The sequence below is a fragment of the Planotetraspora silvatica genome, from assembly GCF_016863315.1.
Classification (GTDB): domain Bacteria; phylum Actinomycetota; class Actinomycetes; order Streptosporangiales; family Streptosporangiaceae; genus Planotetraspora; species Planotetraspora silvatica.
In genome coordinates this window covers 1-57671 of record NZ_BOOQ01000058.1, presented here as the reverse complement: position 1 = coordinate 57671, position 57671 = coordinate 1, and the positions used below count along the sequence as shown (strand labels likewise).

Genomic DNA, 57671 nt, shown 5'->3' with positions numbered 1-57671 from the left:
TGCGAAGTCATCGGACAGGACGGCGGGCGGGTCCGGGCGCGGGTGGCGGCGCACATGGCACGTTCGATCGCCGAGCGACTGGCCGGGTGGGGCGCGATGGTCGAGGTGGTGGAGCCGGAGTCGGTACGCGCCGAGCTCGCCAGGATCGGCCTGGAGCTGACCGGGCGTTACGCCAAGGGGCCGGACGTCGCCTGAGCACGCGAAGCGCCGCCAGTCCGCCGGGAACGGGTCGCAGGAGGGTCATCGAGGGTCGCCGCCACGTGCCGGGGCGCCGGTTCGGCTCCAGCCGAGTGGCGCATCGGCTAGCGGGGGCGGAAGCCGTCGAACATGAACGCCAGGGCGCGGGTGCGCATCCGCTCGTCCCAGTGATTGCGTTCGGCGGCCAGGCAAGCGGCCGCCAGCAGAGCCAGCAGTTCCGGCATCGCGAGGTCGTCACGTACGGTGCCCGCGTGCTGGGCGCGGGTCAGCAGTGTCTCGATGGCGTTGACCATGTCGCGTTGCAGATCGCCCATGTGCGTCTTCACGTTCACTCCTGCATCGGCGAGAGCGTCCACGAGCATCTTCTTGTCGGTGGAATCGGCCACGACGCGGGTGAAGAAGCCGAAGAACGCCGCCGCGGCGTCCTGGGCGGCGGCGAGCGCGCGGGCCTCGTCGACGAGTCTGCGGACCCGTTCGATGACGATCGCCTCGTACAGCGCCTCTTTTGTGGGGAACTGCCGGTAGATCGTCGCCAGCCCGACTCCGGCCTGGCGCGCGACCTCTCTCAGTGAGGCCGTCATCCCGTCTCGGGCCAGGACGAGTTCCGCCGCCTCCAGGACGCGGGCGCGATTGCGCCGGGCATCGGCGCGTAGCGGCCGGGATGTGTCGGTCACGGTCCCTCCTTGCTAAGCGGATCAGGTGTTCCGTATATTTGCCGAACCGGATCGGGTGATCCGGTTGAGATGATAGCGAGGAGCGCACGTGGACTACGTGACGATGGGCCGATCGGGACTCAAGGTGTCCCGGGCCTGCCTGGGCACCATGAACTTCGGCTCGGGCGACCATCCCCTCGCCGGCTGCGGCGAGGGCGAGGCCGCGCAGATCATCGGCGCGTTCCTGGACCGCGGGAACAACTTCGTCGACACCGCCGACGCCTATACCGGCGGCCAGTCGGAGGAGGTCGTGGGCCGGGCGATCAAAGGCAGGCGCGACGAAGTGGTGCTGGCCACCAAGGGGTTCATGCGCCAGGGCCATGGGCCCAACCACCGAGGACTGTCGCGCGCCCATCTGACCAGGGCCTTGGAGGCCAGCCTGCTGCGCCTCGGCACCGATCACATCGACCTCTACCAGTGCCACGGCTGGGACGACACCACGCCGATCGAGGAGACCATGGCCACGCTGGACGGCTTCGTGCGGTCCGGCAAGGTCCGTTACATCGGTTGCTCCAACTTCACCGCCGCGCAGATCGTGGAGGCGCAGTGGGCCGCCGACCGAGCCGGGACGACGCCGTTCATCAGTCTGCAGCCGCAGTACTCACTGATCGCCCGCAGCATCGAGGCCGAGATCCTGCCGACGTGCGAGCGACACGGGCTCGGCACCCTGGTCTACTCTCCGCTGGGCAGCGGCGTCCTGACCGGCCGCTACGGCCGGGACAACGACCCGGACGAGGACAGCCGCCTGGGCCGGTTCCTGAAAGCGGGGATCCCCGCTGCCCGCACGTGGGCCCAGGAACTGCTGAGCGACCGCAATCTGGACATCGTCGAAGAGGTCAGGACGGTCGCGGCCGAACTCGGCACCACGTCGACCGCGGTGGCGCTGGCCTGGGTGCGGCAGCGTCCCGGCGTGACCTCCGTGATCATCGGGCCACGCACCCCGGAGCAGCTGGACGGCGCCTTGGCAAGCCTGACCCTCGACCTGCCCGCGGAGACCCTCGCCCGCCTTGACGAGGTCTCCCAGACCACGACGATCCCCCTCGTCAACGGGGTGAACGATCCCACCCGCCCGGCCGCCACGCGGCCGGGCAGGTCATGACCGCCCCTGTGCATCGGGGTCGGGTCAGCGCAGGCGGGCCTCGATGGCCTCGATGATCCGTGGGCGCAGTTCCGCGGCGCGGATGACGGCGTCGACGGAGCCGACCTCGACCGCACGCCGGATGTTGTGCACGCGGTCGAACTCCGTGGCCACCTCGCCGATCTTCTCCGCGCGGACCGACGTCCGGAGCTCGTCGAGTTCCGCGGCCAACGTGGCGCGGTCGGCGCCGGAGGCGGCCGCGACGCGGCCCTCCAGGTCGCGCACGCGGGGGTCGGCCGCTGTGCGGGCGTTGACGTCGCCGGAGAACACCACCGCGGCGGCGGGGGCGCCGCCGAGCACCGAGGCGAACGAGCCTTCCAGCGCGAGCACGGTCATGTTCGGGTTCAGCGCCTTCGAGAACACCACGAACGCGCCGCCGTGGTACCGCGAGATCACGCAGAACACGATGGGCCCGCGGAAGTTCACGATCGCACGGCCGATCTCGGCGCCGTACTCCAGTTGCAGCTTCCGCATCGACTCCGGCGAGCCGTCGAAGCCCGACAGGTTCGCCAGCACCACCAGCGGCCGGTTGCCGCTGGCCGCGTTGATCGCCCGCGCGGCCTTCTTCGACGACCGCGGGAACAGAGTGCCCGCGGTGTAGGTGTCCGGGCCGTCGGTGGGCGGGAAGCCGCGCCGCGGCACCGACCGTGACTCGATGCCGAGCAGGCACACCGGCATTCCGCCGAGGTGCGTGTCCTGCACCACCGCGGTCTCCGCGTCGGCCATGCCCGCCCAGCGTTCCAGCACCGGGTGGTCCTGGTCGGCGAGCGCCCGCATCACGGTCCGGATGTCGAAGGGCTTCTTGCGGTCCGGGTTGGCCTCGGCGGAGAAGATCTCGCCGACGGTGGTGAAGTCGCTGCCCGCCACGACATGCGGGAAGTCGGAGATGTCACGGTCGACGGGGTCGGTCGTCCTCGCCCGCCGCGGCGCCTCCTCGCCGGGCGCGACGTACGTGTGGTCGTAGTACGACATCAGCACGTCCCGTGCGGCGGGCAGGTTCGGCGCCCAGTACTGCGCCTGGCCGTTCGGGCCCATCACCCGGTCGTAGCCGCCGATGCCGAAGTTGTCCTCGGCCGACACGCCTCCGGAGAAGTCGAGCGACTGCTTGCCGGTGAGCACCATCGCCGAGTCCGGCGTCATCACCAGGATGCCCTTGGTGTGCATGAGCATCGTCGCCTCGGCGTTCCAGTACGGCTGCGCGCCGACGTTGATGCCCGCGACCACGATGTTGATCTCGCCGCCGTCCTGGGTGAACTCGACGATGCGCTTGAGCGCCGCGGCCACCCAGTCCATGTTCTCCGTGCCCGACTTCATGGAGATCCGGGCGCCGGCGGACAGCGCGTACCACTCCAGCGGCACCCGCATGCGCTCTGCCAGGTCCAGCGCGGCGATCACGCGGCGGCATTCGGGCTCCGACAGCGCGCCGAGCGACTTCGTCGGGTCGCCGAGCAGGACGACCCTGGTGAGGCCTTGTGGGTGCCGCCGGGTCGGCGTGGTGACCACGCCCGCGACGATCGCCGCGGTGTTGTACCCCTTCGGCCGGTCGACCGGCACCAGCGCGTGGTCGTGGTCGAGGTCGTGCTCGACGAAGTCGCCGAGCAGGCCGGTCAGCTCGTACGGGTAAACCGTGTTGCGGCTGCTGGCGCGCAGCACCTTCTGCCGGTATTCGTCGAGCGGCTCGACCGGCTCGTTCGACGGCTCGCCGACGGTCAGTTCGATGCCGCCGGTGGCCTTCAAGGAGATGCGGACGGCGACCTTGGTCAGCTCGCCGGTCTCCCGGTCGCGTTGCCGGGCGATGAAGAGGATCTCCTCCAGCCCGGCGCCCGCGGTCGTCGGCAGCACGCGCCCGGCGATCATCTCCAGCTCCGCGCGGGTGAGGTCGCTCGGCGGCCAGACGTAGATCACGATCCGGTTGGTGTTGAAGCGTTTGTTCGACGGTCGCCGCGACTGGGCGCGGCGGATCGAGTCGAGGCAGGTGGCGACGGTGTCTTCGGCCGTCGGCAGCGCGACCAGCCTGCCGTCGTGTTCGCGCAGCTCGGTCAGGTCGCGCACCTGTGCGAACGCGACGAGGCGGTCGTCCGACGGGTTCTCCCGGGCCACGCACTGGAAGAGGTAGACCTCCTCGTCCGAGGACGGCAGCCGGGTGAGGTCGAACTTGCTCAGCCGCTCCAGCTGCATCCGCTGGGCGATGTAGGGGTGCAGGCCGCGGATCAGTCGATCCTCGGCCATCCCGGTGGCCGACGGGCGGAACGTGAAGTGGTGGTGCATCACCGCGCCGCCGCTGCCCGCGACGGTGGTGGTGAGTCTGCGGACCTGGACCGGCAGCGGGTGCGCGCTGACGACCTCGTGCAGCGCGGCCGCCATCGCGTCGGAGTCCTCCGGCTGCTTCTCCCAGGCGAGATAGATGTCGGCGTCGATGGCCTCCTCGCCGCTCGCCAGCTCCGCGAGCCCGCGCAGCGCGCCGCCCAGCGCTTCGAAGCTCACCGCGGAGGAGATCAGGGACGAGCCGGCGCGCTCGGCGACGACGAACGTGCAGCCCGCGACCTCGCTGGTTCGGACACCGGTGAGGCCCTTGTTGCCGTAGTACCTCCGGGTCAGCACTTCCAGCATGATCGAGTTGTCCAGGTCCTCGCGGATGAGCCGCTGGCCGAGCAGCCGTACCAGCGGCTCGGTGCTGCGCACCATCTCGGCGATGCGCTCGGCGCGGTCCGGCGCGTCCGGATGCGCGTCCAGGTGGCGCAGGTGCTTGCGGACGTCCGCGTAGACGCGGGCGCGGTTGCGGCGCAGCAGCGGCCGGCCGAACCAGGCGTAGACCACGCCGCGCGCGAGGTCGGAGACCGCGGGGAAGCGGACCTGCGTCGCGGCCAGGAGCCGCTCGAGCGCGAGACCGGCGGGCTCGCGCAGCGTCTCGTCCGGCGGCGACTCCCGCAGCCACGCGGACAATAACGCCGTGACGACCGTGGCGTCGGCGGACGCGCGCTGCTGGGCGAGGAAGATCCGGAACACGGCGGCTTCGAGCGCGGGGGAGTGCTCCAGTTCGGTGACACCGTAGTGCCCGAGCGCCTTGGCGAGCTTGGCCTGGAACGATTCCGGCAGCCCGGCCCGCTCGACGTCGAGGCTCTGCAGGTAGGTGTGGAAGTACTCGCGGGCGCTGTGCACGCGGAGGTCGTCGCCGCCGTCCTCGCCCGCCGGCCGGTTGCGGCTCAGCTCGGCGAGGTCGGCGAACACGCCCATGAGTTCGAGTTCCTCGGCCAGCGGGCGGTGGTCTTCCTCGGTGGCCGCCCGGCGCGCGGCGAGGTAGTCGTCGAGCACCCGGTGCTCGTCGTGCGGGTCGACGTCGAAGCCGAGCAGCAGGCCGCGCAGGTCCTCCTGGCCGCGCGTGGTGCGCTCCCGAACCGGGATCCGCTCGGGCGCGGCGGGCAGGTCCAGCTCGACGGACTGGGCGGCCGAGGCGTCCTCGGCTTCGGCGGCGTCGTCGGCGAGCGGTTCCAGCCGCAGGAGCGGCGCACCCGTCTCCACCTGGCTGCCCACGGATACGACGCGTTCCTTCAGCCGCGCCTTGAACGGCGCCCGCAGCACCGTCTCCATCTTCATGCTCTCCAGCACCAGCACCGGTGCACCCGCCTCGACCTCGGCGCCGACCTCGAGCGGGGTGGCGACGACCAGCGCGGGCGCGGGGGAGCGAACGACGCCGCCCTCGTCGCGGCTGACCCGGTGCGTCACGCCGTCCACCTCGACCAGATGGATCGGCCCGTGCGTGCCGGTGAGCAGGCGGTAGCGGGTGCCGTTGACGACGATCTGCCCGGTGTGCGCGTCGAAGCGGTCGAGTTCGACGTCGGCGGTGCGGACGTCGTGACCCACTTCGATGCCGACGCGGAACCGATGCGGACCGACCCGCGCGACGCGCACGCGGTAGCCGACACCACGCAGCTTGAGGTCCAGCGGCCGACCACTCTCGTGCTGCACCTGCGGGCGTCCGCCGAACGCCGTCGACAGCAGCCTCTGCCGCTCGACGCGTTCCTCCTCCTCGTACGCCTCGATGGCGGCGGCCGCCAGCGCGACGGCGGAGTGGCGGTGCGAGACGAGCCTGCCCTCGCCGCGGACGCGGTCGATCCAGCCGGTGTCCGCGCTGGCGTCGATCACCTCGGGCTGGTCGAGCAGGTCGAGCACGAAGCTCTTGTTCGTCGCGCCGCCTTCGATGATCACCGTGGTCTGCGCCATCGCCCGGCGCAGCCTGCCGAGTGCCTCGTCGCGGTCGCGGCCGTAGGCGATGACCTTCGCGATCATCGAGTCGAAGTCGGCGGGGATGGTGTCGCCCTCGCTGACGCCGGTGTCCACGCGGATGCCCGGCCCGGCGGGCAGGTCCAGCCGTACGATGCGGCCTGGGGAGGGCGCGAAGTCGCGGTCGGGGTCTTCGGCGTTCAGCCGGGCCTCGACGGCGTGCCCGCGCTCCACCGGCGGCTCACCTTCGAGCCTGCCGCCTGCCGCCACCCGCAGCTGTGCCTTGACCAGGTCGAACCCGGTGGTGGACTCGGTGATCGGGTGCTCGACCTGCAGGCGGGTGTTGACCTCGAGGAACGCGAACAGCTTGTCGCCGGGGTGGTAGAGGAACTCGACGGTCGCCGCGCCGCTGTAACCGACCGCGACGGCCAGCCGTTCGGCCGACGCCTTGAGCTCGGCTGTCTGCACCGGGCTGAGCACCGGCGACGCCGACTCCTCGATGACCTTCTGGTTGCGCCGCTGCACCGAGCAGTCGCGCACGCCGAGCGCCCACGCGGTGCCCTCGCCGTCGGCGATCACCTGGACCTCGACGTGCCGGGCACCGGTGACCAGGCGTTCCAGGAACACGATGCCGCTGCCGAACGCGCGTGCGGCCTCCTGGCTGGTGCGCTCATAGGCGTCGGCGAGTTCGGCCTCGTTCGTGACCACGCGGATGCCGCGCCCGCCGCCGCCCGCGGTCGCCTTCAGCATCAGGGGATAGCCGATCTCGGCCGCCGCCGTCAGGGCGGCGTCCAGGGTCTCGACCGCGCCACGGCTCCACGGCGCGACCGGCACGCCGACCTCCTCGGCGAGCAGCTTCGCGCCGATCTTGTCGCCGAGCTTGCGCATGGCCTCCGCGCTCGGTCCGACGAAGGTGACTCCGATCTTCTCGCACAGCTCCGCGAACGCCGGGTCCTCTGCGACGAAGCCCCAGCCGACCCACGCGGCGTCGGCCCCGGTCTCCACCAGCGCGCGCTCCAGCGCCTTCAGGTCGAGGTACGGGCGCGCGGACGCGGGACCGAGATCGTAGGACAGGTCCGCTTCGCGGACGAAGGTGGCCGAGCGGTCGACGTCGGTGTGCAGGGCGACGGTCTCGATCCGTGTCCCGGTCTCTGCGGCGAGTTCCCGTACGGCATGGATGAGCCGCATAGCGGCCTCACCACGGTTGACGATGGCGACACGACTGAACACCCGACCGAGCCCTCCTGCAGACCAACAAATGTACGCGCCGCGACACGGCGGTCCCCGGCAGTGTTCCACCCTCCTGAGTACCGGCTGGCAGCGCCATGTCGCAGACAGTGCAGGCTATGCGGCTCCAGTTGTGGGAAACGACCAAAAGCCGTAGGCCGCCCGCCCCTGACCAGGCATGTGCGATTGGAGCATCGGCACACTTCGCACCGATCAGCACCGACGAGGACCCCGACCAGTGGGCGCTCGAGGTGATCCGGTCGCCGGCCCCCGAGCGCCTGCACTACTTCCGCGGGGTCGCCAACGGGGTCTCGGCCTTGCCCCAGAAGCCGAACGTCTCTTCCTCTTCCTCCTTCTTGTCCTCCGGCTCCTCCTCCTCGTCCCGTGGAGAAGCCGGCCAGCGCGACGGCATGAGAATGGGGATGAACATGGCCGTGCCGAGCAGGCCGTAGACGCCGGTGGACAGCAGCGTGATCATGCCTTTGCCCGCCAGCGCGAGCTCCGGGTGTACGGCCGCGCCGGTGGGAGCGATGCCGATGGCGGACGAGACGTCGAGGGCGTAGACCACGGTCCAGGCCAGCAGCGCCACGGCCGGGACGAACGTCACCAGCGGGGATGCCCGCATGGCCAGCGGCAGGCCGACGAGCACGCCCAGCACGGCCGTCACGCCGAGAGCGATCAGCATTCGCGGTTCTGAGACCGGGTCGAGGTTCTCGGAGACGCCTCGGCCCAGCTCCTGGGCCGCCCAGCCACCCCCGACCAGCAGACCCGCCGCGACGACCACGCCGGCGAGGAAGCCGAAAAAGTGCCGCATGACCAACCACCTCCCTGTGAGAGGACCCTTTGGGGTGGGCCCTTTTCGGATCGCCGCAACGTTAGCGACCAAACCGCCTAAATCACAGCAACTTCTGACAATTGGTCAGTCGTTGACGTCTGGACGTGGCTGGATCCGTTGTGCCGATCCCCGGAAAGGATCACTCGAGCGGCGGGAGTGCACCTGTAGCTCACGCCCGGGCTCGCAGGCCGTCTAAGGTGCGGGCCGGATGAGGCGGGCGGCATGGAGGGCGGCGGCCAGCGCATCCGGATCGCCGGTGCGGGTGTAGACCTCGGCCGCGGTGTCGGTGAACTTGATGACGTGCTCGTCGGCGTGGGCGACCGCCCGATCCAGCACCTCGGCGACGGCGCCGGGGCCGGAGGGCGGAGAGGGCAGGGCCGAACGCGGAGCGCCCTCGGGTGGGGCGTAGGCGGAGTAGATCGCCGCGGTGACGGTCCAGATCGCGGTGAGGCTCGGCGCCCAGAGCTCACGCGGCAGCGCGGCCAGGGTGTGCAGCACCGCGTTGGGCGCGGTGGCGGTGTGCACCAGCAGGACCGGTTGTCCATGGCCGTGGGCCAGGTAGCGCAGTGTGGCCGCGGCCACCAGGTCCGTCAGCCGGATGAGCACCTCGTCCGGTGTGGCCGCGGGGGACAGCCCGGCCACCGCCGCCTCCCAGCCGGGCAGGTGCGGCAACTGGCCGAACCGGCCGGCCACGTTGCCGCTCTGGTCGGGGATCCGGGGGATGATGTCCAGCGCCGCCTGCGGACTGAGCCGTCCCGCGGGCGGGCCCGCGGCCGGCACGGGCCGCGACCTGGCCGCCCAGAACGCCAGCCCATGGGCGAGCTCGCCGAGTGTGGCCGGGTTCTCGGCACCGGCGAGCAGCGCGCGCACCACGTGCCCGACCCTGATGACCCCGTGCGTGGTGCCCGCCACGATCCCCGGCAGCAGCCGCGCCCACCAGATGGAGAGCACCTCGCGCCACGGCCGCTCCTGAAGTGCCCGGCTGAAGAAGGCGGTCCAATCGCCGATCCGCCGCCCGTCGCCGAGCGCCTCGGCCCAGTCCGCGTCGGTGATGTCGGCCGTCCGGGAGGGCATCTCGTCGAGCCGGTCCAGGTAGGCCCCCATCCAGCGGTCCACACTGTCCGCCCGCCCTCGGCGGACCAGCACCTCCACGGCCATCGGACCATGGTTGGTCAGCTGGTCCTCTCCCCATTCTGGACCGGTGCGGTGAAATCGTTCGTAGGCCTCGTTCAGTACTCCGCCGTTCACGGCCATCACCTCATTCGCATCGCCATGTGGCCGGACGGCACCAGTCTGCGCGGCCGCGCCGGAGGGGGACATCCGTGCCGACCACCCATCGGCCACGCAGAGCCCACCTACGCACGGGAATGATCAATCGAGTTCCGAAATGCCGGGGACTGCGGTCAGATATGTGGCATGAGCCCGGAATCGGTGTCGAAGCGTGAGGCGGAGGTGCTGCCTCTCCTCGGCGAGCACCTGTCGAACGCCCAGATCGCGAGACGGCTGCACATCTCCGTGCGTACCGTCGAGAACCACGTGTCCTCGCTGCTGCGCAAGTACGGGGTGGGGGACCGGCGGGCGCTGGCCGCCATCGCCGGGCGGGCACCGGACGCCGGCCCGTCGCCGCTCGGCGAGATCGTCGGGGCGCCCACCTGGCGTACCGGCTTCACCGGACGGGCCCATGAACGCGACGCCGTGCTGGCTCTGCTGGGCCCCGGCCGGCTCGTCACCCTGGCCGGGCCCGGCGGGGTCGGCAAGACCCGGTTGGCCGCCGTCGTCGCCGAGGCCGCCGCGGAGAGCCTCCCGCTGAGCGGGGTGTTCGTGGACCTCGTCCCGGTGCGAGACGGGCAGGTCGCCGAAGCCGTGGCCTGGGCGCTCGGCGTGCGGGAGTCGCCGGGCCAGTCGCTGGAGGAGTCCGTGGCGTGCGCGCTCGGCCGAGACCGGCGGCTGATGGTCCTGGACAACTGCGAGCATCTGCTCGACGCCGTGGCCGGTGTCGCCGACCGGGTGTTGCGCGACTGCCCGGGTACGACGATCCTGGTCACCAGCCGGGAACGGCTCGGCGTGCCTGGCGAGCAAGTGGTACCGATCTCGCCGCTGCCGCTGGCCTCCGACGCCGAGGCGCTGTTCGTGGACCGGGCGACCGCGGTCGATCCCGGCTTCACGGCCGATCCGGCGATCATCGCCGAGATCTGCGCCCGGCTGGACGGCATGCCGCTCGCGATCGAGCTGGCCGCCGCCCGTTCCGCCTCGCTGGGGGCGAACGGCCTGCTGGCCGCGCTGGACGACACACTGCGGCTGTTGGCGGGCAGCCGCCATCCGGACGAGCGGCACCGCTCCCTGAGTGCGGTGATCGGCTGGAGCCACGACCTGCTCGGCGTCGATGAACGGGCCCTGTTCCCCCGGCTGGCCGTCTTCGCCGGTGCGTTCGACCTCGAGGCCGCCTGCCGAGTCGCCCCCTCCGCTCCCCGGGGCGCCGTCGCGGACCTCCTGGGCAGATTGGTCGACAAGAGCCTGGTCGTCCGGGGCCGGGAGGCGGGCACCTGGAGGCTGCTTGAGACCGTTCGCGCGTACGCCCTGGACCGGCTTGCCGCGAGCGGCGACCTGGACGAGGTCCATGAACTTCACTTGCGCTGGGCGGCGGACACCGCGCACGTGCTGGCGGAGCACCTGGGCGGGCAGTGGCGGGACCGCTTCGACGCCGTGTGCGACGACCTGCGCGCGGCGCTGCGGAACGCCCCGCCGGGCCTCGGGGCGGTGCCGCACCGGCTCGCCCGCTCGCTCGGCCGTCTCGCCTATGCTCGCCGTCTGGTCAGCGAATCCCTGGAGCACTTCAAGGAGGCGGCACGCCGCGCCCCCACCGCCTCGGCCGCCGCCGCGGACCTGCGTACCGCAGCGCAGGTCGTGTACGCGGTGGGACTCGCCCGCGGGGCGTTCGACCTGCTCATGGAATCCGCCGAGCACGCGGAGGCAGAGGGCGACGACGACGCCCGGGTGATCGCCCTCGCCCACGCCGTCGTCACGGCTTGCAGGTTCACCTCAGGCTTCCCCGACCCGATCCCGCGCCCGCGGTTGCGCGAACTGCTGGATCAGGCGGACGCGATCGGCGGCTCGGGCGACCCTGTGGTGGCCGCCCACCTGGCCGCGGCCGCCGCCTGGTGCCCCCGTTCCTGCCAGACGTCCCCCGACCCGTCACTCGCCGGAGCCGCCGTGGCGGCGGCACGCATCACCGGTGATCCCGTCCTCATCAGTGCCGCCCTGGACACGCGCGGCATGCTGGCGATCCGGGCGGGCCGGTTCCGCCAGGCGTACCGCGTCGCCCGTGAGCGGATGGAACTGACGGGCCTGATGGATCGCCGCCGGCCGGACTCCGCGGCGGAGATCCTCGATTCCTTCCACAACGCCTGGCTGTGTGCGTTCGCCACTGGCGATCTGCTCGCCGCGCTGTCCACGGCCGAGCAGATCACCCACGACGACCTGCTCGGCGCTCATCCGTACCGGTCCGCCGCCAAGCTGATCCCGCCGCTGGTGCTGCTCGGACGCTTCGACGAGGCCCTGGAGCGCGCCCAGCCCATGTGGCACGCCTGGCGGCGCTCCGGCATGCCGATCGCCGCCTGGCTCTTCCCCGCCGCCTCGGGGATCGCGCTCGCCCACGGCCTGCGCGGCGACCACGCCGCTTACCGGCTCTGGCGGGCCCGCGCCGAGCGGACCCTGGGTACGGGCACGCCCGCCCCGACCGCCGACTCCATGGTCTTCGCCGCCTTCGTGGACGCGCGCGTCGCCGTGGACACGGGCTCCGTCGAGGACGCGGCGGCCCTGGTCTCCCGGGCCTTCGCCGACTCGCCCACAGGCTGGCCCGCCGCCTACGCCCGCGCCGCCGGAGCCGAGTTGGCCGTGCTGGCCGGCCTGCCCGACACGGACCGCCACCTGGCCGCCGCGGCCGAGGCGGCCGGTGAGAACGACTGGGCCGCCGCCTGCCTGGCCCGCGCCCGCGGTCGCCTCGGCGACGCCGCCGCCTTTCAGGAGTCGCTGCGGGGGTGGCACCGGATCGATGCGCGGTTCGAGCGCGACCACACCTCGCGACTCCTCACGACGCTCCCCGCCTGACCCGCCCGCGAGGCCGTCCCGGACATGGGTGCGGCCGTGCTCACTGCTCGGCGCTCTCCGCCGCCCCACGCGAGTCGCGTGCGCCGATCTCGCCCCGAACGGCCAGGAGTCGGAGGGAGGCCGGAGGGCATAAAGGCGTGGACATGACCGGAGGCGCTTGTCCCGCAGATCTCGTCCGGGCCGTCCGTGCGGCGGGCATCCGCGACGAGCGGATCCTCGGGGTGCTCCGCGTCATACCGAGAGCGGACTTCGTTCCGGCCGGCGATGCCGCGGTCGCCGACCACGACATACCCATCCCGATCCCTCACGGGCAGGTCACCACGCAGCCTTCGTTGTCGGCGAGGATGATCGAAGGCCTCGGCCTCGCGGGCGACGAGCACGTGCTCGAGGTGGGCACCGGCCTCGGCTTCCAGACGGCGCTGCTGGCCCGCCTGGCCGCCGATGTCGTGAGCATCGACATGTGGCCCGACATCGTGGAGTGGGCGCGGTCGAATCTCGCCGGGCACGGCATCGGCAATGTCGAACTCCTCGTCGGGGACGGGAGTTGCGGCGTACCGGACCGCGCCCCGTACGACGCCGTCATCGTGTCCGCCGCATTTCCCGAGGTGCCTCCGCCGCTGATCGAACAGCTTCGGGTCGGTGGACGCCTGGTGCAACCCATCGGACCGGGCGGGCAGGAGGAAGTCGTCTTGTTCCGGCGTACGGATACCGGACTGCGGCGCCGGCAGGTCCTCACGCCGGCCAGGTTCGTCCGGCTGCGCGGACGGTACGGCTTTCCTCGTGACTGACGAGGTGGTGAGCAGGTGCGGGCCCATGCGGACGACAGCCCGCATGAACACCACTTCTCGTCACGTTCCGACGGCGCCACCACCCGGCCGTCGCACCATGGAGACGTCGATCGGGTCCTGCGCCTCGACCGTGAACCCGTGGCGCTCGTAGAGTCGCCGGGCGGCGCTGCCCTGCAGGACATTCAGGCGAACCGCCATGCCGTCGGCATCCGACCGTTTCAACAGTGTTCGCAGCACGGCCGATCCGAGTCCCCGGCCCTGGAGGCTCGGAACGAGATAGAAATGCTCCAGCCACCGCCCGTCCTCCGCCGGGCGCACGGTGACGCAGCCCGCGAAGGCGCCGTCCGCCACGATGACCGACGTGTGCTGAGGGGAGAAGGAATCCCGCAGCCGCTGCCGGACCCGATGCTCATCGAACCGTCCCAGCCGCTCCAGGTCCGGGCGCATCACCGTCGCCCGCAACTCCGCGATCGCCTCGACATCCGACGGCTCTGCGGAACGCAGCACCCATTTCATGGGATGGCCCGGCTCGGTCGTGGGCGTCCCCTGACCTGGGCGTATCTCGTCCGCCCTCGTCCTCGTGTCCATGGCCGAAGTATCTCAGCGGCTTCGTGTGCACGCGCAACGAGATCGTTTACGGACTCGCGCGTGGACGCCGGCGCCGGAGCGTCCCGCGGTCAGATCCGCTTGATCGTCGCGAACCAGGCCGGTGCGCCGTCGTCGTCGTGGTATCTCGTCTGGACCCGGTCCGGTTCGATGGCGGCGACGTTCCATCCGTTGCCGGGGTCGAACGCCGCTCTCAGCTCTTCCTGAGTGACGGGGTGCGGGCCGGTGTCGGGACCCTCGTCGCTGAAGCACAACACGTAGAGGGTTCCCCCGTGCTCGGTCACCGACGCGAGACTCGCCACGTACGCGGGTCGCTCGTCGCCGTCGCAGGTGTGGAACATTCCGCAGTCCATCACGGTCTCGAACCTGCGTCCCAGACGCTCCAACCGGAACGCGTCGGCCACGGCGAACTCGGCCGCGATCCCGCGGTCGGCGGCTTTCTTCCGGGCGATCGCCAGTGCCGTCTCGGCCACGTCGACGCCCAGAACCGAAAATCCCAGCGAGGCGACGTGAAGAGCGTTGTCGCCGGTCCCGCAGCCCGCGTCGAGCACCGCTCCGGCGAATCCGCCTCGGAACGCGCGACGCACCACCGCCGGCTGCGGCCGACCGATATCCCAGGGCGCGGGGCCGTCACGGTAGGACGCGTCCCAGGGCAGTCCCGTCATCCGTTCGTGACTGGTCGGGTTCCGGCCATTGAACGGATCTTCAGCAAGGGTTCCTGATCGCTCCGACAACTCGGCCCCTTCCCGCGACTGATCCTGCCGCCTCATCGTGGCACACCCTTAGGGCAACCAATGGTTGCGCATACTGGAGGACTCCTCTACAGTCATGCGCAACTAAACGTTGCGAGATGATGGAGGGCCGGAATGGAATACGGCAGCATCGAACGGGAGATCCACGTCGAAGCCACGCCTGAGGTGGTCTACGAGGTCATCAGCACGCCCGAACACCTGCGGGAGTGGTGGCCGGACGAGGCGGAGCTCGAGCCGGTGCCCGGCGCCACCGGGGTCATCTCGTTCGGCGACAGGTCCACGCCGGAGGCGCACGTCGTACCACTCACGGTGGTGGAGGCCGACCCGCCCCGGCGGTTCTCCTTCCGGTGGGTGTACGGCGAGGATGCGGCCGCGATACCGGCCAACTCGCTCCTGGTGACCTTCGATCTGGCCCCGTCCGGTGCGGGCACGCTGCTGCGCTTCACCGAGACGGGGTTCCGGGAGAAGGGCTGGGAGGCGGCCGTGCTCGAGGAGCAGTACCGCGACCACACCACCGGCTGGGACCACTACCTGCCCCGGCTCGTCACGTACGTCGCTCGGCTGGTGTCGACGCCATGAGCTTCACCATCGACGACGAGCTCTGGTCGGCGGTGGGTGACCCCATCCGGCGGCGGATGCTCGACCTGCTGCTGACCGACGGCGGCGGCACGGCGACCACGCTGAGTGCGCGGCTGCCGGTCACGCGGCAGGCGGTCGCCAAACATCTCGGCGTACTCGACCGGGTCGGGCTGGTCCACGTCACACCGTCCGGACGCGAGCGCCTCTACGCGGTGGACGAGGCACAGCTCGCCCGCGCGATCGCGCAGCTGTCGTCGGTCGGCGCCACCTGGGATGCCCGGCTGCGTCGCATCAAGCGGATCGCCGAGGCGATCCAGCGCAACCAGCAGAGCTGACCCCCTCACGAACGAACGCCGCCACGTCCGTGGCGGCGCCGATGAACCCTGCCCGCATGCGGGCGCTCACATGAGAAAGAGGTGTCGAGATGGTGGACATCCTGCACAGGATCGGAGTCACGTCGTCTCCCGACGACGTCTACGCGGCCTTGACCACGGTCGACGGGCTGGCGAGCTGGTGGACAGAGGACGCGGAAGGCGACGGCGACGTCGGGGGAGTCCTCCGGTTCCGCTTCGTGCCCGGCGGCTTCGACATGAAGGTCCTGGAGGCTCAGCCCGCCGAGCTCGTGCTCTGGGAGGTCGTCGACGGTCCCGAGGAGTGGATCGGAACGCAGGTTCGCTTCGAGCTCAAGCAGGAGGACGGCTTCACGATCGTGTTGTTCCGGCACGAAGGCTGGAAGGAGACGGTGGAGTTCATGTACCACTGCAGCACAAAGTGGGCGACCTTCCTGATGAGCCTCAAGAAGCTGGTCGAAACCGGCAAGGGCGAGCCCGCGCCACACGACGTCCAGATCAGCAACTGGCACTAGGGCCTGTACGGACTTCGAATCTTCAGGCGGGGCGGAGGCTGCGGATCCGACGGCCGCCGGTCGGGAGCAGCGCGAGGTGGTCCCGGCCTTCCTGGCGGCGGCTCGCCGCGGCGACTTCGAGGGGTTGCTGCGCGTGCTTGACCCCGAGGTGAGGCTGACCGTCGACACCCCCAACGGTGTGGTCGTCATCCTCGGCGCCACCAAGGTCGCCGAAGGTGCAACCGCGCGAGTCGCCGCCGGCGCAGCCGCGAGAGGGCGAGCAGTGCTCGTCAACGGCCTTCCCGGGTTCGTCTCCTGGCGCGAGGATGGAACTCCGCTCTCGGTCATGGCGTTCACCGTCGTCGACGGCCGGATCGTCGCCATCGCGACCGTAATCGCCCCGGCCAGGCTCGCGTCGATGAACCTGCCGGATCCGGGGTGAGCCACTGCCGAGCATGAGGTTGCGGCAATGCAAGCTGCCCGGCCTTCATCTATGCGAAGCCACCTTGTAGAACGGAAGCTCCTGGCGATCCACGATCTTGGTTGACGTGCATCCTCCAGGAGCTTCTTCGATTCACGACGCAGGCACGCCATCCATGATCGCCCTGCGACCAGCCACATCAGGCTTTAAATGCTCGGTGAGTTCAACAGTTGCGGAACACAACATCTGCCCTGTCGTTGAAGTCGTAGAGATAAGAGAGCGGCCCAGGGTTGTAGTTGGTGAAGAGGTACAAGTCGGTTTCCCAGTTTAGAGCTTCCCAGTAGTCGACCGAGCTGGTAGTGCTGTTGTCGACCGAGGATATGCGGTCTCTCCAGCCCCATGTTGCGAGGTCCTGCCTACCGCAGGACGAAAGCTTGCCTCGCGGGTAGCCGAAATTAATGTTCTCGTAGAAGCAGAACCAGCCGGACGGGCAGTCGGCGACGCCGAGGGCGACCTGCTGCCCAGGCAGAGCGTACGTCACCACGAACTTACCGTTGTCATACGAAACCTCGTTCAGGCTCGTCTGCTTGCCCCCCGGGGCGATCTTCATCTGAAGTGCGATCTGGTCGCGTAACTCCGCATCCGAACGGGCCTGCCGACTCAGCAGAGACGGCACGCCCGTTGAGCCGGCCGATGCCGATGACGTGGCTACCGAGGCAGGAGAAGAAACTGCCGATGCCGCCGTCGCCGCTGTGGCCGGCGCCGAGAACGCGACCGCCGACGCAACCGTGAGCGCCATACCCGCAACCAGACCGATACGCGCGACTTGCTTTCCGAGCTTCATTTACAAAACACCCCTTCGTAAAGCGATCCGCATCTTCCCTGTCCGAGTTCTGGTCGAGAATAACATTTGAGCACTTTGAGCGCGATAGTAATCTCACAACGCATTTGACCACATCCGGTCATAGATGTCAGAGTTTCGGATAATCATTTCGCGGCGTCAGGGCGGCGGCCGATGACCGCCCGATTCTGGCGGCGATCATCGTTCGTGGCCACCACCAGGTGCGCCTGGCGACAACTGCCGCCGATCTTCGGCGCGTCTTGGCAGACGATCCGCCGGTGTTTCTCCGAGTGGAGCAAGGCGCGGGCGTGGGCCAAGACGCGCCGGATCCTCCTGGACGAGCTCGGCTCACAGGGAACTGGACCAGAATGTGATGAATTGGCACCTTCGGTATTACCGGCGAGGTGGATTCCAGCCAATGGAAACGCCATGCACAGAATCACCGGCCTGCTCGTCTGGCCGCCATGCCGGCAGAAGTGTTCGGCCCTCTGCATGCCGTGCAGCCCCAGGAGGTGGGCCCGCAGAGGGCTCAGTCGGGTGAACCGCGGACGCCCCTCCCCAACGGCCACCGGGAAACTCCGGCCGGATGACCACGACCCTGGCATGAAGCCCCGGGACTACATTTCCCGGGGCTTCGCAAGCCCGACTAGCTAGACCTTTGGTACGTGCGCAGTGAGGTCAGCAGTTGCGGTTCACGAGATCTGCCTCATTGTCGTAGACGAGACTAGAGAGCGCCCCAGGGTTGTAGTTGGTGAAGAGGTACCTGGTTCCGAAGGGGCTTGCATCTGCCCAGTATTCGACCGAGTTGGTAGTGCTGTTGTCGACCGAGGATATGCGGTTTCTCCAGCCCCATGTTGCGAGGTCCTGCGTGCCGCAGGACGAAAGCTTGCCTCGCGGGTAGCCGAAATTGATGTTGTCGTAGAAGCAGAACCAGCCGGACGGGCAGTCGGCGACGCCGAGGGCGACCTGCTGCCCAGGCAGAGCGTACGTCACCACGAACTTACCGTTGTCATACGAAACCTCGTTCAGGCTCGTCTGCTTGCCCCCCGGGGCGATCTTCATCTGAAGTGCGATCTGGTCGCGTAACTCCGCATCCGAACGGGCCTGCCGACTCAGCAGAGACGGCACGCCCGTTGAGCCGGCCGATGCCGATGACGTGGCTACCGAGGCAGGAGAAGAAACTGCCGATGCCGCCGTCGCCGCTGTGGCCGGCGCCGAGAACGCGACCGCCGACGCAACCGTGAGCGCCATACCCGCAACCAGACCGATACGCGCGACTTGCTTTCCGAGCTTCATTTACAAAACACCCCTTCGTAAAGCGATCCGCATCTTCCCTGTCCGAGTTCTGGTCGAGAATAACATTTGAGCACTTTGAGCGCGATAGTAATCTCACAACGCATTTGACCACATCCGGTCATAGATGTCAGAGTTTCGGGTAATCCTTAAAGGCAATTTGGTACCATCTGTCGCAGGCCGGGAACCGGAACGCCAGTCGGGGCAGCCAAGGTAAGCCAAGGAAACGGATGGCGGGGCTCAGTGGATAAGCCGCCGTATCTGCTTTAGACGACCGGCCAACCCAGCTGGAAACTCCACCGCGGGCGCCGCCCAGGCCCCGACCGGACTCAGTCGCGACCTGGAGCGGCAGGTGATGCCCGACTTGCTGGGAGTTCTCATTTCCCCCGGTCAGCGGGGCAGTTTCGCCGTGCGCTCAGGATGGGCGGTGGTGACGTGGCGCACGGCGGTTCGCTCGGTGATGTTGGACTCGGCCGCAAGCACTTCCTCGAAATGCCTGCGCACAGCCTCGGTGTCGGGCACGCGGTAGATGGCCGGATCGAGTTGGACGTGCCTTTCAGCATTCGCGAGACGCAGGCGGACAAGCGCGGACACGTCCTCCCGCTCGGCGGCCCTGACCAAGATCGGCATGCGTGGGAGCCTTCCAGTCGGCCCGCCCCACCGCAAGGCGCACGAGGTGGCGCACCTTCATGTCCTAGTTCATTCCGGGTCCCAGGCCAGGAGCAGGTCGAAGACACGTCCGTCGCCGTCGAGCTTCAAGGAGTCCACCGGAATACGGCCGTACAGGGCCAGGACCAGCTCACCGGCCGTGCCCCGGAGAGAGGCGTCGACCGTGTCCGGGTCCTCGCCGGCAGCGGTGGCGGGCATCATGCCGGACGTGGGGAGACGGGTGATCCGTGCACCTTCGGCGGAAAGCCGGAGGCGCCAGGAGCGGCCCTCGGTGGCGTGGTAATCGACGACAGCGGGCTCGTGCGGCCAGGCGTCCGTCGTCGCGCAGCAGGTGAGCAGGAACTCGTCGACACCGTCGAGTGCCACCTCGGCCGGCAGCGGCTGCGGGGCACCCACGGTGATCTGGGCGTCGTACGTGTGCACCGCCATCTGCTGGAGCTGGTGCCGAGCTACGGCACCGGAGGTCTGCGGCGACTGCGACGTCTCCCACCACGTCCAGCAACCGCGATCCGGGCCGGCCTTCCGCAGTGCGTCCACCAGTTGCTCCGTGGACTCCGCCAACCAGGCCAGCAGGGCCTCGCGCTCCCGAGGCGCGGCCGGGGCGCCCTCCCATGCGGACTTGGCCGGAGCAGGCCCTGCGGCGACGGTGGCGGCCCAGTCGCGGCGCCCCTCGCCGATGTGCTGCGCCAGATCGAACAGCGTCCATTCGGGGCAGGACGGCACCTGCACGTCGAGGCTGGGCGCGGCGGCGACCGCGGCGCGGAAGGCGGTCGATCGTTCGTCGATCAGCCGCAGCAGATCGGGGAACGCCAGGGTCTTTTGCACTCCGGCTGTCTATCACCGTGCTCCGACAACCAGAAAGCGATTTTCACAGCCGACGCGGCAAGCCCGCGCGACCGCACACAGGTTCTCAGCTGGTGGCGCCCCAGGTGAGAGAGAGGCCGGTGGCGGCGCGTTCGGTGCGAACCTCCATCATGCTGCCGAGGATGGTGGCATGGTCGGACACCACGGGCGTGGCGTCGAGCGTGTAGGTGATCCGGGTGCTGACGAGCACCGGACTGCCCTGCGGCTCGTTGAGGTGGCGGGCGGCGGCGGGGTCGAGCAGACCGGGCCGGACCACCTCGGACGCCCGGGCGACCGTCACTCCCACGTCGGCGAGGGCCGTGTAGAGGGAGACGGCGGTGAAGTCGCGGTCGCGGATCTGGTCGGCCACCGGCCGGCGGACCCAGGACACCTGGTGTACGGCGGGACGTCCTGCGAACTCGCGGACCCGCTCCAGCCGCAGGGCGGTGTCGCCGGGACGCAGCCGCAGCTCCGCGGCGATCTGGGCGGGGGCCCGGCGCACCGCCCGCCCGGCCACCGCGGTGCGCACGTCGTGGCCCTGTTTACGCAGGTCGTCGACCAGGCTGCGGAGCGAGTCGAGCTGGTACGCCAGGTGGGGCGGGGCGATGAACGTGCCCTTGCCGGGCTGCTGGACGATCAGCCTCTCGTCGCTGAGCTCCCGCAACGCCTGGCGCAGCGTCATGAGGGTCACCCCGTAGGAGGCGCTCAGCTCCCGTTGCGGCGGCAGTGCCTCACCGGGCGCGTAGTGTCCCGACCGGATCTTCGCGGCGAGGTCGGCGGCGATGGCGCGGTATCTCGCCTCATGCCCGGCGTCGGGGGTCATCGTGGTCGGTCACACTCCTGGTCGAGGGCTTGTCGCAGGGTCGCGAGGAAGGCCCGCAGGTCGTCCGGCCCAGCCCCGTCGAGCACCCGCCGCATGACCGCGGCGCCGACCACCACGCCGTCGGCGTGCCGGCGGGCTTCGCGTGCCTGGTCCGGGGTGGAAATGCCGAATCCTAGCAAGACCGGCTGGTCGGTGACGCGCCTGATCCGCTCGGTGAGCTCCGCCGCCGAAACGGCGAGGGCGGCCCGCTCACCGGTGGTGCCCATCAGCGACACCGCGTAGACGAATCCGCGGCTGCGGCACGAGATCTCCGCCAGCCGCGGCTGCGGCGTCGCCGGCGACGCCAGCAGGACCAGCTCGATACCGGCGTCGGCGGCCACGTCCGTCAGCTCGTCCGCCTCGTGCACCGGCAGGTCGGGCACGATCAGGCCGCCGACGCCGGCCCGGCGCAGCGCGGCGCAGAACGCCTCGTGGCCGTCGTGCAGCACCAGGTTGTAGTAGGTGCTGGCGACCAGCGGCACACCCACGTCCGGCATGCCGGACAGGTCGGCGAGGATCCGGCGGGTGCTCGCCCCCCGGGCCAGTGCCGTCTCGCCGGCCTGCTGGATGGTGACGCCGTCCAGCGTGGGGTCGGAGAAGGGCAGGCCGACCTCGATCGCGTCCGCCCCGGCGGCGGCGAACGCCCGCAGGTAGTCCGTCCAGCCGGGCGTGATCCCCCCGGTGACGTACGGCATGAGCAGGCCGCGGCCGGTGTCCCGGCGGGCGCGCAGGTGGCGTTCGACCGCGCCCGCGGCCAGGGTGGGGTTCGTCACAGCAGCTCCTTCAGGGTTGAGACGTCCTTGTCGCCCCGGCCGGACAACGTCATCAGCACCGTCGATCCTGCGGGCAGGTCGCCGCCGTCCGCCGCGCCGATCACCCAGGCGAGGGCGTGCGCGGATTCGAGCGCCGGGACGATGCCTTCGGTACGCGCCAGCCGTACCGCCGCGCCGACCGCCTCGTCGTCGGTCACCGTGACGTACCGGGCCCGGCCCAGGTCGCGCAGGTGGGCGTGCTCCGGGCCGACTCCCGGGTAGTCGAGCCCGGCGGCGATGGAGTGCGCCTGGGTGATCTGCCCGTCGTCGTCCTGCAGGAACAGCGAGCGGCAGCCGTGCAGAACGCCGAGCCGGCCGCGGGCCGCCCCGGCGCCGCCCTCCGCCTCGACACCGACCAGGCGCGCCGGGGTGTCGGCGAATCCGGCGAACGTGCCGGCCGCGTGGGAGCCGCCGCCGACGCACGCGACCACGTAGTCCGGGACGCCGGTCCGCAACTCGGCGGCGCACTGCCCGCGGGCCTCGTCGCCGATGATCCGCTGGAACTCCCTGACCATCCATGGGTACGGATCCGGCCCGACGACCGAGCCGATGCAGTAGTGGGAGTCGCCGGTCGCGCCCACCCAGTGCCGCATGGCCTCGCTGGTCGCGTCCTTGAGGGTACGGCTGCCCGTGGTCACCGGGACCACCTCTGCGCCCAGCATGCGCATCCGGAAGACGTTCAGCGCCTGCCGCTCGATGTCGCGCTCGCCCATGAACACCGTGGCCTCCAGCCCGAGCAGTGCGGCGGCGGTCGCGGTGGCCACCCCGTGCTGGCCCGCTCCCGTCTCGGCGATCAGCCTGCGCCGTCCCATCCGGGTGGCCAGCAAGGCCTGGCCCATCACGTTGTTGATCTTGTGGGATCCGGTGTGGGTGAGATCCTCGCGCTTGAGGTACAGCTGCACGCCCAGTGCCTCCGACAGTCGGCGGGCCGGTGTGAGCGGGGTCGGCCGCCCGGCGTGCACGGCGAGCAGCCGCGCCAGGGCGCCGCGGAACCCGGGATCCGCCCAGGCATCCCGGAACGCCTCGTCCACCTCGCGGCACGCCTCCACCAGGGACTCCGGCGCGTACCGTCCGCCGTACTCGCCGAATCGGCCCCGCGCGCGGGGCTCGCCCATCGTCCCGTCCGGCGGGACCGGCTCACGCCACGTCGACACGTCTCGCATACCACACTCCGATCGTTCTATAACTCTGCGATGAGTTCTATAACAGTGAGTGTGGCACGGGCGGCGTGGACGCGCCACCGCCGGCGCTCTGATGGCGACTGGGCCTGGATCGCGACGCGGCCGTGCCGATCAATCGCCGCCGTCGCCGGCTTTAACGAGTCCCGAGGGGAACGCGAGCGGGCAGACACGGCCCGTGCGCCGGATGAATGAGAGAGGCCGGTGCGGATTCCTCATAATTTTCACCTTCTATCCGCATTTGAGTGGTTTGTGGCTGGATGAAGGCGGCAGGCAACGACGAGGTCGCAGCACCATGGATCACGAACAGACTGCGCCTCGGAACCCCCCAAGAACAGGTCGCGCAAAAGTCGAACATTCGCCATAGCAACAGGACGTATGCCATGACCTTCACCGATTCATCCCTGCCGCCGGTCCTGCCAGAGGATGCCGCAGCCCTCGTGGCCGCGGTGGCAGGTTCGGTTCTGCTGCCGGGCGACGCGGGATACGACGGCGAACGCGCCGTCTTCAACCTGAATCACCACCTGGCGCCCGCGGTGATCGTGGTGGCGGAGAGCGCGGCCGATGTCCAGGCCGCCGTCGCCTTCGCGGCGGAGCGGCACCGGCCGGTCCTGGTGAAGACCACCGGCCACCAGATGGTCGGCCCGGCGCACGGCGCCGTCATGATCGCGACCCATCGGATGAATGACGTGGCCATCGACGCGATCGGCCGCACGGCCCGGGTCGGCGCCGGAGCGATATGGTCCGAGGTCGTCGCGGAGGCGGCCAAGGAGGGGCTGGCTCCGCTGAACGGGTCGAATCCCACGGTGGGAGTCTCCGGTTACACCCTGGGCGGCGGCCTCAGCCCGACCCTCGGCCGCTCCCACGGCTACGCCGCCGACCATGTGCACTCGCTCGACGTGGTGACCGCGGACGGTGAACTGCGGCATGTCGACGCGGAGTCCGAACCCGACCTGTTCTGGGCGCTGCGCGGTGGCAAGGGCAACTTCGGAGTGGTCACCGCGCTGGAATTCGCCCTGTTCCCGGTGCCCCGCCTCTACGGCGGCGGCATCTACTTCCCCGGTGAGCGGATGGCCGACGTGCTGCGAGCCTGGACCGCCTGGCATCCGGGCACACCGGAGACCATGATCTCGTCGTTCGCCGTGCTGCGGCTGCCGCCGCTGCCCGCATTGCCCGAACCGCTGCGCGGGGTGTTCGTGGTGTCTCTGCGGTTCGCCTACAACGGCATGGCCGCGGACGGCGAGCGGATGATAGCGCCGCTGCGGGCGGTGGCTCCGGCAGTCCTGGACACCGTGAGGGACATGCCGTACACCGAGGTCGCGTCGATCCACAACGAGCCGACCGAACCGCTGCCCTACTACGAACGGGGCATCATGCTGCGGGAGTTCCCCACGCAGGCGCAGGACAAGCTGGTCGAACTCGTCGGCCCGGGCTCCGGCACCACCCTGTGGATCGCCGAACTGCGTGCCCTGGGCGGGGCGTGGGACCGGGAGCCTGCGGTGCCCAACTCCGTGGCGACCAGGGGCCTGCCGTACAGCCTTTTGGGCGTCGAGGTCGGTCCGCAGGATCAGCAGCTCAAGAAGTCGGTCGCCGTGCTGCTCGACGGCATGGAACCCTGGCAGGGCGACCGGCGCCTGGTGAACAACCTCGCCCCGGAAGAGGCGACCGACGCCGCCGCGATCTACGGCCCGGAACGCCACGAGCGCCTGACGGCCGTCAAGAAGACCTACGACCCGGCCAACATGTTCCGGATCAACCACAACGTGGTCCCGGCCGCCTGATCAGACACTGGCGGCCGGGTGGGGGCCGGACGTGATCATGGGAAGTGTCAGGGGGCGAGGGTGAACCAGTCGGTGAAACCGCTCGGGTCGTGGCGGCCCATGGCGCCGTGCTCGAAGAGGCCGTAGCCCATGGCACCCTCGCAGGTGGCGCGGGCGACGTGGTCGACGATGCCGAACATCATCCGGCCCGCGACCTCCGGGGAGTCCAGGTCGTAGGTGACGCGTTCGGTGAAACCTGGGCCCTTCCACACGCCATGGGACCAGTCGGGGTCGCTGCTGTAGCCGGCACCGATGTGCAGCGCCACCGGCAGCAGCGACTCGATCTCCAGCACCACGGGCTTGCCCTCCGAGCCGGTGCAGCGGATCACCGCGCCGGTGGGGATCCGGGTGCCGGACGCGTAGGAGACGGTCACCTGGGGCCAGCCGAGCTGCTCGACCCGGCCGTCGCGCCACACGCGGGTGCAGTCGTTGAGGGTGCGGAAGCCGTCCGGGTTCTCCTGGAGGATCAGCACGACGGCGTAGTCGTCGAACCGCAGCGGCATGTAGAGCCACCACATGCCCTCGAACGGCGGGTCCGACGGCCGTCCGGCCGGCACGGGTTCGCCCACCGGGCGGATGCCCCACGAGCGGTCGCGGGTGCCGACCCAGCGGTCGGGCGTCACCGCGATCTCCTCGCCGTCGATGACGATGGAACCGGACCACGTGCCGACCTGGGCGAAACGCTGCGCGTCGAGGGTGACGCGGCTGCCGGCGCGCATGATGTGCGGCTGCTCCTGAACGACGGGGAATGAGCCCTCCCACGTCATGTCGAGCGCGATGCCCTCGGTCTCGTCCATGACGACGCGCAGCTTCTGGAGCGGCTCCACGACCTCGACGCGGTAGCCGCCCACGCGCTGGTTCAGCCGGTCGTCGTCGATCGCGTCGCCGAGGTGGACGGCCGTCTGGGTGGAGCCTCGGCGGACCAGCACGAAGGCGTCCTTGGTGCCGAGGTTCGGGTACCAGCCCATCCCGGTGATCACGAAGATGTCGCCCGTACGGTCGTGGGCGTTCAGGTAGCAGCGGTCATAGAAGTTGCGGTCGCTGGTCGCCGCCCAGGCGACCGGCAGCGGGGCCTGATGGATGGGGTACTCGTCGAGCGGACCGACCACGTCTACGCACCTACCTCGTCGAGAAGCCTTTCGAGCAACGGCCGGGAATGCATCAAAGTCTCGATGTCGCCGGGCCGCTCGACCTCACCGAAATGAATCTGCCGTGCGCCGGTACGCATGAACACGATGCACCATCGCACGCCGTTGTATACGTGGTACCACTGGAGATCGCCGAGGGCTATACCGGTGAGTTTCTCGTACGTCGCCTTCGCGTCCTCTTCACGGAGGAAGTGCGGCATGCCCGGCATCGCCAGGACGGTGGTGATCGACTCGAAGACCTGGTGGGCGGAGACCATCCATGAGATGTCGAGCTCGCGGGGTCCGATCGCGGCCATCTCCCAGTCGAGCACGGCGACCGGCGCGAAGTCGCGGTAGAGGATGTTGCCGATCCGGGAGTCGCCCCAGCTGAGGACCGTCTCATGGGTCTCCGGCAGGTTCGCCGTGAGCCAGGCCAAGCCGCGTTCGACGAGCGGAGAACGGCCCAGGTCGGTCGTCGCGAAGTCGTACCACGCCCGCGTGCGCGCCAGGTTCCGCGCGAGCAGGCTGTCGCCCTCCGCTCCCTCGCGCGGGGTGAGGAACCCGAATGTGGAGGACGCGTCGGGGATGGCGTGCAGCTTGGCGATCGTCTCGACGGTGACGTCCTGCAGGCGGCGTTGCTCGTCGGGCGAGGCGTCGAACAGCCAGTTGCCGCCGAAGTTGTACGGCAGCACGTCGGGTGGGACGACGCCCTCGACGCGGTCCATCAGGAAGAACGGGCTGCCGATCACCTCACCCGTGGGCTCCATCCACCGCACCCGAGGCACAGGCACATCGGTCAGCTCAGCGACCAGCCGCATGGCGTCGTACTGGTCCTGAAGGGCGTACTCGGGAAACACGGGAATGTCTTCCGCCGCGGGAGCGACACGCGCGACGAAACGGCCGGCCTGCGGCCGGCCGTTCTCGGTCCAGGTGGCGTCGACGAACACCGTCTCCGACGACAGGCCGTTGGCCTCGACCCCTTCGTGGACCACGACGTCGGGGTCCAGGGCGCCGGCGGGGAGGACGGTCGCCAGCCATGCGGCGAGATGGGTGGAAAAAGCATGGGGATCGCGGCCCGAGCGCCGCATCTTCTTCTCTACCGGTTGGCGGTCCATCGAACTCCCTCCGGGTGGCGCATGTGAATTCCACGCAAACCCAAGTAGAACAAGTTCTAGACTCGCGATTACATTACACCGCGCGGAAGGCGAGAGAAATAGCGCCGAAAACAAGCACCCGTCCGCCGCCGAACCGCTGTCGCTCATCACCCCTGGCCAGTGAATGAGAACAGGTTCGAGAGGTTGTCCTAGGCGTCGGTTCGCTTCTCCAGCCGGCTGCCGCGCGGCAGAGTGACCGCCATGATGTTGCTGGGGATGTCCAACACGATGCGGTGCCATCGCCCGCGCGGGACGATGGCAGCGGTTCCGGCCCACAACCTGATCTCTTCCTCCTCTTGTCCCGGCAGCTCCGGACGGAGGTAGAGGCTTATCTTCCCCATGAGGCAGGACACGATCTCCTCGGCCTCGGGGTGGACTTCCCAGTGGTCGGCGTGGACATCGGCCGCGGTCTTCGCATGGAAGGCCATCAACTGCCAGCCGTCCTCGTCGGAGTCCCTTGTTCGTTTCTCGGCGTGAATCTTGCCGCCTTGGTGGAGGTGGATAGAGGACGCGAAGAGATCGATCGGGGTGACAGTCATGCCGGGACGGCCTTCCTGCAGTGATCTTTCATCTGGTGGGGGTTGTGGCAGGGGGTGGATCGCCGGTCAATCCCGGGCGAGGAGCGAATCGCGGTCATCGATCTGCTCAGCCCGTGATGTCGAGATGGTCGGGCCGGTCGGGCGGGTCGAGCGCAGGACGGTGAGGGCGATGAGGACACCGGCGACCAGGAGCGCGGCGCTGAGCGTCAGGCCGAGCGCGTACCCGTCGTTGAGGGCCTCGAGCGTGACCGCCTGGCCGCTGCGGTGCTGGGCCGCGCTGCCGAGGGCGGCCAGCCCGAGCGAGGCACCGATCTGGCGTGAACTGTTGAGCAGGCCCGATGCGGTCCCCGTCTCGTGGGGCGCGACACCCGTCGTGCCGATGGAGACGACCTGTCCGAGGCAGAGTCCGAATCCGACGCTGGCGACGATCGACGGTCCCAGCACGTCGGTGATGAACGCGCCGTCGGGGCTGATCAGGCCGAACCAGGCGAATCCGGCTGCGGTCAGCAGTCCGCCGCTGACCAGAAGAGTCCGCGGCGCGAAACGGGAGCCGAGTTTGACGGCGAGTACCGATCCGGCGATCACGCCGAGGGCGAATGGCAGGAACTCGACCCCGGTCAGGGCCGGCCCGATCCCGAGCACTCGTTGCAGGTACAGCGACATGAAATAGAACGCCGACGACAGGGCCGCACCGACGAGGAGGCTGTAGGCGTTCGCCCCGGCGACCGAGCGGTTGGCGAACAGGCCGAGCCGGATAATCGGTTCGCGCGTGGTGGTCTGCTCGACGTAGATGAAGGCGGCCAGCAGCGCGGCGGCGACCGCCAGAGTCGTCAGGGTGACCGGGGAGGTCCACGCATACCGGTCCGTACGGACGACGCCGAACACCAGCAGGGCCATGCCCGCCGTGGCCAGGACGGCACCCAGCACGTCCGGGCGGCCGCCGCGAACCGAGGGCGGGGCGGCGGCGACGGCCCGCCAGACCAGGGCCAGCGCGCCGGCGGCCATCGGGACGCTGACGAACATCACCCATCGCCAACTGGCGTACTGGGTGAGCAGGCCGCCGATCAGGACGCCGAGGGCGCCCCCGGCGGCGTTCACCGCGGCCCATACGCCGAATGCCCGGATACGAGCCTTGCCCGTGGGGAACGTCGAGGTCAGCAACGCCAGCGCGGCCGGAGCCAGTGCGGCGGCCCCGATGCCCTGTACGGCACGAGCGGCGACAAGATGGCCGGGTTCCTGGGCGAAGCCGCCGACGAGTGAGGCGATGCCGAACAGGCCGAGCCCGAGCAGCAGGACCCGCTTGCGGCCGTACCGGTCGGCGGCCTTGCCACCCAGGAGGAGCAGCCCGCCGAAGGTGAGCGCGTAGGCGTGGATCACCCAGGTCAGCCCCACTGCGCTGAAGCCGAGGCCGACAGCTATCTGCGGGAGTCCGACGTTCACCACCGACAGATCCAGCGACACCATGAACTGCACGACGGCCACCGCGGCGAGGATGATCCCCGGCCGGGCACCCGACTCGACGACCACGCTTCCGCCTGCTGATTTTCCACTGACTGGCGATTTCATGACCGCAATCGTCGTTCAGCAGGTGGTCAGGGGCGTCCCGCAAGCGGAGTCATCTTCCGCTACCGCGCCGGGATCAACGACTGGCCGGACTACGGCGCCGGTAGTAGCGCCGTGCGACATCGCGGCCGGTGAGGGGTGCCCACTTCACGACTGGCAGCGCTTGAGGCCGTCCGGTGTGTAGCACGGCAGGTGCCCGAAGGCTTTCAGCACCTCCTGGCCGTTGCCTCTGATCACGTAATTCAGGAAGCTCGAGGTGAGGGAGTCGGAGACCGGTGCGCCGTTGGTATAGGCGTATTCGATTTCGGTGAAGCGGTAGGTGGCGTCGCCGATGGCCTCGATCGAAGGCGCATGGCCGTCGATGTTCAGGGTGTGCAGGCCTTTGGAGGTGGCGGCGGCCCTCAGTTCGCTGTAGCCGATGGCGCCGGGCACCCGGGCCACGGTCTTGAGCACCTCACCGGTGCTGCCGAGTTCACAGCGGATGATCTTGTCCTGTGGGGAGTTCTTGTTCTCGCAGTCCCGGGAGGTGAAGGCGGGTTCGCCCTGGCCGTCGAGGATGTGCCGGCGCAGCAGGTCACGCGTACCGGAGTTGGCGTCCCGGCTGACGAGCCGGATGGGGAGGTCGGGGCCGCCGAGTTCCTTCCAGTTGACGACATCGCCCTGGTAGATAGCGCGTATCTGGTCGATCGTCAGATTCTTGACATCGGTCTCGTCGTTGACCACGAGGGCGAAAGCCGCGATGGCGACCCGGTCCTCCCTCAGCTGCGTGAAGCTCGCCGGCTTGGGGCCGTCCGAGAGGGCGAGCAGGGCCGGGGAATCCTTGTTCGCGCCGCCACCCGCCTCCGCCAGCTCCCGCACACCCTCGTTGCTGCCGTGCGCGTCCACCGTGATCACGGAACCCGGGCAGTCCGCGGCGTATCGGTCGGCGAGTTCCTCCATGGCGGGGGCGAAGGCGGTGGAGCCGACAACCCTGAGCTCTCCCGTGGCGCAACCGATGGGGGGCGCCGGTTGCCGAAAGACGATGATGCCGGCCAGGGTGAGAAGGCAGACGGCGAGCACGATGGTGGTCCCCATGGCGAGCGTGCTGAACAGGGGCGGCTTGTCATCGACCGACATGCTGCGGGTGCGCTCCACCTTGCCGTCCTGGATGCCTCCCGTTACGTCGATCTTGCTGCCGACGCGGCCGCCGCTCAGCAGCACGAGCAGCTTGAAGTGCTGGTCCTGATTGAGCGGAACCCGGGGCAGGCGAATCGTGTTGCCGCTGTGCTGTAGGCCTCCCTTGCCCTCGACTGGGACGAAGTGGCCCAGGAGATGCGCCGCCTTGGGGTCGGGGATCACCTCGACGCTCCGAACAGTGCGCCCGGTGAAGACGACATTGAGGCCGTGGTTCTTGTCGGGATTGGTGTAGTCGGTGTCGGCGATGCTGCTCGTGCCGGTGTTCTCGATGCGGACAAGCGCGAGGGTCGGGTTCGACATGCCTGGTTGATCGGTGAAGAGCCCGAGCGGCGCGTTCAGCCGGGCTTGCCCGTCGCCGCCATCCTCGCCGCCACCGTCGTCACCGCGGTCGTCACCCCGGTCGCTGCCGATGGCCGTGTCCATCTGCACGCGGTGGCCGATGCGTTTGCCCCGTCGTGTCCGGAGCTGGAACAAGGCGCCGGCGGCGGGGGCCACGAGGCCGAGCAGCGCGGCCACCACGGCGACGATGTTCTCGGGACTCAACCAATCCACTTTCGCCACGCCCCTGCGAATGTCCCGAATGCACCCGATCGCACTGCCATGCGGCAATACGTTCAGGCATGATCTTCGGTCACGATATGTGGCGGCAACGAGGTTAACTAATCGGCCCTTCGATGTTCGTCCGCAGTTCGCTGCTCCGGGCCCGCCAAGGTCGCACCGGCCGACAGCAGTCTCTCCGCCAGTACGCGACAGCGACTCCCGAGCTCCGGAGGGTCGAGCACCTCGAAGGCGTGCCCCAGCAGCAGCACATGCATGAGCACGAAGTCGAGACTGCCGGCGCCACTGAGCACCTCGCAGAGTTCGCTCCCTCGCGGTCGTACGACGGCCGCCGACGCCGGAATCTGCGCGCGCACCGTGTCAGCCGACGCGTGCACGAGGAAGCGCGCCTGGTGCGGGTAGACCCTGCTCGCCACCCCTTCCTGCACGTACGTCGTCGCGTCGGGCGCCGCGCGCGGGCGGAACCGCCCGGTCCGTGCAGACACATCGGTCATCCGGTCGACCCGGAAGCTGCGCCAGTCGTCGCGATCGAGGTCGTAGGCGAGGAGGTACCAGCGCCGGTCGGAGACGACCAGGCGGTAGGGCTCGGCCCGCCGCCGTCGCACCTCGCTCCCGGACGGGTAGTCGAAGCCGGCCACGACCTCGTCGCGGCAGGCTCTGGCCAGCGTCATGAGCACCTTGGGGTCGACCGGCGTGCGGCCTCCGCCGAAGGACTCCACCGAGCCGGAGAGCGCGCGCACCTCGTGCCGCAGCCGGGTGGGCAGCACCCGGTCGAGCTTGGTCAGCGCCCGAAGTGCGGCATCGCCCGCGCCGGCGACCGCGCCCCCCGCGCCGACGAGCAGCGAGACCGCGGTGGCGATCGCCTCCTCGTCGTCGAGAAGCAGCGGCGGCAGGTCCTGCCCCGGGCCGAGCCGGTAGCCGCCGCCGACACCCTGGCCGGCATGCACCTCATAACCGAGCGCCCGCAGCCGCTCGACGTCACGCCGTACCGTGCGCGGCGTGACCCCGAGCCGATCGGCGAGCTCGGGGCCGGTCCAGACCTGGCGCTGCTGCAGCAGCCCGAGCAGGATGAGCACCCGCTCCGTCGTACCCCGCTCTTCCCCGCTCCCGACGCCCATGTCGCCCACCTTGCCAGAGATAGCGGACCGATTCTGTCCGCTAGGGGTGCCAGGGTGGCTCCGTGGACGCACCACCTGTCCGGCCTCTGCCCGCACACGAAACCCGCTACGAACGGAGCAACCCGATGAGCCGCCATATCCAGGTCACCTTCGACGCCCACGACCCGCGGGCGCTGTCGTCCTTCTGGCGCGACGTGCTGGGCTACGTCCACCCCGGCCCGCCCGGAGTCGACCTTCCCGAGGGCGCCGACCCGCTGGCCGCGTGGGACGACTTCCTCGCGCGGGTCGGCGTGCCGGAGGAGCAGCGCAACACGAGATCGGCTCTCGAGGACCCGGACGGGCACGGCCCACGGCTGTTCTTCGAGCAGGTGCCGGAGGACAAAGTCGCCAAGAACCGCGTCCACCTGGACGTCCGTGCGGCTCCGGGACTGCAGGGAGACGAGCGGATGGCGGCGCTGGAGGTCGAGTGCGACCGGCTTGTCGCGCTGGGAGCGACGCGGGTACGGCGCTACGAGCCCGCGCCCCCGTTGAGCGCCGGCTTCATCGTGATGACCGACCCCGAGGGCAACGAGTTCTGCCTCGACTGACGCGGCTCTGCCGTAGTCGCGGGGGCCGTACCCGACCAGACCAGGTCGCTCACCCAGGCCCCCGCTCCGCCTACGTCCCGTGTGACTACCACCGGCAGGGACAGGCTGGCGGGCCCGACCGGGGGTACCCGGCGCGATACTGGAAGGCATGGCTACCCATCCCGACCTCCGCACCGCCCCGGCAGCCGTGCCGGGACCCGGCTCGGGACCCGGCCATGATCGGCACCTCGACCCGCGCACGGAGCTGAGCGAGTTCCTGCGCACCCGCAGGGCCCGGCTGAAGCCGGCAGACGTGGGAATCGCCGAGTACGGCCGGCGGCGCCGGGTGCCGGGCCTGAGACGGGAGGAACTGGCTCAGATCGCCGGGGTCTCTCCGGCGTATTACACGCGCCTTGAGCAGGGCAACGGCCGCAACGTCTCGGTCGAGGTGCTGGACGCGATCTCCGGTGCGCTCAGGCTCTCCGACACGGAGCACGCCCACCTGCTGCACCTCGCCAAGCCGCAACAGCGGAAGCGGCGGCCCGCACCGCAGCGCCAGCAGGTGCGACCCGCGCTGGTGGAGCTGCTGACGGCGCTGGAGGGCGCGCCCGCGTATGTATGGGGCCGGCGCACCGATGTGCTGGCGTGGAACCGGACGGCCTCCGCGCTCTTCGGCGACTGGGCGGCGCGTGCCCCGCAGGAGCGGAACTGGGCCAGGATCACCTTCCTCGACCCGGCGGCCCGGCGGCTCTTCGCCGACTGGGAGTCCAAGGCTTACGACGTGGTGGGGAACCTGAGGCTGGACGCCGGCCTGCATGCGGATGATCCGTTGCTCGCGGCGCTGATCGGGGAGCTCTCCATGAAGAGCGAGGACTTCCGGACGCTGTGGGCGGCCCACGACGTCAAGAAGAAGTCGCACGGCAGCATGCGGTTGTCGCACCCACTGACGGGCGAGCTGACGCTCCGCTATGAGACCTTCACGCTCCCCGGCGATCAGGAGCAGTCTCTGGAGACCTACCACGCCGAGCCCGGTTCGGCGTCGGAGGAGGCGCTGCGCCTGGTGGCGAGTTGGGGCGCGGACGCCTCCCGGGACTGGTCGGCTGCCGCGCGGGACTGATCCTTACCTCGGTCCCTTCACCGCGGCGCGCCAAGGATCACTTCACGCTGGTTACGGGACGGCGGTCCAGATGTTGCAGGCGGCGGAGGCACCGACGAGGTGGGATTCCCCCCATGCCCTCGCGATCGCCTCGAAGGGCCCGAAGTCGTCGTGCGGCGCGGCCTTGCCGTGCTTGATCGCCTGCAGCAGGTTGCCGGCACCCATGATGTCCCGCCGCTCCTCGGCGGTGACGCCGTAGCAGTTGTCGTCGCCGCCCTTGCAGTGCGGGTGGTGCAGCCCGATTGCGTGGCCGAACTCGTGCGCGGCCGGGATCTGCTTCGTCGTCACCTCGGTGGGGTGCCTGCCGGTCGGGTCGCTGACCGTCTTGGTGACCGGCTTGCCCTCCTCCACCGTGTCGATTCTCAGGTTGCCCTCGCCCGGCGCGGCGTTCGACCGGCCCTCGGCGCTCTCCGAGAACAGGTGGAAGACGGTGTGTTCGCGGGAGTCGACAACAGTCACCACGACCTTCGTGTCCAGCGCCGGCCTTCCGCCGACCGGGCACGCGGCCTTGATCTTGCCTTTGAACGACCACGACGACTCGACCACCCGCTTGAAATCCGCCTGGAACTTGGCCAGGCCGTCGCGCGTCTCCCGCTCGGCATTCGGCGTACCCGGCGCCGAAGGTCCCCAGCGCACCGCGTCGGCGTCGAACCTGACCCGGAAATACAGCGTCACCAGCCCTGCCGCGGGATCGACCGAGCCGTCGAACTTCCCACCGAAGTCCTTGTCCTTGATCTGGTCGGCCGGATAGTACGCGGCGCCCTTGGGCCCGCCGAGGAACTGCACGATGTCGCCGATCTGGTCCACCGGCAGGCCGGCCACGATCGCGTTGTTCGCTTCGAAATACGCCTGCCAGGGCTTACCTCTCGCCGCGACCGCACGGAGTGCCGCGAGTAGACGAGGACCGCCGGACGACTGCGCCGCGCCCTCGTCGGCACGCACCTCCTCCGACAGGGCAGCCGTCTTCGGCAGCAGGGAGTTCATCGCAAGGCCCTGGATCGCGTCGAACTGCGCCTTGTGCTCGACGGCCAGGAACGCCTCCCGGGCCGCCCCGAAGGGCCCCTTCTCCTGACGCTGGACGAACTCCTCCGCGCACGCACAGCCGGCGTGCACCTCACCGCCGCAGCGCTGGACCGGCGTGATGAGGTGCCGGGCGGCCTGATTGCCGGCCGAACCCTGTAGCTTCGCCGCCCACTGGGCACGCGATCTGGCGTCGAAGGTCGCGAGGTCCCTCGTCTCCAACGCGTACCGGGCGGGGGGACCCGTGCCGGGCGCGGTGACTTCGCGGCCGGCCGGTAGGTGCGGCGGCGCGCCGGTGTCAAGCAACCGGAGCACCGGCAGTGCCTGCTGGCCGGACGTGGCCGGCGAGGATGACGACGCCTGCGCGTTCCACGCCGAGGCGGCGGTGGCGAAGTCCCCGGTCGGCACCTGGCGGATCTCGTGCGGGATCTTCTCCACCTTGAGGTCGTCGTCGACCTTGAACCCCCAGCGCACCACGGCGTAGACGAACCCCTTGTCGGGGCCGTCCTCGGCGATGATGCTCGTTTCATACCGCCAGGTACGGTCGCCGTCCTTGCCGTCCGGCTTGTCCAGGAAGACCGCGGGCTGCTTGACGACACCGTTCTCGAGGACGGCCGGTTGGGCGCCGCCGTCTCCGCTCAGCTTGAACGAGCCGTCGTTCTGCTGCCCGAACCAGCCGGACTTGAAGGTCGGTGCCCGGTCGATCGCCTGCGTCTTGTCGTTGAGCCGGCCGGAGACGCCCTTCCGATCGTCCTGTGACCGTGGCCACCACCCGGACGTCTTCACCAGGCTCATGGTCTGGACGAAGGCGACCTTGGTCGCGTCGACCACCTCCGGGTCGGGATCGAACTGGATGCGGGCCTCGTACGAGTAGCGGGCGTGGTCCGAACCGTCGTGAGCGGTCGTCGTCACGGTGACGGTGCCGAACAGCTGACCGGGCTGCTTTCGGATCTTCTGCCGGAGTGGCCGCATCAGCCGCTCGTCGCCTGCGCGTCCGGCCTGCCGGGCGCCCTTGGCGAGGAGCTTGGCCTCCTTGTCGCTCAGCGTGCCGAGATTCCTGGCGATGCCCGGGTCGTCGAGCACGAGGATGAACCCGGTCGCCTTGGCCCAGTTCGGATTCTCCTTCGTTGTGATGGCGAAGCCGCGCTCCAGCAACGCGCCGCGGGCGTTGTGCTCGAGCGGCCCGACCACCGTGAGCATCGCCTCGACGATCGCCAGGTCAAGCTTGACGTTCCTCGCGGCCTCAGCGTGCTGGGGGTGGTTGAGATAGAGGATCGCCTCGCGCCGTCGGTTCGGGTCGGCGGCCGCGGCGGCGAAGTCCTGATCGCCCTTGACCTCTCGCTGAACGGCTATCGCCCGCTGCGCCAGCGGGTCGGCCGCGGCGACGACGGCCCGAACCGGTTCCTTGCGCCCAGCGGCCGCCGTCCGCGGCGACGGGCGGTCAAGAGCACGCATGCCTGATGATCCGCTGCGACGCTCCCCACGCACCACGGCACAACGGACGCCCGCAAGGGCGGCGATCTCCGCCCTTGCGGGCAACTCTCCGGGCGCGAGGAAGTCGAATCATCCCGGCAACGATGCGCTCGCCGTCGGGCGCCGCCTGGAGACGAGCGGGCGGCCTTCCCCGCCAGAGGCTTCACGCGCGTGCGTGTCAGCACACCGGCAAACAGGCCGTCAACCCAGCTTGACAGCCTGCTTGAGGAAGACGACGCCATCGATCATGTCGAGCCGGGCCGGGTCCAGCGGGAAATAGCGGAAGTCGTGGGAGACGCGCGGGGCGGGCTTCGTGATGGCCTCGGCCAGGCGGCGGGCGTCGATGAGAGAGCGGTCCCACGGGAGTGTGGACAGGATGCCCTCGACGGTGTCCGGGGGCGGGGTGTCGTCGCCGACCGTGCCGAAGGCGGAGGCCAGAAAGGCGTACCGGTCGCCCAGGTGCGCTTCGGTGATCGCCCCCGCGCTCCACCACTCCACCGGCAGGTCGCCGATCCGCATGGAGCTCTTGTCCCGCTGCAGGTGAAGGTTGTGGCAGAAGACCAGGGCGGAGCCTTGCCCGGCGACGGCGCGCAGGTTGGCGGCCATCATCGCGTCCCGCAGAGCCGACAGCCGCATGATCCGCGCCGGGGACGTGTCGGCCATCCAGGAGTGGTAGCGGAGCAGGCCGACGGCGGTGCGTGCGTACAGCGCCGCCCGCTCCCTGTCTTTCACGCTCAGCCGCGGCACCTGCGTGTCGAGCAGTGCCACCAGGTCGTCGGCAAGTATCCGCAGCCGCCGGGCGTCGGCGGACCGGCCGATCGACTGGGACGGGTCCATGACCGTGGCCTCGTTCGTCCACCGGTCGTCCGGGCCGAGCAGCGCGTCGAGGGTTTCCATGGTGCAGGGGAGGGGGCCGTCGAGGAGGGCGTAGAGGCCGGTGAGCGCCTGCCGCGGGCTCTCGGCCCAATACTCCAGCGGACCGTCGAAGCCGAAGAACCGGAGCTTTTCGTCATGTTCCTCGTTGTACGCGCGCATCCAGCGTACGAGTTCGCGGTTGGCCGGGGACGCTCCGAAGGCGTGGCTGAAGCCGCTCTCCATGACGTCATCGAGCGTGCCCGCGCCGGTCGTGATGTAGTCGTCCACCACGAGGCCCCTGAGGCAGTCGCTCTCGATGGCGAAGGACCGGTAGCCCTCGTGCTCGACCAGATGCCGGAAGATCTGGTTGCGCAGCTCGCCCAGCTCCCCCACGAAGTGCCTGGCCTCGCCCAGGCCGAGCAGCAGGGGTTTGGCGGGAAGTGACCGGAGGAACGCCGAGACGCCCGCGCCATCGAGCGGCCGGGCCGTGTCCTTGATGTCCATACCTTCAACGGTATCGCTGAACATTCGGTGTAAACTTCGGCGCGAAAATCCCGGTGTAGTCGCGAGAAAGCTTCAATCGGTGGTGCATCCATGAGGCCCGTGGACCTGGCGCGCGAGCCCGGCCTGTCCACCCAGGCGATCAGGAACTACGAGGACGCCGGCATCCTGCCCGCCGCCGAACGCACCGTCCACGGCTATCGCACCTATACGCCGCTGCACGCGCGAGCCCTGAGCGCGTTCCTCGCCCTCGTGCCCGGGCACGGTCACCAGACGGCCACGTCGATCATGCAGGCGGTCAACCGGGGTGCCACCGAGGACGCGCTGCGGCTCATCGACGAGAGTCACGGCCAACTCCTCGACGACCGCCGCACCCTTCAGGCCGTCGAAGCCGCGCTCCGCGATCTGGCGCCCGTGCCGCAGGAGCGCGGCGACACGTTCATCGGCCCCCTGGCCAGGAGGCTCGGCATCCGCCCTGCCACCCTGCGCAAATGGGAGAACGCCGGGCTGATCCGGCCGCGCCGCGATCCGCAGACGGGTTACCGGATCTACAGCGCGGCCGACGTACGGGACGTCCGGCTGGCCCACCAGCTCAGGCGGGGCGGCTACCTGCTGGAGCAGATCGCCCCGCTGATCGCTCAGGTCCGCTCCGCCGGAGGCGTCGCCCCGCTGGAGTCGACCCTGAGCGACTGGCAGGCCCGCCTGTCCGCCCGGGGCCGGGCCATGCTCAAGGGCGCCGCCGACCTGGACGCGTACCTCTGCGCCCGCGAACCCTGAGGCCGAGTCACGTCCACCACACGAAACGGCAGGGAACCATGCCTGAGTGACGAGGCATTTCGCCTGATTAATGACCAGAAGCATCATGTGGCGCACGAGAATGTCGCGCAACCGAATCGTCACAGGGGATACGCCAACGCATGAATACGCCACCATCGTCACCTGGAGCGGAACCGGCTGACGGATCATCCGTCCAGATCGGCGCTCTCGTTCCGCTGACTCGGCCTGGCTGGGTCGAGGCAGGCCGACACCTGCTCGCTGGACTCGAACTGGCCGTTCGCGAGGTCAATGACGCCGGCGGGATCGTCGGACGACCACTCGAGCTGGTGGTCCGGGACACCGCGGCCGATCCGCAGAGGGCCGCGGCGGCCGTAGACGAATTGGCTCGCCTGGGCGTGGCCGCTTTGGCGGGGGAGTATCACAGCGTCGTCGCCCGAGCCGCCGCCGCCAGGGCCGACGCCCTCGGCCTGCCGTACCTCTGCTCGTCAGCGGTTCTCGACGCGCTCACCGAACAGCCGACGGAATGGGTCGCGCGCATCGCCCCGGCGCAGTCCCACGGTTGGCAGGTCTACGCGGACTTCCTCCTCAGCGCGGGCCACGACCGAATCGCCGTAGCAGCCGAGTCGAGTGTCTACTGGGCGTCTGGGGCCCGCATTCTGCGGGACTACCTCGCTCCACGCGGCGGCACCGTCATCGAACTCGACATGCGCGTGCTCGCCCCTACGGCCGTGTGCGACGAACTCGCGGACAATAGCGCGACGGCCCTCCTACTTCTGGTCGGCCACCCGGAGCCGGCGGTGTCGATCGTCAAGTCCGTCCGCCGCGACCGGCGCCTGGCCGAGATCATGATCGGTGCTCCGGCCGGGCAACCGGAGTTCGCCGAATGGGCGAGGCTGCTGGGCCACGACGGCGCCGCGATCCCGTTCTTGCGCTACCTGCCCGAGCGTCTCAGCCCACTCGGTGCACGAGTCGAGACGGCCCTCCGCGAGCGGCTGGCCGAAACGCCCTCCTTCGTCGCCTTCGAGGGCTACGACACGATCGCCGTCCTCGCCGATGTGCTGCGTTCTCACGGAGCGGACCGGGCGCGCACCGCCGAATCCTGGGCGCGCGTCGCAGTCGAAGGCACCCGCGGGCAGATCCGGTTCTCCCGCACGCCGGGCATCAGCGTTCGGCAATGGGCTTGGCCGCCCATTCACGTCGTTGATCGAGATCCGGCGGAACCCGATCGCTTTCGGATCCTTCACGCCGGCTGAGAGAGCACGAACGGTTCCCGGGTGCGGCCGATGCGTTCCCGTCGACGCACCGGGCCGGGGTCACGCGGCGTTTCACGACGCGCGGTGGTTCGGCGTCGACACGATCCCGCGTCGATGCCGAACCACCGCCTCGGTGCCGGTGACGCCGGTCAGGCTGAGGCACCATCCGTCCGGAGAAGTCCGGCCGGTGTGCCCGGCAGTGGCCGCGTCACCCGCACTCGCCACAAGCGCTCCCCGACGGCTACTACTCCGCGTAGGGCTGGTCCGTTCCCTCTGCGCTGTAGCCGAGACTCCAGATGTAGCCGTCCGGATCCGCGAAGGAGCCGCCGTACCCGCCCCACGGCAGGGCGCCGGCGGGCTTGAGGATCGTGGCGCCGGCCTTCTCGGCCTCCGCGATGATCTCATCGACTCGCGCCTCGCTGCGGACGACGTAGGTGAGGACCAGTCCGCTGAAGCCGCTGCCTTCCTGGTCCGTACCCACCTGAGCGGCCAGGCCTTCACGGCCGTAGAAGCCGACGGGCGAGGCGCCGTCCGATTCGAAGAACACCGAGATGCCGTAGTCTCGCTGGACCTTCCAGCCGAGACCCTCCGTGTAGAACTGCTTGGCCCGATCCATGTCCCGGACGCCAAGAAGGATCGAGCTCACGTGCGCCTTCATGCCATGTCTCCTGATGATTTCGGTGTATGTGCTGCCTGAACCTGCAGGCGTGACATCCGGGCCGGGCCCGGCGGTCACATCGGCGTCGGTTCGCCGGTCAATTGGTATGACAGGCCGAGACGGAGGAATGTGACCGATGATCGAGCAGGACTGGCTGAACGAGCGGTTCGCCGAGCACCACGACCGCTTGCAGGCGGTGGCCTACCGGATGCTCGGCTCACCCGGCGAAGCCGAAGACGCGGTACAGGAGGCGTGGGTGCGGGTCAGCCGCGCCGACACCGGCCAGGTGGAGAACCCGGCCGGGTGGCTGACCACGGTCGTCGCCCGGGTCTGCCTGAACATGCTGGAGGCACGCCGGAACCGCCGTGAGGAGTCGGCCGGGGCGCTGCCGCCCGAGCCGGCCACGCCGCACGCGAGCACCTTCCCGACCGGCCGGGCCGACCCCGAGGACGAGGCGCTGCTGGCGGATTCGGTCGGTGTCGCGCTGATGGTGGTGCTGGACACGCTGGCTCCCGCCGAACGGCTCGCGTTCGTCCTGCACGACGTCTTCGCCGTGTCGTTCGGCGAGATCGGCGCCATCATCGACCGCTCCCCGGCGGCGGCCCGGCAACTCGCCAGCCGGGCCCGGCGACGGGTGCAAGGAGCGTCCGAGGCATCCGACGCCGCGCGATCCCCGAAGCGGGAAATCGTCGCAGCGTTCCTCGCCGCCTCCCGGAGCGGGGATTTCGCCGCCCTGCTCGAACTGCTCGATCCGGACGCCGTGGCCGTCGAGGTCCGCGGCGCCCACGCGGTGGCGGCCTTCTTCGCCGGACGAGCTCAGGCCGCCCGGCTGGCTCTGGTCGACGGCGTTCCGTCGGCCGTCTGGTCGCACCGCGGCCGGCCGAAGGCCGTCTTCACCTTCGCCATCAGCGCCGGGAAGATCACCCACATCGCCATCGACACCCACGCCGACCGGCTTCGCGACCTCGACATCGTCTTTCTTCACGCCGACAAAACAGAGCAGTGATGAGCCGTACTCCCCGACCGGTCCGCAGCGTGACCGGCATGAATCTCAAGCTTTCGTCTTGCACTCTCGCCGTCCACGACCTTGACGAGGCGCTCGGCTTCTACCGTGACGTGCTCGGCTTCGAGGTACGCGATGACGTCGAAGGCGAGGAGACGCGGTGGATGAGCGTCGGTCTGCCGTCGCAGCCGGACGTGCAACTCATCCTTCAATCGCCCGGCGCGAACCCGGGTGCCTCGCCGGGCGACCGGCAGGCGATGGAGGAGTTGATGGCCGACGGCCTGCTGGGCCATCTTGTCTTCGGGACCGACGACTGCGACGCCGCCTTCCAGCACATCGAGGCAGCGGGCGCCGAAGTGATGCAAGAACCGATCAACCAGCCCGACGGCGTCCGCGACTGCGCCTTCCGCGATCCCTCCGGCAACATGCTGCGATTCACCCAGCCGCGGCAGACCGGTATTCAGGGCAGGGCGGGCGGTGGCCGGGGCGGGGCATCGGCGCCGTCTGCGTCGTTGTGCGAAGGAGGGCCGGAGCGTCACCCGACGCCCCGGCCCTCCCCGGGTCATCGGGTGGTGTAACGGATGACGTCGGTGCGCATCACGTCGCCCGACGCTTTCACCGCCATGAAGGTGTGATGCGTCTTCGTGAGCCCTGAGGCGCTGAACACCTTCTGCCGCGTCGCGCGCACGTCGCTGTGCGTGTCGACGCGCTTGACGAGTTCGCCGTCGATGTAGATGTCGACGAGACCCTGATCAGGCGTGGTGGCGGTGATCCAGTCGACTCCTGTGCCCGCGAACGTGTACGAGACCGAGTCGCCGTTGTGGGTCGTGGCGTGGACGTCGTCGAGGTAGTCTCCGCGGAACGCGAAGTCCAGTTTCGCCGCACCGACCTGCAGCGTGGCAAGATATCCGGCCGCCAGGGTCACCGTCGATCCCGACAGGGTGTAGTCGGTGCCTTCCTTGAGCGCTGTGCCATCGAGCGAAACCCCGGCGAACTCGCTGCCGTCGCGCAGGAGCTTCACCTGCACGTCCGCGGGAGCCTTCTTGTCGAACGACACAGCCGACGGGTCGATGAGACTCGGCTGGATCACGTCGATGCGGTCGAGCAGCATGAAGGATCCGGACTTCTTGACGACTTTGAGCGTGTGGCTTCCGTTGGGAAGGTCGTCCACGCTGAATACCGTCTGTTGCGTGAGGCGCGGCTGTCCTGAATCACGCCCGGTGTTCACGCTCTTCACGAACTGCTCGTCGATGTAGACATCGACGTCACCCTGCGAGGTGTCCATTTCAGTGACGTAGGAGACACCCGTGCCCACGAAGCTGTACTGGAACGAGTCGCCGTCGTGTTCGGTGTAATGCACGCCGTCGCCGTAGTCGCCCAAACCCCGTCCGGTGCTTTGCGACCATGATCCCGTGTAGACGATGCCGGAGGCGGTGTCGTCGAGTGTGGTGGTCCGAGTCGGGCCCGATGCCGACGGCGGCGCCGCAGTGCCGGTGTCGGTGACGTTGACGGCAAGTGGTTGTGAGGTCGCGGCGACCTCTTTTCCATCGTTGCGGGTCCACTCACCGGCATAGCCGACGCGGAGTGCATCGTCGTTGACGGTGACTCCGGCGCCGGACTGAGGCGTCACCTTGAGGAGCCGTACCCCGTGGACGGGGACATCCGAGGCGGTGAACCCGGTGCGGAAACGGCCGAGGTTCTTGCGCGCCCACAGGTCGCGCACGGTGGCGGTGCCGGTCAGACCGATATCGGTCCAGTTCGCGGTGATGTCTTTTTCGGTTCGGCCGAGATTGAACAGCGCGACGGTGTAGCTGCCGTCGGAGTTGAGCGCGTACCACACCTGTTGCTGAGTCGTGGTGGAGACCGGACGCGCCGGCGTTCCTGCTTGGTCGACGGCGATGACCTCCGGGTTGGTGAGCAGGCTGAGCCCGTAGGCGTCGAGGTCTGTCAGGTCGTTGCCGGTGTACAGCGGCGCGGCGGAGGTCGCCCACAGGGTCATCGCGGTCTGTCGTTCGTCGCGGGTCAGGCCGTCCATCTTGCCGTTGCCGACGTCAAGCGAGTCGAGGTCGTTCCAACCGCCGTCTCCGCCGTTGCGCCACCAGGTCGCCTCGGTCGGGAACAGCCGGGCGATGTTGTCCCAGTTCGTGAGTGCGTCATGGGGGCAGTAGCACTCGACGTCCCATTGGATCCGCCAGCCGTTGGCCTTGGATCGCCAGTAGTCCGCGTAGTTCGGGTCGAGCGCCCACGAGAGTTCGAACCAGATCTTGTGCGCCTTGAGCGCCTTCGACCAAGCGGCGACGTCGTCCCGGGCGTCAAGCGACAGGTCGCTCACCCCGGATCCGGGGGTGACGCTGTCGAACTTGACGAAGTCGACACCCCACTGCGCAAGCAGGTCGACGATCGAGTCGATGTACTTCTGTGAGCACGGATTCGAGAAGTCGATCCGGTAGCCGATCTTCCAGTAGTCGGAGGGGCGGGGCGGTTGCGCTACGACGTCGTGTGTCGTGCACCCCGGGGCTCCGGCGATCGGCAGGTTCGCGTTGTAGACGTCGGGGGAGATGCCCGGGATCATGTAGACCCCGAATTTCTGGCCGTTCGCGTGGACGTGGTCGATGATCTTCTGGAGGCCTTGCGGGTAGAGCGTGGCGCTGGGCTTGGGCCGCCCGTTGGCGTCAACCCCGTCGTTCCATCCCGCATCGACGTTGATGTAGTCATAGCCGTACTTCTGCAGCTTGGCGTGCATCGCGTCGGACTGTTTGACGAGTTGGTCGCCGGTGATCCACTTCGAGTTCCCGGAGTAGACCTGCATGCTGTAGCTGCTCCACCCCATGTATGGCTGCGTGGCCCACGGGTCGGCGGTCGATGCGAGTGGTTTCCTGGGCGTCGGCGTCGGCACCGTGTCGGACGACGGCGTCGGCGAGGGAGTGGGGGTCGTGGACGCCGTCAGGGCGGTGGCGGCCGCGTCGGATCGGGTCGCGGCCGCCGGCATGACATCGCCGAGCATGAGCCCGACGGCCATCGCCGCCACGCTCGTCACCGCGAGGGCTCGACGCGCCCTCGTGTACCGTTTCATGCGATCTTCTCCTCCTGTGTGGTCCGGGGCCACGATGCCCGTGACCAGCGGCATGGGCCGTCCGGTGCAGCGATCGGCGAGGGCAGCCTCGTGATGTCGAGGAGCACCGCCCGCTGCGAGTCGAGGGTGGGCAGTGGGATGCCTGCGACGGCGAGCGCGGAGCCGGGCAGCTCAGCGCCGTCGGTGTGCACGAGGGCGAACCCTTCGGGGCCTGGTCAGGATGCGGGCGCCGCCATCGTCGCCGCGCGGTTGGAAGTGGAGACGGAACGCGCGGCCCCCGCTTTCGTCCGGCGGGAAACCCGGGAAACGAGCGCGGCCCTCATGCGTGATGCGGCGCCGGACACCGAAGGGGTTCGGCGACATGCCGTGGCTCGTATGCCGGGAGTGGTGGTCGAGGTGCGGCGCGGAGGGCGACAGCGGGCATCGGGGGGTCCTCAAAATCTGGCAGGGAAGCCGGTGAAGTGCCGCCGAGCGTAGGACTCGTTCGCCCATGAATCAATACTTGACGAAGGAAATTATTACGCCTACGTTTCGGGCCATGCTTACCCAGCCGGCACGGGCGCCCTCACGGATACTCCTGCGGTTACGGCCGTATTCACCGCGGTGCTGATCGAGGGCGCCTTTATGATCTACGGCATGGCGACGAGACTGGTGTAGATCAATATGAAGGCGCGAGACTCCGCCGCGCTTGGCCGGTTCTGGGCGGAGGTGCTCGGCTGGGGCATCGACAGCGAGGATGGGGGTCTGCGCGCGTTTATGTGCCACTTTGGCGTGGGCGCTACTGTGCCGTCATGTTGATAGGACGCCGCCTTGAGCACGGCCGTTTGGAGGTGCTGCTTGCAAACGCCCGCGAAGGGCGGAGCGGGGCGTTGGTCGTGCGGGGAGAGGCGGGGATCGGCAAGTCGGCCCTGCTCGAGGATCTGGCGTCGGTCGCGGACGGGATGGAGGTGTTACGGGGGGCCGGCATCGAGACCGAGGCCGAGTTGCCATTCAGTGGGCTCCACCTGCTCTTGCATCCGTTCGCGGACCGGCTGGACGTTTTGCCGGGCCAGCAGGCGGCCGCCATGCGGTCGGTGTTCGGTCTGGCCGAGGTTCCGGTGCGCGACCCGTTCCTGGTTGGCGCCGCGACGCTGACGCTGCTGTCGGACCTCGCCGCGCGGCGGCCGCTGGTGTGCCTGATCGACGATGCTCAATGGCTGGATCAGGCGTCCTCGGACGCGTTGTTGTTCGCAGCGCGCAGGCTTCATGAGGATCCGATCGCGATGGTCTTCGCGGTACGGGACACCGCACAACCGTTCCTCACACCGGGGATCGAGGTCATGCGGCTGGACGGACTGGACCGTGACTCCGCCGTGGAACTGCTGGCGGACTGCGCGCCCGAGCTGACTGTTCCGGTGCGTGACAGGCTCCTGGACGAGGCGGGCGGCAACCCGCTGGCCCTGATAGAGCTTTCCCACGCGTCGAGGGACGGCCTGGTTACGCCGGTCGGTCCGCTGAGGATCGCCGCACGCGTGCAGGACGCCTTCCGGGCCCAGTTGGAGGAGCTGCCCGCCGCCACCCGCCTGCTCCTTCTGCTGGCGGCGGCCGACGGCGCCGGCGAACTCGATGTGGTCCTGCGGGCAGGCGTCGCCCTCGGTGTGTCACCCGTCGATCTCGGTCCGGCTGAGGAGGCCCGTCTCGTCGTCACGTCAGCCGACGAGATCAAGTTCCGTCATCCGCTGATCCGGTCGGCCGTGTATCAGAGCGCCCCTCATCATCAGCGCATCGCCGTACACCAAGCCCTGGCCGGTGCGCTGTCGCTTGTGGCGGACTCCGACCGCCGCACGTGGCATCGGGCCGCCGCGGCCACCGGCCCCGACGACGAAGTCGCCGGCGAGCTGGAACACACTGCCGAGCGAGCCCGATATCGCGGTGGGGCGGTGGCGGTCGCCTTGGCGTACGAGCGGGCCGCGCGGCTCAGCACCGGGCAGGAGGGCAAGGCGCAGCGCATGGTCCGCGCGGCCCGCTCGGCCTACGACGCCGGCCGCCCAGAATGGGCGACCCGGCTGGCGACCGAGGCCGCTGCGCTGACCGGCAGGCCCGCTGTCGTCGCCGAGGCCACCTATGTGCGTGCGCAAGTGGCCTACGAAAGCACCTCGCCGGCCGCCGACGCGGCCCTGGCATTGGAGGGCGCCAAGCTGATCACCGGCAGCCATCCGGAGCGGGCGGTGTCCATGCTGACCGAGGCCGTGTGGGCGGCCCGTGACGCATGCGCCCACGATCTCGTCAAAGAGGCCGTCGCCCAACTGGAGACCGTCCGGCTGCCCTCGGGCGCGGCGCTGACCCCCGTGGTGGCGGCCCTGATCGGATACGGCAGGCACGCCGACGGCGATTTCGGCGCGGCGGTCGTGCCCATGCGCGCGCTGGTCGAGGCTGTCCGGACCGGAACCGTCCAGGACTTCGTTGAGCGGGTGATCGCCGGATTCATGGGACTGCTGACCGCCGACGACGTGGCGGCGACGGACGTGCTGGAGTCGCTGGCGGCCGACGTCAGAGCGGACGGGTCGCTCGGCTGGCTTCCGTACGTACTGGAGCCGCTGGCCATCGGCCGGCTGCTGCGGGGCGACTTCCGCGGCGCTCAGGCCGACCTCGCTCAAGGCATCTCGCTGGCCTCCGACATCGGCATGGACATGCAGGTGACCGTACTGAAGGGCATCGCGGCCTGGCTGGCCGCCGTCATCGGCGACGCCGCCGAGTGCCGTGCGTTGGCGGCCGAGGTGCGTGGACACGCTGCCCTGCACCCCACCAACGCGGCCCTCGCCTCGTGGGGCGTGGGACTGCTCGATCTCGCCGAGGGACGTTCCGAGCAGGCGCTCGACTGGTTCGAGGAAGCATGCGGGGGCCCTGCCCGACACGATCTGCTCATCAGGGCCATACCGGATCACGTCGAAGCCGCCATCCGCACCGGACGCGCCGACCTGGCCCGACGACACCTGCCGGCCTTGGCGGCGTGGGCCGCCCACAATGACGTCGGCAAGGCTCTGGAGTTGCGCTGCCAGGCTCTGCTCACCGATGGTGACCAGGCCGAACGTCACTACCGCGCCGCGCTGCGGCTCATCCCCGACCGGCCGTACGAACTCGCGCGGACCAAACTCGCATACGGAGGATGGCTGCGCCGCCAGCGCCGCCGCTCAGAGGCCCGCGCCGCTCTGGCGCAAGCAGAGGACACCTTCGCCAGGCTCGGCGCGGCACGCTGGGCCGAGCGTGCCCGCACCGAACTGACGGTCCTCGGCGACAGACCCGTGGCCCAGGCTCAGGCCGACGACCCGCTCCAGCGGCTGACCCCACAGGAACTCCAGGTCGTGCGACTGGCCGCAGCCGGGTACAGCAACAGGGAGATCGCAGCGCGCCTGTACCTCAGCCCGCGCACTGTGGGACATCACCTCTACCGGGCTTATCCGAAGATCGGCGTGACCCGCAGGATGGAGCTCGCCAAGCTCGAGCTGTGAGCCGTATCAGTCGACCTACTTACTCGTCACCACGGCCGGCACCCGCCGCGGACCGGCCCGCGGTACGCCGTTGCCGTCGCCGCCCGTCCTGATCAGCGGATCTGTCAGAGCAGTCGTGAGGCCGATGCCCGCCCTTCCGTGCCGTCCCTAGATTCGAGCCATCGAACCGACGAACGGAGACGCACATGCTTCTGGAGAACAAGACCGCGGTGATCTATGGGGGCGGCGGAGCCATCGGCGGAGCGATGGCGCGGGGCTTCGCCGCCGAGGGGGCGCGGGTCTTCCTCGCCGGCCGCACTCCCGGCAAGCTCGACACCGTCGCCGCGGACGTCCGCCGCCAGGGCGGCCTGGCCGAGACGGCGATCGTGGACGCCCTGGACGCGAGCGCCGTCAACGGCTGGGTCGACTCCATCGTGGCGCAGACCGGCAGCATCGATGTCTCGGTCAACGTCATCTCCCAGGACGCGCTGTTCGTGCCGTTGCTCGACATGCCCGTCGCCGACTTCGGCCACGCGATGGACAAGGTGGCGCGCTCGTTTCTGCTGACCGCACAGGCCGCCGCACGGCACATGGTCAAGCAGGGCTCGGGAGTCATCTTGAACTTCGGCGGCTCTGACCCGACCAACTCCTCGCCCGGCCTGGGAACCGTACAGGTCGGCTGCGACCTGATCGAGGCCATGCGCCGCCAGTGGGCCTGCGAGCTCGGCCCGCACTCCGTACGCGTGGTCTCGATGCGTACCGGTGGGATCCCCGATTCCATGCCCGACCTTCCCGAGATGGCGCCCTACAAGCAGAAGATGGTGGATGCGACGCTTCTCAAGCGAGCCGCGACCCTGGACGATGTCGGCCGAGTCGCCGCGTTCTTGGCGTCGGAACACGCCAGGAGCATCACCTCCACGCAGGTGAACATGTCCTGCGGAGCCCTCGTCGACTGACACGACGGGTGCCGGGGGAGGCGAAGACCCTTACCCGCGGGCCGATGCCGCGGGCTGGGACGAGCGTGAACGCGATGCCTCCCCCCAGAGGGGACCTGCGCGAAGCAACCCGCGGAAGCGACATTTGGAGAACGGCATGAACGACGACGTCACCCAGTACATCAACAAGACCGCGCCCTGGCAGATCGGCGTCTGCGAGAAGCTGCGTGCGATGGTCCACGAGACCGTTCCCACGGTCGAAGAACGGCTGCAGTACGGCAAGCCGCACTTCCTCAAGAACGGCCAATTCGCGGCCGTCATAGCGGTCTCCCGGGACAAGGTGTCATTCATGGTGTTCAACGCCACGGACGTCCCTGTGGTCAAGGGCTTCATCCGAGCACTGGGCAAAGGGGAACGCAAGGCCGCCGACATCGTAGAAGGGCAGGATGTCGACTACACGCGCCTCGCTGACATCCTGGAAAAGACCACGGTCGCTTTGTGAGCAGGCTGACTCGCCCCGTCTGATTTCACTGCGCAGCTTGTCGTTCAAGGAGGTTATGACCCTGCGCAACTACTGACGAGACCCTGTCCCCAGGACGGCTCGGCCCTCACTTTGCGGATCTCAACCTGAGGTCACATCCGAACTGCGCCGACACCGGAATCGCCGATTGCACCGATCCGGCGGCGGTAATCGCGCGGGGACGCGCCGGTGACCCGCTTGAACGCGTTGCTCAGCGCGCTCTCCGAGCCGTAGCCGACCTCACGGGCGATCGCCGCCACCGTTCCGTCGCCGCGGCGCAGGCGGTCGGCGGCCAGTTCGATCCGCCAGCCGCTCAGGTAGTTCAGCGGGCCCTGCCCGACGACCTGCTTGAACCGGGCGGCGAGCGTTGACCGGGACACCGCCGCGACCTCAGCCAGCTGAGCCACCGTCCAGGAGCGGTCCGGCCGGGCGTGCATGGCCCGCAGCGCCGGGGCCACGACCGGGTCGGCGAGCCCGGCCAACCAGCCGGACACCTCACCGGGCCTGGCGACGGCCAGGTGCAGGCGCAGCAGGTGGATCAGCATCACCAGGGCGAGATGCTCGGTGACCAGTGTCGAGGCGAGCGGCCGGTGGCGCAGCTCGGCGTCGATCTGCTCGAGCGCCCACCGCACGGTGGCGGCCTCGGCGGTGCGGCCGGGCACATGGATCACCGGCGGCAGCGCGTCGAGCAGCAGCTCCTGGGCCCGCTCACCGAAGTCGAACCGGCCGCCGACGACCCAACGGCTGGGAGCTTCAGCTGGCGATGAACTTCCTCGGTCATTTCGCTCTGGTCGCCGGCCTGCACGAGAACCTGCGGCAGGCCGGCGACGCACGGATGGTCACGGTGAGTTCCGGCGCCCATCTGCGCGCGTCCTTCGACTTCGACGACCCGCACTTCGAGCGACGCCCGTACGACCGCTGGGCAGCGTACGCGCAGTCGAAGACGGCCGATGTTCTGCTCGCGGTCGGTGTCGGCCGGCGCTGGGCCGCCGACGGAGTCACCGCCAACTCGCTGAACCCCGGCTACATCCACACCAACCTGCAGCGGCATCTCGACGATGACACCAGGCGGGCGTTCGGCTCGATGGACGACGAGGGAAACCTCCTGACTCCGGACTACTACAAGACCCCGGAGCAGGGAGCCGCCACCTCGGTGCTGCTCGCCGCGTCCCCGCTGCTCGACGGGGTGACCGGCCGGTACTTCTCGGACAACCAGGAAGAGGAGGCGGTGCCCGGCGGCCCAGAAGTGCCCGGCGGCCCAGAAGTGCCCGGCGGCGTGGCGCACTGGGCGGTCGACCCGGCTGTCGCGGACCGCCTCTGGGACTACGCGCTCGAAGCGACACTCAACTGATGATCACCAGCCCGGCGGGCTCGGCGCACCCGGATCATCACGGTGCCAGGGCTGACCGTCGACGCCCTGTGCCCGCCGGCGACCCACGCATACCTTCCATCGACAAGGCGAAAGCTATGACGAAGACCTGGTTCATCGCCGGCGCCTCCCGCGGTTTCGGCCGCCTTGGGCCGAAGCCGCGCTGAAGCGCGGCGACCGGGTGGCAGCCACCATCCGAGACCCGCAGGTCCTGGTGGAAATGAAGGAGAGGACCGACGACCGGCTCCTCCCACTCGCACTCGACGTCACCGACCGGGCGGCCGTGGTCGCGGCGGTCGACCGCGCACACGAGCACTTCGGCACACTCGACATCGTGGTCAACAACGCCGGATACGGGCTGTTCGGCGCCGCCGAGGACATCACTGAGGAACAGGCCCGCAAGCAGCTGGACACCAACGTGCTCGGCACCCTCTGGGTCACCCAGGCCGCGCTTCCCCATCTGCGCGCGGCGGGCGCCGGGCACATCATCAACGTGTCGAGCATCGCCGGGATCGTGGCATGGCCGTTGCTGTCCGTCTACCACGCCTCCAAGTTCGCCGTCGAAGGACTCAGCGAGGCTCTGGCCCAGGAGGTCGCCGCGTTCGGCATCAAGGTGACGATCGTCGAGCCCGCGGCGTACGCCACCGACTGGAGCGGCTCGTCGTCCATCCGGGCCACGCCCTCCCCGGCCTACCAGGACTTGATCGCCCAGAGAGCAGCCATCAGCGCCGCCGCCCCACAAGCCGACCCCGCGGCCACGGCACAGGTGATCCTGGAACTGGTGGACACCGCTGAACCACCGCTGCGCCTGTTCCTTGGAGGCGCGGCACTATCGATGGCCCAGGCGACGTACGCCGGACGCCTCGCCGAATGGGAGAAGTGGAACCACCTTTCGGCCCTCGCCCAGTACTCCGGTGACGCTTCGCGATCTCGATGGTTGTCGGGGCCTGCTGATGAGCGCCGCCACCAGGCATCCCCTGCCCGAGACCACCTTGCGGCTTTATCTTCCTGCGTCCGGCTCCCACGATTCAGATCTTCTTCACCGGACAGCCGTGCGTGCTGAATACGGTCCGGCCGTTACCTAGGAAGTATCGGTTTGGAGACTGATGGACAACGTAGGCGAACAGCACGGTGTCGGACGCCGCGCCCTGATTCAGGCCGCACTGGCCGCTCCCGCCGTCGGCGCTTTGTCGACGCTGGTAGGAGCCTCTCCGGCGAGCGCGGACGATGGACAGCGTTCCGGCGACAACGGGCACTTCGACGAGGAGAGTCCCCGTTTCGCCCTGGCAGTGCTGCCGGACACCCAATACCTTTTCGACGCGGACAGCGCCAACCCCGAGCCACTGCTCAAGACCTTCGACTACCTCATTCAGGAACGCGCGGACCTGAACATCGCGTTCATGACTCACCTCGGCGATGTCACCGAGCACGGCACCGAGCAGGAGGAAACGCTCGCGGGCAAGACCTTCCGGGCCATCGACAACAAGGTGCCGTACAGCGTGCTCGCGGGAAACCACGACGTCACGTCGGACGACCAGCGCGGAAAGACGCCCTACTTGAGCGTCTTCGGTCCGCAGCGCTTCGCCAAGTCGCCGACCTTCCGGGGCGCCTCACCCGACGGCTACAACAGTTTCCACGTGGTTCGGGCGGGCGGCCGTGAATGGCTGATCCTCGCGCTCGACTGGAGACTGTCGGACAAGGGCGTGCGGTGGGCGCAGGGCGTCATCGACGCTCACCGAACGCTGCCCGTCATTCTCACCACCCACGAGCTGGTCGCTCCGGGCGACAACGGCACGGCGTCCCTGTCCGCCTACGGGCAACAGCTGTGGGACGGCATCATTCGCCGTAACGACCAGATCTTCCTCACGCTCAACGGTCACTTCTGGCCGCCCGCGCGCACGGTTCTGAAGAACGACGCGGGCAACGACGTTCACGCGCATATCACCAACTACCAGGACCGCTACTACGGTGGCGGCGGCATGATCCGCCTGTATCACTTCGACCTCGTCCGGAACGTCGTCGACGTCGAAACCATCTCGCCGTGGTTCCTGGACCGCGACCCGGAGCGTCGGTCTCCCCTCGAGGCCGAGACGCTGGAGCTCACCGGCCCGACGGACCGTTTCAGCATCGACATCGACTTCACCGCGCGCTTCCAGGGGTTCGCCCCGACAACGCCGCCCCCTCCGCGCCCCGTCAGTGCCGTGACGCCCAAGGGCACCGTGGCGTACTGGCGCTTCGACGCGGCAGGGCTGACCGGAGCCGGCACGGCGGGAAGCCCCGTCGCGGCCGGAACGGTGGTTCCCGACCTCACCGGCAACGGCAACAACCTGACGGTTCAGCAGCTCGGCACTCCGGTGCCAGGCAACCTGCTCAGCCAGGTCAACGCGGTGACCGCGAGCGCCGAGAACGCGCCGAACGAAAGCGCCGCGAACCTCAAGGACGGCAATTCGTCGACCAAGTGGCTGGCGTTCAGCTCGACCGGCTGGGTGACCTACCAGCTGGCCAAGCCCGCGGTGGTGGTGCAGTACGCGCTCACCTCCGCGAACGACTCGCCGGGCCGCGACCCCAAGGACTTCGCGGTGCAGGGGTCGAACGACGGCAGTTCGTGGACCGACCTGGACACGCAGACGGGGCAGACCTTCAGCGGGCGGTTCGCCACCAACACCTACAGCTTCACCAACAAGACCGCCTACGCGTACTACCGGCTCAACGTCACCGCGAACTCCGGTGATTCGCTCATCCAGCTCGCCGACTGGAGCATCGGCGACGGCTCGAACCATCTGCTCACCTGGTCGCCCGATCACCACACCGGGCAGCCGGCGCATGCCAGCCTGCGCTTCGACGGAGGCAAGAGCCCCAACAGGGCCGCGATTCTCGAGGCTGTGGCCGGTGCGCCCGTCAACAGCATGAAGTTCCGCTCCGGATACACGATCGAGGCGTTCATCAAGCTGCCCGATCCGTTCCAGGGTGACCATGCGTGGATGGGCATCCTCAGCTGGGAGGGTCGCAGCGGCGACGCCGGCAAGACCAACGGCTACTCCCAGGACGAACCCACCTGCAGCCTGAACCTGTCTCCCGAGCGGTTCCTGCAGTACATCGTCTATCCGGATGTGCAGAACGCGAGCCCCACATCGTGGAGCCACGCCCTGCCGCCCGGAGAGTGGATGCACATCGCCGTGGTCAACGACGGCCGGGCAACGGTGATCTACGTGAACGGATCGAAGATCGTCCGTAACCCCACTCAGCCCTCGACGGGCATCGCCACCCTCGGCAAGCCGTTCGTCATCGGTGCCACGCAGAGTGCCCTGCAGTTCGGCCAGGGCTTCTACGGATGGATCGGCGACGTTCGCATCTCGTCCCGCGCGTTGCGGACGAGCGAGTTCCTGACCACCTTCAAGTGACGCGGACCGTACGGGGCCGGCGGCGTGGTCGGCCCCGTACGGCCGGCCCATCTGAGCGGACGACGGACGCCCGACCGTCCGCCGGGTGCGTGCCCGTGGTCGACACCGCGACCTCGGGGCCTTTTGGACCGTCTTGTACAAGATGTTCCATTTGACCGATTAGGCGCATGCGACCTTGGGTAGCGCCAGGTAATGGCATCACAGGAACACGGGGGCCGGCCCGAGGTCATTCTGGAGGTCGCGGCACGGCTTTTCGCGGCTCTCGGCTACGACGGCACGTCAATCCGTCAGATCGCTGAGGCGGTCGGGCTGGACATCACCACGATCACCGAGCAGGTGGGCGGCAAACGGGATATCTACCTCGCAGTCATGGAACGGGCGTTCCAATCGGAGCGTGCCGCGCTCGAGTCGGCGGCGGCGGAGTTCGAAGCGAACGGTTCGGTTCACCAGTTATTCGACCGCTACCTTGATTTCTACGTCGAGCATCCGGACATCGTGGCGCTCTGGATGCACCGATGGTTGCTGGACGCGGCGGACGTCGCGGAGTTGGAGAACCAATATGTCGAGCCGCTCACCGGGATGATCGGCAAGGCGGTGGGAAATCTGCTCCCCGATACCGACGTCGACATCGAGTACACGCTCTGGACCGTGATCTGGTCCGTCCACGGCTTTGTCACAGGGGGCGTTCTGGAGGCTGACGGGGAACTCCGGGGACCCTCGAACCCGCAGAGCCTGCGCCGGTTCCGGCGGACCATGCACCAGATGCTCCACCGCCACCTGGGCCTCCCCGGTGATCCACCCGCCTGAAGGCCGCCCTTCACCTTTCGCCCCATGCGGAGTCGTCTCCTTGGGTGACCAGTCCCGTCCGCGCGCATACTCCCGAGGTGATGGATCGCCGGATCCTGCTCCACGCATAGACACGTGGACACGGACGCACTTCGGGTCAACCGCGACGGCGATCACCGGTGACGGGTGTCCGGGGCGACGGCCTCCAGGTCATCGACGCTGCCCGACATGATCGTTCGCACGTGCTCGGTGATGTGCTCCGCCGGCCAGTCCCACCAGGCCACCGCCAGCAGCCGGGCGATGTCCTGCTCGTTGTAGCGGGTGCGGATGAGACGAGCCGGGTTGCCGCCCACTATTCCGTAGTCGGGGACGTCGGAGGTGACCACGGCGCGGGCGCCGATGATCGCGCCGTGTCCGATGCGCACGCCCGGCATCACCGTCGCGCCGTACCCGAACCAGACGTCGTTGCCGATCACGGTGTCGCCGCGGTTCGACAGGCCGGTAAGCAGGTCGAAGTGCTCGGACCAGGAGCCGCCCATGGTCGGGAGGGGGAAGGTCGAGGGGCCGTCCATGCGGTGGTTGGCGCCGTTCATGATGAACCGCACCCCCGTACCCAGCGCGCAGAATCTCCCGATGACCAGCTTCTCCGGCCCGTAGTGGTAGAGCACGTTGCGCGTCTCGAACGCGGTCGGGTCGTCCGGGTCGTCGTAGTAGGAGTACTCCCCGACCTCGATCAACGGGGATGTGACCAGCGGCCGGAGCAGCACCACCCGCGGCTGGCCGGGCATGGGGTGCAGCACGGCCGGGTCGGGGGGCGCGTACGGCGTCATGGGATCGCTTCCTCGGACTCTCTGCTGACGGCAGGTACCCGCATGCACCTGATCCGATCCTTAATGCGACAAGTGTTACTTTAAGATGTTGGCATGATGTTGCCTGTGAAGCAAACGGATTCTCGGCGGTGACTCCCACCTCGTCCCTGCCGCTGGACGACCCGCCCGTGCCGCCGATCCGGCGGCGGCCGGGTGGCCGTACCAGCCGCGTCCGGGAGCAGGTTCTCGACGCGGTCCGTGCCGAGCTGGGCGAGCGCGGCTATGACGAGCTCACCGTGGAGGCCGTGGCGGCCCGCGCGGGTGTGCACCGCGCGACGGTGTACCGGCGCTGGCGCGATGTCGGCGGCCTGCTGGCCGATGTCTTCGAAGCGGCGAGCGAGGACGGCTGGCAGCCCCCGGACACCGGCTCTCTGCAGGGCGACCTGGCGGCGCTCAACCACGAGAGCCAGGCGGCCCTGACCGCGCATCCGCCGATCGTCGCGGCGCTCATCGCCGCCTCGTTCCGCTCCGAGGAAGCCGCCCGGGGGGTGCGGCGGCTCTGGGAGGACCGCTACGCCCGCTGCGAGGTCATCGTCGGCCGAGCCGTCCTGCGCGGTGAACTTTCCCCGGGCACTGACGCGCGGCGTCTGCTCATCGCCGCCACCGCGCCGCTTTACCATCAACTCGTGCTTCTCCGCACGCCACCGCACCCCGATCTGCCCGATCAGGTGGCCAGGACCGCCGTCCTGGCCGCATCCGCCGGCGCCTTCACCGGATGAACCCGCAAAGCCCGCGATCCCGAGCGCTTCGCGGCCGACGACATCCGGGGGGAGCCCGGAACCGGAACCCGGCAGTACGCATCGCTATTCGGCCGTGTCAATTACCTCGGAAATAGATTGCGCTGCGGTGACCGCATTGGCAGCATCTGCCCATGCACAAGATCACTCTCTCGCTGCCGCTGATCCCCGCCACCTCCCCGGCGCGGGTCCAGCAGCAGCCCAGCCGCCCACGGAGGCTCAAACCCGCTCACGTCTGATGGCCGCCCTGGTCGCAGGCCTGCTCGCCGGCTACGGCATCGCGATGCCGGTCGGAGCGGTCGCGACGTATCTGGTGGCCCTCACCGCCCGCACGTCTCTGAAGATCGGCATCTGCGCCGCACTGGGCGTCGCGACCGCCGACGGCCTGTACGCGCTGGTCGCCGCGATAGGCGGGTCCGCGCTCACCCCCGTCCTTGAGCCGATCATGGCCCCTCTGCGATGGGCCTCGGCCTTCGTGCTCATCGCGATGGCGGCCCGCAGCGGCATCACCGCATTCCGCCAGTATCGCAAGCAGCAGGTCGCAAGCCGGACCGATGAGGCCCCGCTCACTCCCACACGGGCCTATCTGGGGCTGCTGGGGATCACGATGATGAACCCCATCACCGTGATCTACTTCGCGGCGCTGGTGCTCGCCACCCAGGCGTCGGCGGCTCCGGACCTCCTCGGCCAGGCAGTGTTCATTCTGGCCGCCTTCGCGGCGTCCGCCAGCTGGCAGCTGCTTCTCGCCGGTGGAGGTGCCTTGCTCGGCCGGGCGTTGACCGGAAGCGGGGGACGGCTCATCACCTCCGTCTGTTCCAGCATCCTCATCACCGCCTTTGCCGCTCATCTGCTCATCTCGGCCTCCTGATCCGCATCGGGGTCCACGACGACCTGCTCCGGCTGGCCGGTTCGCTAAAGTTCGGTCACGCCACCGCCTCGCTACTGGTCGGCAAGCTGTCCGCGGCCGGCAGGCAGAACGCGCTCGCCGCAGCGCTCAAGGAGTACGGGGCATTGCGGCGCACCATCTACGCCGCCCGATACCTCGCTGACCCGGCCTACCGGCGCAAGATCTCCCGGCAGCTGAACAAGGGCGAGTCGCTGCACGCGCTCAAGCGAGACCTGCTCTACGCCCACGAGGGCGCCATCCGAGCGCGGCACCTCGAAGCTCAGACCGAGCAGGCGTGGTGCCTGACGCTGGCCACCAACGCCGTGGTCGCCTGGACCACCGAGTAGGCGCCGAAAAACAACGCTTAGCTGCGTCGGCGCTGGG

The 57671-nt window shown here is 69.2% G+C and carries 51 protein-coding genes and 1 pseudogene (1 of these 52 running past the window's edge); 26 read left to right on the top strand and 26 right to left on the bottom strand.

All coding sequences use genetic code 11. From position 1 onward, the window contains the following. Positions 1–195, top strand: the 3' end of a protein-coding gene (locus Psi02_RS36595; protein ID WP_203980446.1) for a helix-turn-helix transcriptional regulator. The gene continues 762 nt to the left of window position 1, outside the view; only the last 195 of its 957 coding nucleotides appear in the window; its start codon lies off the left edge, out of view; the stop codon is at positions 193–195. A gap of 107 nt (positions 196–302) precedes the next feature. Here the strand turns inward: Psi02_RS36595 and Psi02_RS36590 are convergent, their stop codons facing one another. Then, entirely contained in the window at positions 303–872 is a 570-nt protein-coding gene (locus Psi02_RS36590; RefSeq protein WP_203980445.1) for a TetR/AcrR family transcriptional regulator, read from the bottom strand. A gap of 88 nt (positions 873–960) precedes the next feature. Here Psi02_RS36590 and Psi02_RS36585 point away from each other — a divergent pair, with 88 nt between their 5' ends. Next, entirely contained in the window at positions 961–2010 is a 1050-nt protein-coding gene (locus Psi02_RS36585; protein ID WP_203980444.1) for an aldo/keto reductase, read from the top strand. A gap of 24 nt (positions 2011–2034) precedes the next feature. Here Psi02_RS36585 and Psi02_RS36580 read toward each other — a convergent pair whose 3' ends face one another. The 3 genes from Psi02_RS36580 to Psi02_RS36570 all read right to left on the bottom strand — a co-directional run bounded on the left by Psi02_RS36580 (position 2035) and on the right by Psi02_RS36570 (position 9580). Further along, complete coding sequence (locus Psi02_RS36580; RefSeq protein ID WP_203980443.1) at positions 2035–7500, bottom strand: ATP-binding protein; 5466 nt, start codon at positions 7498–7500, stop codon at positions 2035–2037. A gap of 280 nt (positions 7501–7780) precedes the next feature. Then, on the bottom strand, positions 7781–8311 hold the full coding sequence (locus Psi02_RS36575) for a hypothetical protein (protein WP_203980442.1): 531 nt from the start codon (positions 8309–8311) through the stop codon (positions 7781–7783). 213 nt (positions 8312–8524) lie between these two features. Further along, a complete protein-coding gene (locus Psi02_RS36570; RefSeq protein WP_203980441.1) occupies positions 8525–9580 on the bottom strand; it encodes a questin oxidase family protein in 1056 nt (351 codons plus the stop codon). A gap of 168 nt (positions 9581–9748) precedes the next feature. On the opposite strand from Psi02_RS36570, the gene Psi02_RS36565 reads away from it, so the two are divergent. Together Psi02_RS36565 and Psi02_RS36560 are read left to right on the top strand one after the other, a co-directional pair. Then, positions 9749–12439: an ATP-binding protein gene (locus Psi02_RS36565; RefSeq protein WP_203980440.1), complete on the top strand. Its 2691-nt coding sequence runs from the start codon at positions 9749–9751 to the stop codon at positions 12437–12439. Positions 12440–12582: 143 nt separating this feature from the next. Beyond that, positions 12583–13227, top strand: coding sequence for a protein-L-isoaspartate O-methyltransferase family protein (locus Psi02_RS36560; protein ID WP_203980439.1), 645 nt, complete (start codon positions 12583–12585; stop codon positions 13225–13227). 60 nt (positions 13228–13287) lie between these two features. Here the strand turns inward: Psi02_RS36560 and Psi02_RS36555 are convergent, their stop codons facing one another. After that, on the bottom strand, positions 13288–13815 hold the full coding sequence (locus Psi02_RS36555) for a GNAT family N-acetyltransferase (protein WP_239095467.1): 528 nt from the start codon (positions 13813–13815) through the stop codon (positions 13288–13290). 89 nt (positions 13816–13904) lie between these two features. Continuing rightward, positions 13905–14498 carry a class I SAM-dependent methyltransferase gene (locus Psi02_RS36550; protein ID WP_239095466.1) on the bottom strand — a complete coding sequence of 198 codons (594 nt, stop codon included), beginning with the start codon at positions 14496–14498 and terminating at the stop codon, positions 13905–13907. A 201-nt stretch (positions 14499–14699) separates the two neighbouring features. Here Psi02_RS36550 and Psi02_RS36545 point away from each other — a divergent pair, with 201 nt between their 5' ends. The 4 genes from Psi02_RS36545 (at position 14700) to Psi02_RS36530 (ending at position 16450) form a co-directional block, all read left to right on the top strand. Beyond that, positions 14700–15164 carry an SRPBCC family protein gene (locus tag Psi02_RS36545; protein ID WP_203980437.1) on the top strand — a complete coding sequence of 155 codons (465 nt, stop codon included), beginning with the start codon at positions 14700–14702 and terminating at the stop codon, positions 15162–15164. Further along, a complete protein-coding gene (locus tag Psi02_RS36540; protein WP_203980436.1) occupies positions 15161–15499 on the top strand; it encodes an ArsR/SmtB family transcription factor in 339 nt (112 codons plus the stop codon). Before Psi02_RS36545 ends, Psi02_RS36540 begins: the two co-directional genes overlap by 4 nt. 89 nt (positions 15500–15588) lie before the next feature. Beyond that, positions 15589–16029, top strand: a complete 441-nt coding sequence (locus Psi02_RS36535; protein WP_203980435.1) for an SRPBCC family protein — start codon at positions 15589–15591, stop codon at positions 16027–16029. 76 nt (positions 16030–16105) lie between these two features. Continuing rightward, complete coding sequence (locus tag Psi02_RS36530; protein WP_203980434.1) at positions 16106–16450, top strand: sigma-70 family RNA polymerase sigma factor family protein; 345 nt, start codon at positions 16106–16108, stop codon at positions 16448–16450. Positions 16451–16652: 202 nt separating this feature from the next. On the opposite strand, the gene Psi02_RS36525 is transcribed toward Psi02_RS36530, so the two are convergent. Continuing rightward, complete coding sequence (locus tag Psi02_RS36525) at positions 16653–17273, bottom strand: peptidase inhibitor family I36 protein (protein WP_203980433.1); 621 nt, start codon at positions 17271–17273, stop codon at positions 16653–16655. Between the two features lie 171 nt (positions 17274–17444). Between Psi02_RS36525 and Psi02_RS41265 the strand changes: the two genes are divergently transcribed. Beyond that, positions 17445–17924 carry a hypothetical protein gene (locus tag Psi02_RS41265; RefSeq protein WP_373317748.1) on the top strand — a complete coding sequence of 160 codons (480 nt, stop codon included), beginning with the start codon at positions 17445–17447 and terminating at the stop codon, positions 17922–17924. Positions 17925–17948: 24 nt separating this feature from the next. Here Psi02_RS41265 and Psi02_RS36515 read toward each other — a convergent pair whose 3' ends face one another. The 6 genes from Psi02_RS36515 to trpB all read right to left on the bottom strand — a co-directional run bounded on the left by Psi02_RS36515 (position 17949) and on the right by trpB (position 22912). After that, positions 17949–18566, bottom strand: a complete 618-nt coding sequence (locus Psi02_RS36515) for a peptidase inhibitor family I36 protein (protein ID WP_203980431.1) — start codon at positions 18564–18566, stop codon at positions 17949–17951. A 387-nt stretch (positions 18567–18953) separates the two neighbouring features. After that, positions 18954–19193: a hypothetical protein gene (locus Psi02_RS36510; RefSeq protein ID WP_203980430.1), complete on the bottom strand. Its 240-nt coding sequence runs from the start codon at positions 19191–19193 to the stop codon at positions 18954–18956. Positions 19194–19262: 69 nt separating this feature from the next. Beyond that, on the bottom strand, positions 19263–20057 hold the full coding sequence (locus Psi02_RS36505; protein WP_203980429.1) for a maleylpyruvate isomerase family mycothiol-dependent enzyme: 795 nt from the start codon (positions 20055–20057) through the stop codon (positions 19263–19265). 85 nt (positions 20058–20142) lie between these two features. After that, a complete protein-coding gene (locus Psi02_RS36500) occupies positions 20143–20898 on the bottom strand; it encodes a GntR family transcriptional regulator (RefSeq protein WP_203980428.1) in 756 nt (251 codons plus the stop codon). Continuing rightward, on the bottom strand, positions 20895–21710 hold the full coding sequence (gene trpA, locus Psi02_RS36495) for a tryptophan synthase subunit alpha (RefSeq protein ID WP_203980427.1): 816 nt from the start codon (positions 21708–21710) through the stop codon (positions 20895–20897). Before trpA ends, Psi02_RS36500 begins: the two co-directional genes overlap by 4 nt. Beyond that, positions 21707–22912, bottom strand: coding sequence for a tryptophan synthase subunit beta (gene trpB / locus Psi02_RS36490; protein ID WP_203980426.1), 1206 nt, complete (start codon positions 22910–22912; stop codon positions 21707–21709). The genes trpA and trpB overlap by 4 nt, the downstream gene beginning before the upstream one ends. Before the next feature lie 398 nt (positions 22913–23310). On the opposite strand from trpB, the gene Psi02_RS36485 reads away from it, so the two are divergent. Beyond that, the gene (locus Psi02_RS36485) at positions 23311–24708 is read left to right on the top strand and encodes an FAD-binding oxidoreductase (protein WP_203980425.1); all 1398 of its coding nucleotides are present in this window, start codon (positions 23311–23313) and stop codon (positions 24706–24708) included. 47 nt (positions 24709–24755) lie between these two features. Here Psi02_RS36485 and Psi02_RS36480 read toward each other — a convergent pair whose 3' ends face one another. From Psi02_RS36480 to Psi02_RS36455, 6 genes are all read right to left on the bottom strand, one after another. Continuing rightward, entirely contained in the window at positions 24756–25856 is a 1101-nt protein-coding gene (locus Psi02_RS36480; RefSeq protein ID WP_203980424.1) for an Rv3169 family protein, read from the bottom strand. Between the two features lie 2 nt (positions 25857–25858). Continuing rightward, entirely contained in the window at positions 25859–26989 is a 1131-nt protein-coding gene (locus Psi02_RS36475; RefSeq protein ID WP_203980423.1) for a phosphotransferase family protein, read from the bottom strand. A 188-nt stretch (positions 26990–27177) separates the two neighbouring features. Beyond that, a complete protein-coding gene (locus tag Psi02_RS36470) occupies positions 27178–27567 on the bottom strand; it encodes a cupin domain-containing protein (protein WP_203980422.1) in 390 nt (129 codons plus the stop codon). Between the two features lie 66 nt (positions 27568–27633). Continuing rightward, a complete protein-coding gene (locus tag Psi02_RS36465; protein WP_203980421.1) occupies positions 27634–29133 on the bottom strand; it encodes an MFS transporter in 1500 nt (499 codons plus the stop codon). A gap of 144 nt (positions 29134–29277) precedes the next feature. Continuing rightward, a complete protein-coding gene (locus tag Psi02_RS36460; RefSeq protein WP_203980420.1) occupies positions 29278–30849 on the bottom strand; it encodes a PstS family phosphate ABC transporter substrate-binding protein in 1572 nt (523 codons plus the stop codon). Between the two features lie 116 nt (positions 30850–30965). After that, positions 30966–31982, bottom strand: coding sequence for a helix-turn-helix transcriptional regulator (locus Psi02_RS36455; protein ID WP_203980419.1), 1017 nt, complete (start codon positions 31980–31982; stop codon positions 30966–30968). Positions 31983–32107: 125 nt separating this feature from the next. Here Psi02_RS36455 and Psi02_RS36450 point away from each other — a divergent pair, with 125 nt between their 5' ends. Together Psi02_RS36450 and Psi02_RS36445 are read left to right on the top strand one after the other, a co-directional pair. Continuing rightward, the gene (locus tag Psi02_RS36450) at positions 32108–32569 is read left to right on the top strand and encodes a VOC family protein (RefSeq protein ID WP_203980418.1); all 462 of its coding nucleotides are present in this window, start codon (positions 32108–32110) and stop codon (positions 32567–32569) included. Positions 32570–32717: 148 nt separating this feature from the next. After that, the gene (locus Psi02_RS36445; RefSeq protein WP_203980417.1) at positions 32718–33665 is read left to right on the top strand and encodes an MmyB family transcriptional regulator; all 948 of its coding nucleotides are present in this window, start codon (positions 32718–32720) and stop codon (positions 33663–33665) included. A 51-nt stretch (positions 33666–33716) separates the two neighbouring features. Here Psi02_RS36445 and Psi02_RS36440 read toward each other — a convergent pair whose 3' ends face one another. Next, complete coding sequence (locus Psi02_RS36440) at positions 33717–36179, bottom strand: zinc metalloprotease (protein WP_203980416.1); 2463 nt, start codon at positions 36177–36179, stop codon at positions 33717–33719. A 219-nt stretch (positions 36180–36398) separates the two neighbouring features. Continuing rightward, positions 36399–37556, bottom strand: coding sequence for an erythromycin esterase family protein (locus tag Psi02_RS36435; protein ID WP_239095465.1), 1158 nt, complete (start codon positions 37554–37556; stop codon positions 36399–36401). A 90-nt stretch (positions 37557–37646) separates the two neighbouring features. On the opposite strand from Psi02_RS36435, the gene Psi02_RS36430 reads away from it, so the two are divergent. Both Psi02_RS36430 and Psi02_RS36425 read left to right on the top strand, forming a co-directional pair. Next, on the top strand, positions 37647–38330 hold the full coding sequence (locus Psi02_RS36430; RefSeq protein WP_203980414.1) for a TioE family transcriptional regulator: 684 nt from the start codon (positions 37647–37649) through the stop codon (positions 38328–38330). Between the two features lie 140 nt (positions 38331–38470). After that, entirely contained in the window at positions 38471–39583 is a 1113-nt protein-coding gene (locus Psi02_RS36425; protein ID WP_203980413.1) for an ABC transporter substrate-binding protein, read from the top strand. A 244-nt stretch (positions 39584–39827) separates the two neighbouring features. On the opposite strand, the gene Psi02_RS36420 is transcribed toward Psi02_RS36425, so the two are convergent. Next, positions 39828–40241 (bottom strand): VOC family protein, encoded by a 414-nt coding sequence (locus tag Psi02_RS36420; protein ID WP_239095464.1) that lies wholly within the window; start codon positions 40239–40241, stop codon positions 39828–39830. A gap of 136 nt (positions 40242–40377) precedes the next feature. On the opposite strand from Psi02_RS36420, the gene Psi02_RS36415 reads away from it, so the two are divergent. Together Psi02_RS36415 and Psi02_RS36410 are read left to right on the top strand one after the other, a co-directional pair. Then, entirely contained in the window at positions 40378–41247 is an 870-nt protein-coding gene (locus Psi02_RS36415) for a sigma-70 family RNA polymerase sigma factor (protein WP_203980412.1), read from the top strand. Between the two features lie 38 nt (positions 41248–41285). Beyond that, entirely contained in the window at positions 41286–41822 is a 537-nt protein-coding gene (locus Psi02_RS36410) for a VOC family protein (RefSeq protein WP_203980411.1), read from the top strand. On the opposite strand, the gene Psi02_RS36405 is transcribed toward Psi02_RS36410, so the two are convergent. Beyond that, positions 41807–44317: a X2-like carbohydrate binding domain-containing protein gene (locus Psi02_RS36405; protein WP_203980410.1), complete on the bottom strand. Its 2511-nt coding sequence runs from the start codon at positions 44315–44317 to the stop codon at positions 41807–41809. The genes Psi02_RS36410 and Psi02_RS36405 overlap by 16 nt on opposite strands. After that, positions 44314–44508 carry a hypothetical protein gene (locus Psi02_RS36400; RefSeq protein ID WP_203980409.1) on the bottom strand — a complete coding sequence of 65 codons (195 nt, stop codon included), beginning with the start codon at positions 44506–44508 and terminating at the stop codon, positions 44314–44316. Before Psi02_RS36400 ends, Psi02_RS36405 begins: the two co-directional genes overlap by 4 nt. A 600-nt stretch (positions 44509–45108) precedes the next feature. On the opposite strand from Psi02_RS36400, the gene Psi02_RS36395 reads away from it, so the two are divergent. The 3 genes from Psi02_RS36395 (at position 45109) to Psi02_RS36385 (ending at position 49221) form a co-directional block, all read left to right on the top strand. After that, positions 45109–47805, top strand: coding sequence for an ATP-binding protein (locus Psi02_RS36395; RefSeq protein WP_203980408.1), 2697 nt, complete (start codon positions 45109–45111; stop codon positions 47803–47805). A 185-nt stretch (positions 47806–47990) separates the two neighbouring features. Continuing rightward, entirely contained in the window at positions 47991–48740 is a 750-nt protein-coding gene (locus Psi02_RS36390; RefSeq protein WP_203980407.1) for an SDR family NAD(P)-dependent oxidoreductase, read from the top strand. A gap of 136 nt (positions 48741–48876) precedes the next feature. Then, positions 48877–49221, top strand: coding sequence for a DUF1801 domain-containing protein (locus Psi02_RS36385; protein WP_203980406.1), 345 nt, complete (start codon positions 48877–48879; stop codon positions 49219–49221). A gap of 131 nt (positions 49222–49352) precedes the next feature. On the opposite strand, the gene Psi02_RS36380 is transcribed toward Psi02_RS36385, so the two are convergent. Then, complete coding sequence (locus tag Psi02_RS36380) at positions 49353–50072, bottom strand: helix-turn-helix domain-containing protein (RefSeq protein WP_203980405.1); 720 nt, start codon at positions 50070–50072, stop codon at positions 49353–49355. On the opposite strand from Psi02_RS36380, the pseudogene Psi02_RS36375 reads away from it, so the two are divergent. The 4 genes and pseudogenes from Psi02_RS36375 to Psi02_RS36360 form a co-directional block, all read left to right on the top strand. After that, positions 49994–50590: pseudogene (locus tag Psi02_RS36375) on the top strand (SDR family NAD(P)-dependent oxidoreductase); the annotation flags it as partial. The gene Psi02_RS36380 and the pseudogene Psi02_RS36375 overlap by 79 nt on opposite strands. Positions 50591–50789: 199 nt before the next feature. Further along, a complete protein-coding gene (locus Psi02_RS36370; protein WP_239095463.1) occupies positions 50790–51671 on the top strand; it encodes an SDR family NAD(P)-dependent oxidoreductase in 882 nt (293 codons plus the stop codon). Positions 51672–51714: 43 nt separating this feature from the next. Then, positions 51715–54009: a LamG-like jellyroll fold domain-containing protein gene (locus Psi02_RS36365; protein WP_203980403.1), complete on the top strand. Its 2295-nt coding sequence runs from the start codon at positions 51715–51717 to the stop codon at positions 54007–54009. Between the two features lie 192 nt (positions 54010–54201). Beyond that, the gene (locus Psi02_RS36360; protein WP_203980402.1) at positions 54202–54816 is read left to right on the top strand and encodes a TetR/AcrR family transcriptional regulator; all 615 of its coding nucleotides are present in this window, start codon (positions 54202–54204) and stop codon (positions 54814–54816) included. Between the two features lie 152 nt (positions 54817–54968). Here the strand turns inward: Psi02_RS36360 and Psi02_RS36355 are convergent, their stop codons facing one another. Continuing rightward, a complete protein-coding gene (locus Psi02_RS36355; protein WP_203980401.1) occupies positions 54969–55625 on the bottom strand; it encodes a CatB-related O-acetyltransferase in 657 nt (218 codons plus the stop codon). Between the two features lie 128 nt (positions 55626–55753). On the opposite strand from Psi02_RS36355, the gene Psi02_RS36350 reads away from it, so the two are divergent. The 3 genes from Psi02_RS36350 (at position 55754) to Psi02_RS36340 (ending at position 57634) form a co-directional block, all read left to right on the top strand. Then, positions 55754–56383, top strand: coding sequence for a TetR/AcrR family transcriptional regulator (locus Psi02_RS36350; protein ID WP_239095462.1), 630 nt, complete (start codon positions 55754–55756; stop codon positions 56381–56383). Positions 56384–56639: 256 nt separating this feature from the next. Continuing rightward, positions 56640–57269, top strand: coding sequence for a LysE family transporter (locus tag Psi02_RS36345; protein WP_239095461.1), 630 nt, complete (start codon positions 56640–56642; stop codon positions 57267–57269). Then, on the top strand, positions 57212–57634 hold the full coding sequence (locus Psi02_RS36340; protein ID WP_203980458.1) for a Tn3 family transposase: 423 nt from the start codon (positions 57212–57214) through the stop codon (positions 57632–57634). Before Psi02_RS36345 ends, Psi02_RS36340 begins: the two co-directional genes overlap by 58 nt. Positions 57635–57671: the final 37 nt, after the last annotated feature.

Coding starts and splice junctions, on each gene's coding strand:
- Psi02_RS36575 (WP_203980442.1), bottom strand. CDS start 8,311: ATGCGGCACTTTTTCGGCTTCCTCGCCGGCGTGGTCGTCGCGGCGGGT.
- Psi02_RS36565 (WP_203980440.1), top strand. CDS start 9,749: ATGAGCCCGGAATCGGTGTCGAAGCGTGAGGCGGAGGTGCTGCCTCTC.
- Psi02_RS36560 (WP_203980439.1), top strand. CDS start 12,583: ATGACCGGAGGCGCTTGTCCCGCAGATCTCGTCCGGGCCGTCCGTGCG.
- Psi02_RS36555 (WP_239095467.1), bottom strand. CDS start 13,815: ATGGACACGAGGACGAGGGCGGACGAGATACGCCCAGGTCAGGGGACG.
- Psi02_RS36550 (WP_239095466.1), bottom strand. CDS start 14,498: ATGACGGGACTGCCCTGGGACGCGTCCTACCGTGACGGCCCCGCGCCC.
- Psi02_RS36545 (WP_203980437.1), top strand. CDS start 14,700: ATGGAATACGGCAGCATCGAACGGGAGATCCACGTCGAAGCCACGCCT.
- Psi02_RS36540 (WP_203980436.1), top strand. CDS start 15,161: ATGAGCTTCACCATCGACGACGAGCTCTGGTCGGCGGTGGGTGACCCC.
- Psi02_RS36535 (WP_203980435.1), top strand. CDS start 15,589: ATGGTGGACATCCTGCACAGGATCGGAGTCACGTCGTCTCCCGACGAC.
- Psi02_RS36525 (WP_203980433.1), bottom strand. CDS start 17,273: ATGAAGCTCGGAAAGCAAGTCGCGCGTATCGGTCTGGTTGCGGGTATG.
- Psi02_RS41265 (WP_373317748.1), top strand. CDS start 17,445: ATGACCGCCCGATTCTGGCGGCGATCATCGTTCGTGGCCACCACCAGG.
- Psi02_RS36515 (WP_203980431.1), bottom strand. CDS start 18,566: ATGAAGCTCGGAAAGCAAGTCGCGCGTATCGGTCTGGTTGCGGGTATG.
- Psi02_RS36510 (WP_203980430.1), bottom strand. CDS start 19,193: ATGCCGATCTTGGTCAGGGCCGCCGAGCGGGAGGACGTGTCCGCGCTT.
- Psi02_RS36500 (WP_203980428.1), bottom strand. CDS start 20,898: ATGACCCCCGACGCCGGGCATGAGGCGAGATACCGCGCCATCGCCGCC.
- trpB (WP_203980426.1), bottom strand. CDS start 22,912: ATGCGAGACGTGTCGACGTGGCGTGAGCCGGTCCCGCCGGACGGGACG.
- Psi02_RS36485 (WP_203980425.1), top strand. CDS start 23,311: ATGACCTTCACCGATTCATCCCTGCCGCCGGTCCTGCCAGAGGATGCC.
- Psi02_RS36475 (WP_203980423.1), bottom strand. CDS start 26,989: ATGGACCGCCAACCGGTAGAGAAGAAGATGCGGCGCTCGGGCCGCGAT.
- Psi02_RS36470 (WP_203980422.1), bottom strand. CDS start 27,567: ATGACTGTCACCCCGATCGATCTCTTCGCGTCCTCTATCCACCTCCAC.
- Psi02_RS36465 (WP_203980421.1), bottom strand. CDS start 29,133: ATGAAATCGCCAGTCAGTGGAAAATCAGCAGGCGGAAGCGTGGTCGTC.
- Psi02_RS36455 (WP_203980419.1), bottom strand. CDS start 31,982: ATGGGCGTCGGGAGCGGGGAAGAGCGGGGTACGACGGAGCGGGTGCTC.
- Psi02_RS36450 (WP_203980418.1), top strand. CDS start 32,108: ATGAGCCGCCATATCCAGGTCACCTTCGACGCCCACGACCCGCGGGCG.
- Psi02_RS36445 (WP_203980417.1), top strand. CDS start 32,718: ATGGCTACCCATCCCGACCTCCGCACCGCCCCGGCAGCCGTGCCGGGA.
- Psi02_RS36440 (WP_203980416.1), bottom strand. CDS start 36,179: ATGCGTGCTCTTGACCGCCCGTCGCCGCGGACGGCGGCCGCTGGGCGC.
- Psi02_RS36435 (WP_239095465.1), bottom strand. CDS start 37,556: ATGGACATCAAGGACACGGCCCGGCCGCTCGATGGCGCGGGCGTCTCG.
- Psi02_RS36430 (WP_203980414.1), top strand. CDS start 37,647: ATGAGGCCCGTGGACCTGGCGCGCGAGCCCGGCCTGTCCACCCAGGCG.
- Psi02_RS36425 (WP_203980413.1), top strand. CDS start 38,471: ATGAATACGCCACCATCGTCACCTGGAGCGGAACCGGCTGACGGATCA.
- Psi02_RS36420 (WP_239095464.1), bottom strand. CDS start 40,241: ATGAAGGCGCACGTGAGCTCGATCCTTCTTGGCGTCCGGGACATGGAT.
- Psi02_RS36415 (WP_203980412.1), top strand. CDS start 40,378: ATGATCGAGCAGGACTGGCTGAACGAGCGGTTCGCCGAGCACCACGAC.
- Psi02_RS36410 (WP_203980411.1), top strand. CDS start 41,286: ATGAATCTCAAGCTTTCGTCTTGCACTCTCGCCGTCCACGACCTTGAC.
- Psi02_RS36405 (WP_203980410.1), bottom strand. CDS start 44,317: ATGAAACGGTACACGAGGGCGCGTCGAGCCCTCGCGGTGACGAGCGTG.
- Psi02_RS36395 (WP_203980408.1), top strand. CDS start 45,109: ATGTTGATAGGACGCCGCCTTGAGCACGGCCGTTTGGAGGTGCTGCTT.
- Psi02_RS36390 (WP_203980407.1), top strand. CDS start 47,991: ATGCTTCTGGAGAACAAGACCGCGGTGATCTATGGGGGCGGCGGAGCC.
- Psi02_RS36385 (WP_203980406.1), top strand. CDS start 48,877: ATGAACGACGACGTCACCCAGTACATCAACAAGACCGCGCCCTGGCAG.
- Psi02_RS36365 (WP_203980403.1), top strand. CDS start 51,715: ATGGACAACGTAGGCGAACAGCACGGTGTCGGACGCCGCGCCCTGATT.
- Psi02_RS36360 (WP_203980402.1), top strand. CDS start 54,202: ATGGCATCACAGGAACACGGGGGCCGGCCCGAGGTCATTCTGGAGGTC.
- Psi02_RS36355 (WP_203980401.1), bottom strand. CDS start 55,625: ATGACGCCGTACGCGCCCCCCGACCCGGCCGTGCTGCACCCCATGCCC.
- Psi02_RS36345 (WP_239095461.1), top strand. CDS start 56,640: ATGGCCGCCCTGGTCGCAGGCCTGCTCGCCGGCTACGGCATCGCGATG.